This is a genomic window from Vibrio sp. F13 (genome assembly GCF_020806305.2).
GTDB lineage: Bacteria > Pseudomonadota > Gammaproteobacteria > Enterobacterales > Vibrionaceae > Vibrio > Vibrio crassostreae_C.
The window spans coordinates 2476204-2533874 of record NZ_CP170175.1; the positions used below are offsets into that span (position 1 = coordinate 2476204).

The following is a 57671-nucleotide window of genomic DNA, read 5'->3' on the forward strand; positions in this document are numbered from 1 at the left end:
TTGAATGATATCTTCGCGCCAAGCCTTGACTGTTGTGTGAAAAAGAGCCGCTAATGGACTCTCGTCTAGACGTCGACGTGAATCGGTGAGGACACTAGGCGCAACACGAGACCAACTATCCTCAGGTTTTGGTTGAAGGGCAATGTCTAATGAACTGCATACCTCTTTGATAGACATGTTGCGTTGCAACCCCATCCAAATAACTAGCCAGACAGCTTGCTGAGCGGGAAGTCGACGTCGTCTTATGCTCGCTTTATTTGTTTCAAGAAGAGCTTGTTCTATCCATTCTAGTTGAATGGCGTTGACGACAGATTCGTAATTATCCGCATCCTCAATAGTCTCGTGCGCCATTGCTAATTCTTGTTCAAGCATAAAAAAATCCCCATCAACGTTGTTGATGGGGATTATCTGCTAACTGCAGGATCGTTCAAGTCTTCTTAAACGATCGGCATTAGACCCTAGGGCCAACCTTTTTTGTTTGCATAGCTTACGAGCTTACGAGCTTACGAGCTTACGAGCTTACGAGCTTACGAGCTTACGTATTAAAGCTACTTGGCAAGATAGTCAGTGATAGACTTCTCAATGCCTTTCGCGTCCAAACCAAGCTCTTCATGCAGTTCGCCTTGCGTACCTTGAGCAATGAACTTGTCTGGTAGGCCAAGGTTCAATACTGGCATCAGCTGTTTCTCTTGCATCAAGAACTCAATCACACCTGCGCCCGCACCACCTGCAATCGCATTCTCTTCGATAGTTACCAGTACATCGTGGTCAGCAGCAAGTTGTTTGATCAGAGCTTCATCGAGTGGTTTCACAAAGCGCATATCTGCAACTGTCGCATCGATGACGTCAGCGGCTTGAAGTGCACTCTCAAGGAAAGTACCAAAGCTTAAGATAGCGACTTTCGAGCCATCTTTTGTTTTTTCGCTTTCGCGAACGATACGACCTTTACCAATCTCAAACGCGGTAAATTTATTTTGTATCTCAGTACCCATACCATTACCGCGAGGGTAACGAACGGCACTTGGACCTGTATGCTGGTGGCCAGTGTAAAGCATTTGGCGACATTCGTTTTCGTCGCTTGGCGCCATGATCACCATGTTTGGAATACAACGCATAAAGCTTAAGTCGAACGCACCTTGGTGTGTTTGACCATCAGCACCGACAAGACCTGCACGGTCAATAGCGAACATGACCGGTAAGTCCATGATAGCCACATCGTGGATCAGTTGATCGTAGCCACGTTGTAGGAACGTCGAGTAGATAGCGACAATCGGCTTATCACCCGCAATCGCCATACCCGTTGCTAGGGTCACAGCATGCTGCTCAGCAATTGCTACGTCGAAGTATTGTTCTGGGTACTCTTTCGAGAAACGCACCATGCCAGAACCTTCACGCATTGCAGGCGTGATCGCCATTAGCTTAGGATCTTGCGCCGCCATATCACACAGGAAGTCACCAAAAATCTTAGAGAAAGTTGGTTTAGAGCTGGTGCTCTTAGGCAGACTTGAGTGTGCTGGATCGAATTTCGGTACGCCGTGGTAACCGATTGGATCTTTCTCAGCTGGCTCGTAGCCTTTGCCTTTCTTAGTCATGATATGCAGGAACTGAGGGCCTTTAAGGTCTCTCATGTTCTTAAGCGTTTTAATCAGCTCATTGACATCGTGACCATCAATTGGGCCAATGTAGTTAAAGCCTAATTCTTCGAACATGGTGCCAGGGACAACCATGCCTTTTAGATGTTCTTCTGTACGACGAACCAGCTCTTTAATCGGCGGAACGCCTGATAGCACTTTCTTGCCGCCCTCACGAATTGACGTGTAAAGACTGCCAGAAAGAACTTGAGCTAGGTGGTTGTTTAGCGCACCTACGTTTTCAGAGATCGACATCTCGTTATCGTTCAGGATAACCAGCATGTCATTGTGAATATCGCCCGCGTGGTTCATGGCTTCAAATGCCATACCCGCAGTAATCGCGCCATCACCAATCACACTCACGACTTTACGGTTCTTGCCTTCTTTCTTCGAACTGATAGCCATACCAAGTGCAGCACTGATCGATGTTGAAGAGTGACCAACAGAAAGGGTGTCGTATTCGCTCTCTTGACGCCATGGGAATGGGTGCAGTCCATCTTTTTGACGGATAGTCGACAAGCGGTCGCGACGACCTGTAAGAATTTTGTGCGGGTATGCTTGGTGACCAACATCCCAAACCAACTGGTCAAAAGGCGTGTTGTACACATAGTGCAGAGCAACTGTCAGCTCTACTGTACCTAAGCCTGACGCTAAGTGACCACTTGACTGGCTCACTGAGTTAAGAAGATAGGTACGTAATTCATCACAAAGCTGTGTCAGCGTCTCTTTTGGAAGTAGACGCAAATCCTCTGGCTTATCAGCCAAAGCAAGAGTTGGGTACTTTGATATATCAAGAGTCATAGGTAATGCGCGCTTATTGTCTTAGTTCTTGCGCTCGATGACGTATCGGGCGAACTCTTCGAGTAACTGGGTATTGTATGGGATTGCAGCCAAAGCTTGAAGCGCTTCCTGTAGCAGAGTTTGCGCTTTTTCTTGAGCGCCCTCTAAACCTAGCAAAGAAGGGTAGGTGCTTTTGTTCAATTCTTGGTCAGAACCCTGTGGCTTACCCAAAGTTTCAGTATCGCCAGTGATATCTAAAATATCATCTTGAACCTGGAATGCTAATCCAATGGCGTCGGCGTACTTGTCTAATTGAGGCATCACTTCAAACGCTTTTTCACCAGCAGCGAGAGCACCTAAACGAATCGCACATTTCATTAGCGCGCCCGTTTTATTGCGGTGAACTTCTTCTAACTCTTCTAGCGTGACAGAGCGGTTTTCAGCTTCAATATCAAGTGCTTGTCCAATGCACATACCTTGTGCACCAGAGGCTTCGGCTAGGCGTTGAATCATTCGAACGCGATTGCTTTCACCGTCAGCACTTAATGTACCTTCCGCAAGTATAGTAAACGCGAGAGTTTGTAGTGCATCGCCAGTTAAAATTGCCGTTGCTTCATCGTATTTGATGTGACAAGTCTGATGGCCACGACGCAGTTCATCGTCGTCCATTGCTGGAAGGTCGTCGTGAATCAGAGAATAGGCATGAATACATTCGATTGCAGATGCTGGAGTGTCGAGTTCTTCAGCGGTGCAGCCGAGCATTTCCCCTGTAATGTAGACAAGAAATGGACGTGCGCGTTTACCGCCTAAAAGTAACCCATAACGCATCGCGTTGATCAGGTTCTGATCTTGGTGTGGTAGGCGATCAAGCCAAAGGTTCAGTTGCTCGTTATTACGTGCTTGATAAGACAATAAAGTCTCAATCATAGGGGATCTCATACAATTCGTTATTCTGGTTGTGGGTTAAAGTCACTAAGTTCTGCGTTTTCATCATTTTGCAGTAGGATGCTAACACGCTGTTCAGCATCGTTTAGTTTGCTTTGACCGGCACGAGCGAGGGAGATGCCTCGTTCGAACTTTTTCAGCGCATCATCTAAAGCTAGATCACCATTTTCTAGTTGATCAACCAAGCCATCAAGCTCTTCGATTGCTGCTTCAAAGCTCATATTTTCAGGTTTCTTAGTAGCCATAATAAATCTGCGTTTGGAAAGATGAACGAACGTTACCCTAGGCCGCTGAGATGGTCAAATGTAACCAAGAAATTTTGCTAGAAAGTTCGTTTTTAAGGGGCTTGAACGTACTTTGCTTGAATAACCTTAGCTTTATCGAGTTTATGCGCTACGTATAAGAGCAAAGTAAGCCAATAGTTGGGATTCAAAAACGAAAAGTGTGATACTTAGGCCAAGAATTTACTAAAAGATCTTATAGTCTTGCCGATACAAAGATTATCGTCGACATAGAGCTACAAAAAAGCATGAGGAGTGCTCAGTGGATTTAGCAACCCTAATAGGTTTGATTGGTGGATTTGCCTTTGTAATTATGGCAATGATCCTAGGTGGAAGCCTCGGGATGTTCTATGACACGACATCCATTTTGATCGTAGTTGGGGGCTCAACCTTTGTTGTTCTAATGAAGTTCACCATGGGACAGTTCTTTGGTGCGACTAAAATCGCAGGCAAAGCTTTTATGTTTAAAGCGGATGAGCCTGAAGATCTTATTGCGAAAGTTGTAGAGATGGCTGATGCGGCTCGTAAAGGTGGTTTTTTAGCACTGGAAGAGATGGAAATTAACAACAGTTTCATGCAAAAGGGCATCGATCTTTTGGTGGATGGCCATGATGGAGATGTAGTTCGTGCTGCACTGCAAAAAGACATCGCATTAACCACAGAGCGTCATGAGCAGGGCGCGAAGGTGTTCTCTGCATTTGGTGATGTAGCACCCGCGATGGGTATGATTGGTACCTTGGTTGGCTTGGTTGCCATGCTTTCTAATATGGATGATCCAAAAGCGATCGGCCCTGCGATGGCGGTGGCACTTTTAACCACCCTATATGGTGCGATTCTTTCGAACATGGTGTTCTTCCCAATTGCCGACAAGCTTGCGCTGCGTCGTGACCAAGAGACACTCAACCGTCGTTTGGTTATGGATGGCGTACTCGCGATTCAAGATGGTCAGAACCCACGAGTAATCGATGGTTACCTGAAGAGCTACCTAAACGAAGGTAAGCGTACGATTGATGGTGAACCTGCGTAAGAGGAGTTGAAGATGGATGAAGAAAATCCATGTAAATGTCCTCCTCCGGGATTGCCTCAATGGATGGGGACATTTGCTGACTTGATGTCACTGCTGATGTGTTTCTTCGTACTGCTGCTCTCATTCTCTGAGATGGACGTACTGAAGTTCAAACAGATCGCTGGCTCGATGAAATTTGCGTTTGGTGTACAAAACCGCTTGGAAGTGAAAGACATTCCTAAAGGCACCAGCATCATTGCACAAGAGTTTCGACCTGGTCGTCCAGAGCCGACACCGATTGATGTGATCATGCAGCAGACGATTGATATTACGCAGCAAACGCTTGAGTTTCATGAAGGTGAATCTGAGCGTGCTGGCGGTACCATGCGTGATCAAGGCAAGATGACCGGAGGCAAGTCGCCAGAGGTTTCGACTCACGACAATCAAAACTCTGAGTCAGACCAACAGCAACAACAAGCTGAAGCTCAATCGCAAGAGATGGAAACCTTGATGGAAAGCATCAAGAAGGCGTTGGAGCGAGAGATAGACCAAGGCGCGATTGAAGTTGAAAACCTTGGCCAGCAGATTGTGATTCGAATTCGTGAGAAGGGTGCATTCCCATCGGGTTCTGCTTTCCTACAGCCTAAGTTCCGACCTTTGGTGAGACAGGTTGCTGAGTTGGTGAAAGATGTTCCGGGTATCGTTCGAATCTCAGGGCACACCGATAATCAACGTCTTGATTCCGAGCTTTATCGCTCTAATTGGGACTTGTCATCACAGCGAGCAGTGTCTGTTGCTCAAGAGATGGAAAAGGTGCGTGGTTTCTCTCATCAACGCTTGAGAGTACGCGGCATGGCGGATACCGAGCCAGTCGAGCCGAACGATACTGAATGGCAACGTAGCCTCAACCGCCGCGTTGAAATCAGCATCATGCAGGGCGAGCCGCTTTACAGTGACGAAGTGCCTGTTATTAATGAATAGCCGATACGTGTACACACGGTAGCATGCAGATAGCATCGAAAGCCCAACCTTATAATGAGGTTGGGCTTTTTGTTTGCTGGTCTTCAATGGTTCTCTCTGCGGCATTTATGTCGTTTCGAAACCTGCTACTGTTAATAACAAGCGGTTTAATGATGGTGTTACAGCAAGCACTCTTTTCCTTGCTTCACTTTCTCATGTATAATTCGCGCCCTTAGATTTAGATATGATCTATTCTTGCTTCAAGTGCTGTGTAAATTCTCTAATTTACTTGGCGATGAGCGTTTTCAAAATTTTGAACATTAATGTTGTGAAAGTACTATGAAATTTATTGTTAAGCCCCATCCGGAAATTTTTGTAAAAAGTGAATCGGTGCGTAAGCGCTTCACAAGGATTCTAGAGTGCAACATTCGTAACGTTATTCAACGTCGCTGTGAAAGTGTTGCGGTATTCAACCGTCGCGATCATATTGAAGTGACGTCTGAGAGTGACCAGTACTACGCAGAAGTGTTAGAGGCTCTGACTCACACTCCAGGTATTCACCACTCTCTTGAAGTTCAACAGTCTGAATTCAAAGACTTGCACGATATTTACGAGCAAGTACTAGAACGCAGCCGTGCTGACATTGAAGGCAAGACTTTCTCTGTACGTGCTAAGCGTCGTGGTAAGCATGACTTTACCTCTATTGAACTTGAGCGCTACGTAGGCGGCGGTCTAAACCAAGCAGTTGAGTCAGCGAAAGTTCGACTTAAGAACCCTGATGTAACCGTTAAGGTTGAAGTGGCTAACGACAAGCTAAACCAAGTTCTAGCTCGTCACAAAGGCCTCGGTGGCTTCCCTCTTGGTACTCAAGAAGATCTACTGAGCTTGATCTCTGGCGGCTTTGATTCTGGTGTTTCAAGCTACCTGCACATCAAACGCGGCTCTAAGGTTCACTATTGTTTCTTCAACCTTGGTGGCCCAGCGCACGAGATTGGTGTTAAACAAGTGGCTCACTACCTATGGAATAAATACGGCTCATCTGCAAAGGTGAAGTTCATTTCTGTAGACTTTGAACCTGTGGTTGCTGAAATCCTTGAGAACGTAGAAGACGGCCAAATGGGCGTTGTTCTTAAGCGTATGTTCATGCGTGCTGGTGGTATGGTTGCAGACAAGTTCAAGATCGAAGCGTTGGTTACTGGTGAAGCACTAGGTCAGGTATCAAGCCAAACGCTAACTAACCTGCGTCACATCGACAACGTGACAGATACTTTGATTCTTCGTCCGCTTATCAACTGGGATAAAGAAGACATCATCGACCTTTCTCGTATCATCGGTACTGAAGACTTCGCTAAGGTAATGCCTGAGTACTGTGGTGTTATTTCTAAGAAGCCAACAGTGAAAGCGAAGAAAGGCAAACTGGAAGCAGAAGAAGCTAAGTTTAACTTTGAAGTGCTGGATCAAGTGATCGAGAACGCTCGTGTTATGGATATCCGTGACATCGAGAAAGAGAGCCAAGAGCAAGCGCCTGAAGTTGAACAAGTTCAAGCTGTTGCTGAGCACGCTATCGTTCTTGATATCCGTAGCCCAGAAGAAGAAGACGAAAGCCCATTAGAGGTCGAGGGTGTTGAAATTAAACACATCCCATTCTTCAAGCTTTCGACTCAGTTTGGCGACCTAGACCAAGCGAAAGAGTACTTGCTGTACTGTGACCGTGGTGTAATGAGCCGTCTACAGGCACTTTACCTACAAGAGCAGGGCTTCCATAACGTTAAGGTTTACCGCCCATAGTGGTGTGTTGACCAAGCGTTAATCATTTTGCAAAGCCGTTTACTGAAAAGTAAGCGGCTTTTTTATTTTCTATTGTGAATGATTTACAGTAGTCAGACAGAGGCGTGAGTTTGGGCGTGCTATCGTCATGCTCAGCTTTGAAATTTTTGATTGATAGAAAGAGTGTGTTCTAAACGGGTTTATAAGTACCGAAGAAGTGTGAGTATCTTGAAGTATTCTGTTACTTTTTAGTGCAACTCAATGGTGCTATTTGTATGTGTTCAGTTGATTATTTGAGTGGGTGTCTGATTCTGTGATTGGCGATGAAAAATAATAAAGATTAATTAGCACAGCTATTGATAAACTTGTTGTTACATTTCTTTGCACATAAAAAAACACCGCCCATAAGGCGGTGTAAACAAATTTGACAGACAGGTCAAAATAAATACAGGAAGTACATGCCTCGTTTCAGTATAAACTGCAACAAAACATTTGGTAGAACTCTACCCAACTCGAAAAGAACGAGTTTGCAAACACAACATCGCAGGAGCTAAGCCAATTGATTCTAGAGAGAATCAAGCCGTTCAGGCTAGCTGCTGCGGGATGAAATATAGAATTTCTCTGGCTGCTAGGCAATGGACAAATTATAATGTTTCAGATAAAAAAAACTAATGCTTATTTAGAGAGTAACTATGTCTCGTCGATTACCCCCATTAAACTCGCTAAGAGTGTTTGAAGCTGCAGCTCGACACTTGAGTTTTACGCGTGCTGCAGAAGAGTTGTTTGTTACTCAAGCGGCAGTCAGTCATCAGATCAAAGCGCTTGAAGAATTCTTATCTTTGAAGCTGTTTCGCCGAAGAAACCGCTCTTTGCTGCTAACTGAAGAAGGTCAAAGCTACTTCTTAGATATCAAAGATATTTTCACATCACTAGCAGAAGCGACAGACAAAGTACTGGAGCGAAGTGAGAAGGGCGCATTGACCATCAGTTTACCGCCGAGTTTTGCTATTCAATGGTTGGTACCAAGGCTCGCTGACTTTAATCAGCAAGAGCCTGATATTGATGTAAGAATCAAAGCCGTTGATATGGATGAAGGCTCGCTAACCGATGATGTAGACGTCGCTATCTATTATGGCCGAGGGAATTGGTCGGGGCTCAGAGCCGATAAACTTTACCAAGAATACTTGATCCCTCTTTGCTCACCTTCCGTGCTGCTAGGAGTAAAACCATTAGAATCTCTCAGTGATTTAGCATGTCATACGCTATTGCATGATACTTCTCGAAAGGATTGGAAACAGTTCGCTAAGCAAAATGGCATCGATGGGGTAAACGTTAATCACGGCCCTATCTTCAGTCACTCAACCATGGTGCTGCAGGCAGCGGCTCACGGCCAGGGCATTGCTCTGGGTAACAACGTGTTGGCGCAGCCTGAAATCGAAGCGGGTCGTTTGATTGCGCCTTTTGATGAAGTGTTGGTGAGTAAGAACGCCTTCTATGTGGTTTGTCATGAGAAACAAGCCGACATGGGTCGTATTGCTACCTTCCGCGACTGGATGCTAGCGAAAGCGCAAAGTGAACAAGAGGACTTACTCGATGAATAACGTCATCATTGATGGTGAAGACAATCCCATCACCTTTATCTTTGCCCATGGTGCTGGCGCAGGCATGGAGCATGAGTTCATGCAGTCGGTAGCCAAAGGGTTAGCCTTTAAAGGGATACGAGTGATTCGTTTCAACTTCCCTTACATGATTAAACGTGCTGAAGATGGTAAGCGTCGTCCACCTGACAGAGCGCCTAAGCTACTTGAAGCCTATCAAGAGATTATTGAGCAGGTTGATGCCGATAAGCTTGTGATTGGTGGTAAGTCGATGGGAGGGCGTATGGCGAGCCATTTGTCTGAACTTGATAAGGTGGCCGCAATGGCGTGTTTAGGCTTTCCTTTCCACCCATCAGGTAAACCCGAGAAATACAAAGGTGAGCATCTGGCTGAGTTAGCAAAGCCATGCCTCATTTTACAAGGTGAGCGCGATACCTTTGGTAAGCGTGAAGAGTTTGCTGATTTTGATCTGTCTGATTCTATTCGTGTTGAATTTATTCCAGACGGTGATCACAGCTTTAAGCCTCGTAAGAGCTCTGGTTACACAGAGCAGCAGAATATTGCCTTAACCGTTGAGAAGCTGTCAGCGTTTATCAAAGAGGTACTTAATGAGAAGTAAGTATTTACTCACGTTTGCAGGTATCTCTGGTGCGATTGCTGTCATGCTTGGTGCCTTCGCGGCTCACGGGTTGAAAGCTATCTTGCCAGAATATCTGCTAGGCGTGTTTGAGACGGGTGTTCAGTACCAGTTTATCCATACTTTGGCGATATTGGCGTGTGGCGCTCTGCTGCAGATGAAACTTGGCGCTAAATCACAAAAATATTTTTTCATTGCGGCAATTTGCTTTATCATCGGCATCCTTTGTTTTAGTGGCAGCCTTTATGGCTTGGCACTGACAGGAATAAAATGGTTTGGCCCTATCACTCCGTTTGGTGGTCTACTATTTATCATTGGTTGGGGAGTCTTCTCCTTCGCTGCTTTGAATATAAAAGAGGTAACTCAGTGAAACACGTACTACTTTATTGTCGCTCTGGTTTTGAAAAAGAATGTGCTGGCGAAATTCAAGACAAGGCAACACAACTGGAAGTGTTTGGTTTTCCTCGCTTAAAGAACAATACAGGCTTTGTATTGTTTGAATGTTATCAAGCAGGCGAAGCCGATAAATTGGTTAAAGAGATCGACTTCCAATCGCTGATCTTTGCTCGTCAAATGATCGCGGTAGCAGCTGAAATCAAAGATCTGCCGACTGATGATCGTATCTCTCCAATTCTTGAGGCGCTTTCTGAGAAAGAAGGTTTCCCACGTTGTGGCGATATCCGTATTGAAACGCCAGACACCAATGAAGCGAAAGAGCTTTTGAAGTTCTGCCGTAAGTTTACCGTGCCAATGCGTCAAGCTATGCGTGGTAAAGGCCTGATGACAGCGAAAGACAATGTTAAGAAGCCTGTGCTTCACTTATGTTTTATCGCTCCGGGTCATTGCTTGGTGGGTTACTCTTACCCAACTAACAACTCACAGTTCTTTATGGGCATTCCTCGTTTGAAGTTCCCATCAGATGCGCCAAGCCGTTCTACATTGAAGCTAGAAGAAGCATTCCACGTATTCATCCCTCGTGATGAGTGGGATGAGCGTCTTGCTCCAGGTATGTGGGGTGTAGATTTGGGTGCGTGTCCAGGTGGTTGGACTTACCAACTGGTTAAGCGTTCTATGTTCGTTCACTGTGTTGACAACGGCATGATGGCGGACAGCCTAATGGAAACGGGTCAAATCAAGCACCATATGGTGGATGGCTTTAAATTTGAACCAGACCGTAAGAACGTAACTTGGATTATCTGTGACATGGTTGAGAAGCCAGCTCGTGTTGCTCACTTGATGGGTGAGTGGATTATCAAAGGCTGGGCGAAAGAAGCACTGTTCAACCTTAAACTGCCAATGAAAGGCCGTTACGATGAAGTACTGCAAGATATCGAGAACCTAAAACAGTTTCTGATTGATAACAAAGTTAAATTCAAGATGCAGGCGAAGCACCTTTACCATGATCGCGAAGAGATCACGGTTCACATTCAGTCGCTTTCGAATATCTCACCGTACTAATATTTTCATTAGTATGTCAGTGATAAAGAAAATGCTCCTTTAAGGGGCATTTTTTGTATCTGCTCATCGCATTATCGGGAGTTAAGAATGAGCTTCGTAGCGAATGTCTTGAAGATTGAAGCCCAAATCTATATCAGTTTTTAGAGCTGAAACCAACTTGCACACTCGTGCGGATTCGATGTGTTCATCGAACTTCTTACGATATTTTTTAGGTAAATCTTCAGCTAGGAATGCGGCTTCAATATCGGGATAAGTCGTTAAGATCTCTTTGGCTGCTTTTGGTCCCACGCCTGGGATCCCAGGTACTTGGCTTGAACTAACGCCCGTTAATCCCCAGTAATCTGCAAGTTGCTCTGGTTTTACGCCGAACTCAGCTTCGATAAAGGGCTTATCTAACCAGCGATGTTGGAAGTAATCGCGGATCTGTAGTGTAGGTGATAACAGTTGGCAGTAACCTTTATCGGTAGAGATTATCGTAACTTTTTCACCATGGTCAGCCACTTTTTTTGCGAGTGTTGCTACTAAGTCATCAGCTTCATCGCCATCAGATAACAGCGAATCAATACCTAATTCCCACCAAGCTTGTTGGATAGTATCGAGGCCTTTCAGTAATGGCTCAGGCATTGGCTTTCGGTTTTGTTTATAGGCAGGAAGGACTTCTGCACGCCAGCCCCGATCTTGTAAGTGGTGATCGAATACCGCGATGATGTGAGTTGGTTTAGACTCCGAAAGAATCTTATTAAGAGTACGAGTCGTGGTAGTGATGGTTCTTGCTATATCGGTTGGATCCGGCTGAACTGAGTGAACGCGTCGGATTAGGTTCAAGGCATCGATAATAACAAGATGGATAGACATAAGTTTCCACTAAATAGGCAATAAATAAGGGGCTGCTAGCCCCTTATAGTAACGTATCACTTGGTGAGTTGAAACGCTGGTGACGTAAACGTCATGACTTGTTTAGCTTTATGCTTACGGCTTTGTTATCAGTCAGATATTATCATCAGCTGCTTGGCGCAATTTTATAACAAGGAACGTAGTCGGTACCACCCGGCAGTTTCATTCGATCTTGTTCAACAAAATCATTTAGCAGTTGATCCATCTTAGTCATCAACTCTTTGTCGCCATCAATGAGGAATGGCCCATGCTTCTCAATCTCCAGAATACCTTCGGCTTTGACGTTACCTGCCACAATACCTGAGAACGCTTTACGTAAATTCGCAGCAAGGCTCTCTGTTTTCTGATCCATGTGCAGATCGAGTGCCGCCATAGATTCGTGAGTAGGGTCGAAGGGGAGTTGGAACTCAGGCTCAATATGCAGTGACCAGTTGTAGCTGTAAGCATCGCCTGTTTCTTTACGGTGAGAGCGTACATCTGGCATTGCTTGCTTCATAATTTTCGCAGCACGTGCTGGATCATCAATGACAATTTCATAGTGCTTTTGCGCTTCTTCACCCAATGTTTCACCAATGAACTTATCAATTGAACGGAAGTAAGCCTCGCTCTCTTTAGAGCCAGTTAGAACGATAGGCATCGGTTGGTCTGCGTTGTTTGGGTGCATCATGATACCTAGGATGTACAGCAGTTCTTCGGCGGTTCCTGGGCCTCCAGGGAAGATTATGATGCCATGTGCCATACGAACAAACGCTTCAAGACGTTTCTCGATATCGGGCATGATCACCAGTTCGTTCACTATCGGGTTTGGCGGCTCAGCCGCAATGATTGATGGTTCAGTTAACCCTAAATAACGATGTTCAGTATAGCGCTGCTTAGCGTGACCAATAGCCGCACCTTTCATTGGCCCTTCCATCGCACCTGGTCCACAACCCGTACAGATGTTGAGTTCACGTAGGCCAAGTTCATTACCGACTTCGCGAGTATATTGGTATTCAGTGGCATTAATTGAGTGACCACCCCAACATACAATCAGGTTCGGCTCAATGCCGGGTGTGAGTGCTCCTGCGTTTCTCAAAATACCAAACACAAGATTGGTGATGTGAGTTGCGTTGGTGAGGTTAAGCCTTTGGTTATCGGCCAAGTGCATGTTGACGTAGACAATGTCACGCAGCACTGAGAATAGATGTTCTTGAATACCCTTGATGATTTCACCGTCGACAAAGGCATGCTCTGGTGGGTTGCTTAGTTCGAGCTTGATACCACGCTCACGACGCACCACTTCAACATCAAATGACTGATACTTGTCGAGCAATTCTTTGGAGTTGTCGGTGTGGCTACCCGAGTTCAGTACCGCTAACGTACAGTTACGATACAGTTGGTACAGATCACTAGATGCGGTTTTTTTAAGACGCTCAACTTCAAGTTGAGAGAGTAAATCCATGCTACCGGCAGGGCTGATATGAGTGATCATAGTGCCTCCTTGTTGAGAAGAGCAGAGGCGACTTTTGAAGTGACCCTCTGGCTCGAGAGTGAGAAGCAAACGTTGAAAGTGTTTGGTTAAAGGTGAGAAGAGTTAACCAGACGAAACGGTTACGACAGCGTTGCTTTATGTATTGTATGGAATTGCTTAAGGGCTAATATCGAGTTGCTTAAGATCTTATAAACAGCATGACTTGTCAAGAATGCTTGTTAAGCGAATGTTAATAATAAGCTTAGCAAACATTGAGGGAATTGGTATGTGATAAGTATTTGAAAAAAAGAAATAAATTAAATCAGGCCTAGTTTAATTCCAAACCAATTGGTTAGTACCACGTTGTTTGGCTTTGTTTAGCGTTTTATTGAGTCGCTCTAGTACTTCTTCAGGTGTATCTGACTCTTTGAATTGAGTACTTGCTGCACACAAAGTAATCGTGATTTGTTGATCACGGAACTTAAAGGGTAAACGGCTGACTTGAGTCTGGATGTTTTGAATTACCTGGTGGCAATATTCATCCGTTTGCTCTGGTAATAACAAGATAAATTCCTCACCAGAAAAACGAGCCACACTATCGGTAGCGCCGGTCTCTTTGGTGATGGTTCTTGCGATAATTTTGAGTGCTTTGTCACCCGCTGTATAACCAAAACTATCATTGATGGCTTTGAAATTGTCGATGTCGAGCAGTACAACACGCAGTGAGTGTTGCGCGCGAATCCAACGGCGGTATTCAAGTTCTAAGCGATCGGTAAAGGCGGTACGATTGTAGACCTTGGTGAGCGGGTCAAGCAACATACGCTGAGCCTGATCTTCTAAACGCTTTCGATAGTCTTGAGTCACTTCATAGAGCGAGTCTAACTGAGTTTTCCCGTAATTCATTCTCTCTATCAGAGCTTGTTCTTTTTGCTCTGCATGATTCAATCTTTCAGAAAGAGAGGCGATTTCACTAAGCAAAGGATTAATCGTCTGCTTTAAGTTATCAATGTCCGTTGCTTTATCTACAGAACTCTGGCTCTTGATGACAAGCTCATTTAGCTCAGAGTTCAGGCCTTGGCGATGCTTAAAGTAGCTTTGGCTTTGGTCTGCATTTTGATCTGCGGTTTTGATGCTAGACGCGAGTGAAGAATTAAGCTGATCAATAAACTGTTCAGACTTTTTACGCTCTAGATTGGTGCCCTCTATGACTAGTTTGAGAATTTGAAGCGTCAGCTCAAGGAGGTTTTGTGTAGAAACACCAAGCAGCAGTTTGGCTCGAATATCGGTAAGTAGCTCACCCGATTCACCCTCAAAATCGAGTTCGGTGATCAGATGTTGTAATTCGTTTGATAAGTCGGCAAGGAGTTCTTGTTCAGGCGATTGCGCAGCGTCGGCAAAATGAGTACGAGAGTTGTTCGCCATGATCTTTATGGCACGCTCGTAAATACCGAGGAGTTTCATGGCGTGGTCGACTTTCTGACTGCCATTGCATTCGGAGAAGCTAAGTAAGTTTCGTAGATCACGTTTCAACGGTGCTGGTAGGCCAGTTATGCGTTGTAGCGTTTCTCCACTGTGCTTAATGCTATCATCCAGATATCCGTTCTGTTTATCCATAGCCAACGTCTTCTGCTTGAGCATTCTTTCTATGACTGCCAATTTAGGGATCATCGAGCTGATGTCTTTTTGCTTTTCTAGCTCTTCCCTAAGGGCAATGAGGTTTTCATCTAAATAACTGTTACTACCAACGCACGCATCACTTAAAGATGTGACGATGCGCTTAAGAACTTTTTGCTCTCTAATAAATTTGAACGAGGTGTCTCTTTGCGTCAAGCGAACTTGCTCCAACTGAAATTTCAGTTGGTGGAGTTGCGCCTGAATGTCTTTTTCAAGAATGCCCATAGATGTATTAATTAGCGCCGCGTAGATCGATCACGATCATTTAGATGAAATTCCGTTGCATCGATAATAACAAAACTAAAAATAAGGTCACGACTTGCAAGTCTTAACCGCTTGCAATTCAGTCATCTTTTAGCATTTTTTTGATGTTGTCCTCATTCTGGTACGACGATTGTATTTTTATTAACCCTTGATTAATGGCATGTTTACAAGCTTCTCGTATGTTACCAGTTGCAAGGCTTGCCGCTGGTGCGTTATCGATAGCTTTGAGGTATACCCATTGGCTAGTGCGTTCTTTCAAGCTGATTTCACGCGCTAGGTTGGTCGACATCAACAATACATCTAATAGCTCTTGGTCATTAATCGCGGTGTAAGCTCGTGGTAAAAACGGGTAGTCAGCGATGCCCATTCGAATCGTTCGGTTGATATTACGTTCTGGCTCGAAGTCATTTACCCACGATTGAATCTTTAGGAACATCGCTTCTGGTGATGAATCACGATCTGAATTTGGCTCTATATAAAGCAAGTTCGCATCTGAGAAATGATAGACGCGAGCTGGGCCTTCCAGTTTTGATTTTAAGAAATCACCGAAAGCATCTTCGAGCTCTAAGCCCGCTTTATAACCATTTTGCGTATACATGTTGCGCAGGAAAGGTAAGTCAATCATAACGAAGCGTAAGCGGTCGTTTAATGGTTCATAAATCAACTCCCCAAGCTGCCATTGCTCGAAGGTTTGGCTGGTTTGCTCTAACGAATTTGAGAGCTTAGCATTGAGCATTCTTAGGTTCGGAAGCTTTGAACGTGAGTGCGTAAAAAGATCAGTACGCAGCGAATCCACTTCTTTAGCTAAGGTTTGGATGAGGTAGCCTCTGCGTAGTACAAAGAAGAATAGGACGATGCTGAACAGAAATAGGGCGAAGGATATCTTTTGGAATTTACGATGCTCTAACTTATACCTTTCTAATTCTTGCGCTTGACCAGCGTAGTGCAAAGTTTGTTCAGCAAACTCTTTCTGCTGACGGAATGCATCCTCACCTACACGATTGAGTTTTTGCTGCTCTAAAGAAACTAAACTGTTGTACTGCTTGAGATTCGCTAATGCTTGTTGAGGACGACCTGCTTGTTCATAGCCTAAGGACAGTAAGTAATACGAACGCTGTGACAGGTGCATATTTTCTATCTGACGTGAAATTTCAAGTGCACGTGTCGCATGCTTGATTACGTCATCGCTCTCTTGTAGATGATAAGCTAACCCTGCCGACAGCAGCGCAGCGCGGCCTTCCAGTTTTGGAATATCTGTGTACTCCAACAGCTCAAGAGCGCGTGTTAGGTATTGTTCTGCAAGAGGGTAGTTATAAAGGCGTAAGTAGGTAGCTGATAAACTCAGACGAATATCAATGACTTGTTGGATATCTCGGTCGGTGCTTTCATGGTCCAAAACGTTGAAGAAATGCACTAACGCAAGGTTATATTTTCCTTGAAAGAAGTATACATCACCCATTTTTTTAAGCACTTGTGCCAAAACAGGTGAGTTTTCAAAGCTATCATAGAAATCAGCAGCTTGAGATAAGTGCTCGAGAGCTTTATCTAACACTTGGCGTTCAAAGAAAAGCTGAGCAAGCAGGCGGTTTACTTTTGCTAAGCGTGAGCTCAGATTACCTTCTACGGATTTCCAGTAGCCATACAACAACTCAGATAGTGCGTGGTTGTACTCTTTATGGGTTAGATAAAATTCACCGACCGCGATGTGGTAGTCGATAGTCACTTTTTCTGAGTAACGCTGATCGAGGTAGGTTTTCGCTTCTTGGTAGAACTTCTCGGCTTCATCGACCTTATTGTCATAAGAGGCAATATCAGCTTTCAGCATGATCAAACGATAGGTAATACCTTCTGTTAAACGCAAGGTTTTATTCACCGATTCTAGGTTTGCTTCGATACTCGCCAGCTCTGTTTTTGCTTTGGCTGATTTCCTGTCACTCAGCCAAAGTAAGCGTACTTTTAGGATCTCAAGATCCAGTTTTAGGTACTCAAGCTTATAGGTTTTCGCAAGCTCAAATGCTTTGTCGATATGTTGAATCGCAATATGAATATTACCAAGGTTGTATTCTGCTTTCGCTAATATCTTGTAGGCATCAATACTGCTGTTTGGGGTTCTGATCGAAGAGTCTGTCTCTTCGCGAGAAATAGCCGATGGGCTTTTCTCGCTTTGGTCTGAAAGGATACGTAGCGTTAGGTAGCTGTTCGCCATTTGTTTTGCTTGGCTCGGCTCGATCTCAACCAAATTATTGGCTTCATTGAGTAGCGCCGACGAATAAACCGACGCATTGACCGATGTGCTTAAGCTTAAAATAAATAGACTAACAACGTATAACCAACGCATTTCAATGTCCCTTTAAAGATTTGGTAGGTTCAAATAAGTGTGGGTGGTTCTCGCCTGATTATTGGCGAGCCATACGCTTATTGTGGCTTGGTCTATCTTGCTCTGTTGAACGGTATGGGTTGATATCCAGACCACCACGACGCGTGTAGCGTGCGAACACAGTTAGCTTCGAAGGTGCGCAGTATTTCATGATGTCAGTGAAGATACGCTCAACACATTGTTCGTGGAATTCATTGTGCTCACGGAAAGAAACTAAATAGCGTAGCAGAGCTTCACGGTCAATTTGCTTACCAGAATATGCGATCTCAACGCTGCCCCAATCCGGTTGGTTGGTGATCAAGCAGTTCGACTTCAATAAGTGGCTATGCAGAGTTTCTTCTACTTCTTGTTCGCCAGCTGCACCTTCAAGCAGTGACGCTTCAAAATCATAGCTGGTGATTTGGATATCTTGGTTGTCGATACAGTCACCTTCCATCGTCACGATAGGTTGGTTAGTGTAGTCGGTTACTGAGTTTACATTCACAATCACAGGTTCGCCTGCGCATGCAGACAAATCTTGGGTCAGGCGCTCAGTGACTTGAGCCCAGTTTTCAAATTGAGTCTGGTTATAGCTGTTTAGGTACAGTTTGAAAGATTTTGATTCAATTAAATTTTGGCTGGTGGCTGGGATGAAAACTTCACCGACAGCCACTTGTGGTAGACCATTGGTGTTTAGCCACGAAAGCTCGTACATCGTCCAAATATCATGACCAACAAAAGGCAGCTCGCCGTTTAGCGCAAGATCATCGCGATTAAGGCTACGAGGCACTGGTTGCAATAAACTTGCATCGTATTGGTTAGAGTACTCAGTTTTTTGGCCAAGGGTTAAACCCGCTAGCTCTTTTGCGTCAGAATATTTGCTCATACTTTCGTTTCAAATTCGATTAGAATGGGGTCGATTTTACTGAATCCCCCTTACCCTGTCATTAAGTCATCGCTTAATCGGCGCGGAAAGGGCTCGGATTCTATTTATTATTTTGTGTTTAGGAGATTTTCATGACTCAACGTGCTCAAGACGCACTACTTTCTTTTAGTCAGCGATACGTTGACGCGTGGAAGCAGAAACACCAAAGCTTACCTCGTAATGAGGAGTTGGTGGACATCGTATCGCCATGCGTAGAAGAAAAGAGTGGCGATGCCGTGTTGTGGAAGCACTATCCACGTGAGCAATTCGCGGATTTCACCAACGTTGAAACCGGTATTGAGTTGACTCTGCATGAAGACATCAAAACTTTCTACGGCGCACAATTCAGCGCAGATATGAACGCAACTTTCGATGGTAACGAATTGACTCTGTTACAGATTTGGAGTGATGAAGACTTCGAATGCCTACAAGAAAACATTTTGGGTCACCTAGTAACTCAGCGTCGCTTGAAGCTAAAACCAACGGTTTTCATTGCCGCGACCGATGCTGAGCTGGATGTTATCTCTATCTGTAACCTAACGGGTAACGTGATTTTGGAGCGCTTAGGTACCAAAAATCGTGATGTGCTCGCCGAGACATTGGCAGAATTTTTAGAAAAGCTACAACCAGCGGTATAAATAGATGTACGTACTAGAACTTCAATTTGAGTGTTTTGATAACACAACGGTAAGCGCTGTCGACAAGGCGGTTAATGGCTTAATGGATGCACTTCGTTATAACGGACAAGTGTTAGGTCGTGAGTTCCCAATCGTGATGGGCGATGGTGAATTCTATGTTCGCGTTGTGTGCCCGGAGCAAGATAGCTTGCACCCGCGTAATCACTCAGACTTTGTGAAAGTGTGTTTTGATCGCTTGTCTAACGCGAGCCTACTAGCGCCTAAAATGCGTTTGCTAGGTCGAGATCTGAACTCAGAAGAAGTGGCAGAAGATGAAACACCAAGCTGGCAGGTGTTATACACGACATTCGTGCACACCTGTTCACCGCTGCGTAGTGGCGATAGCTTGCTACCAATCCCTTTGTATCGCAATCCACCTACCTTCAATGGCGACCATAAAGCCGTGTTGAAATGGCAGACCGAATGGCAAGCCTGTGATGAAGTACAAATGGGTGGTGGTTGTCGCGCGGAACATGCAACGCTAACCGAGATCAGTGATACGAAGAGTGTGCTGTTTAAACGCGGTTGGGGTCTAAGAGGGCGCATTGAGTATCTGACTAAGGTTCCAACCTACTACTACTTATACCGTGTCGGTGGGATCAGCCTGAAAGATGAAAAAGAGCGCAAATGCCCGCAATGTGGTGGTGAATGGCTGCTAGATGCGCCTATCCACGATATTTTCTATTTCAAGTGTGATGACTGCCGATTGGTGTCAAACATCTCTTGGGATCACCTGAAGTAATCGACTTTGTTTCGCTTAAATCTGAGATGCTTTACTTTCTAGCAAATCTTTATCATTAAAAAAGGGGCTGACGTTATGTCAGCCCCTTCGGGTATCTATACAGTGCTGTCGTTTAGTTGATTACCAACCTTTAACGACGCCACCTTGGAAGATGTCAGAAGCTGCGTTGTACACTTCTTCAGTTTGGTAAGCTTTAACGAAGTTTTGTACGTTTTCAGCGTTTAGGTTGTCTTCACGAGAAACGATTAGGTTTACGTAAGGAGAATCTTTGTCTTCAACGAATACGCCATCTTTTTGTGGAGTCAGGTTGATAGAGCTCGCGTAAGTTGTGTTGATGATAGATAGAGCAACATCATCAAGAGAACGTGGCAGTTGAGCTGCGTCTAGTTCAACAATCGTTAGGTTCTTAGGGTTACCCACGATGTCGCGAACTGTAGCTAGAAGACCTGCGCCTTCACGAAGTTCAAGAAGACCTTGTTGCTCAAGAAGAAGTAGAGAGCGACCTAGGTTTGTAGGGTCGTTTGGTACAGCAATACGAGCACCGTCTTGGATTTCGTCTACCGATTTCACTTCTTTAGAGTAACCCGCAATTGGGTAAACAAACGTGTTACCAGCGATAGTTAGCTTGTAGCCACGGTCAGCCACTTGCTGATCTAGGTACGGTGCGTGTTGGAATGCGTTGATGTCGATAGAACCATCATCCAGTGCTGCGTTTGGTGTTACGTAATCCGTGAAAGTAACCAGTTCAACGTCTAGGCCGTATTTCTCTTTCGCTACTTTAGCTGCCACTTCAGCAACTTGCGCTTCTGCACCTGCCATTACGCCAACTTTTACTTTAGAAGTATCCACTTCTTTATCGCCACAACCTGCTAGAACTAGCGCTGAAGCTGCTGCTGCGATAGTTAGTAAACCTTTAAGGTTAAATTTCATAATAATCTCCTTTTAATAAATCTATTTAATTAGGTTCAGACGACTCTACTCTTTATGTGTGAGTCTTTATCTGTGGTCAACACGGCGAACTAATGAATCACCGATTGATTGAATAATTTGTACCAGCACAATCAACATCACTACTGTCACAGCCATGATGGTCACATCGTAGCGGTGGAATCCGTAACGAATCGCGACATCACCTAGGCCACCTCCGCCTACAGTACCGGCCATTGCTGAGTAGCTCACCAGAGTCACTAGCGTAATCGTTACTGAGTTGATGATAGTCGGTAGTGCTTCTGGAAGCAGAACCTTATTGATGATTTGTGTTGGTGTTGCGCCCATTGATTGGGCCGCTTCCACTAGACCTGTTGGTACTTCAAGTAGTGCACTTTCGATAAGTCGAGCCACGAATGGGATAGCGCCAATCGTCAGTGGAACAATCGCTGCTGTTGTACCGATGAAGGTACCAATCAGCATCTTAGTCAGTGGAATAATCGCAACCATCAAAACTAAGAAAGGTACTGAACGACCCACGTTCACAATCGCACCTAGAATCTTGTTTACTTTGGTGTTCTCTAACAGGCCACCTTTTTTAGTCGTATGCAGAATCACGCCTAGTGGAATACCGACCGCGAAGCCAACAATGCCTGCAACAGCAACCATGTAAAGCGTTTCGCCTGTTGCGCCTAATAGAAGGTTACCGTTAAGGCTGATCCAGTCAGCAATCTCGTTGAAACTAAAGGACATAACCAAGCACCTCTACTTTTACATTGTTGTCGCGTAGGAATTGGATAGCAGCATTATCATCTGCTTCATTACCGAACAGTTCAGCAACCATCATGCCGAACTTCACGCCGCCGGCGTAATCAAGGTCAGAGCTTAGGATGCTGACATCGATATTGAATTTGCGTGCAATCTGAGTCATCAGCGGAGCATCAACCGTTGCGCCCGTAAACTCAAGACGTACCAACGGGTAGCTGCTGTTTACGCGAGTCTCTTGCAGGCGTGCTTGGTAATCTTCAGGGATCGTCAGATCCAACGTTGAACGAATGAATTGATGCGCTAGTTCAGTTTTAGGGTGAGCAAAGATGTCACCAACTGTGCCTTTCTCTACCAATTCACCACCGCCAATGATCGCCACTTCGTGACAAATGCTTTTCACTACATCCATCTCGTGCGTAATAAGCAGGATAGTGATGTTCAGCTTGCGGTTGATTTCACGCAGTAGCTCAAGAATCGATTGAGTGGTCGCAGGGTCCAATGCGCTGGTCGCTTCGTCACACAGCAGTACTTTCGGATCAGAGGCCAGTGCACGAGCAATCGCAACACGCTGCTTTTGACCGCCACTTAGGTTTGCCGGGTAGGTGTCTCGCTTATCCGCTAAGCCAACGAGTTCAAGTAACTCACTCACTTTTGCTTCAATAATCGCTTTATCTTTACCAGCAAGTTCTAAAGGCAGTGCTACATTGTTAAATACAGTACGAGAAGACAGCAGGTTGAAGTGCTGGAATATCATGCCGATGTTACGGCGCGCTTCGCTAAGTTCTGATTTGCTGAGTTTTGTTAGGTCGATACCGTCAACAATCACTTCACCAGAGGTCGGTGCTTCCAACATATTTACACAGCGGATTAGGGTACTTTTGCCTGCACCTGAAGAGCCGATGACTCCAAAGATTTGACCTTGAGGAATGTGGAGGTTGATATCAATTAAGGCATTGATTTCTTTAGTACCTTGATAAAAAACCTTGTTGACTTGATTCACTTTAATCATAGAGAAACCCGTGCAGGTAGAACAGAATAATATGTCGATAGCTCGCTCGATTTACAGACGATGCTATGGTGTTCTATGATCTAAGTCAATAGATATTTTTACGTCTAGACGGCTAAACGTCGATTGTATGGCTAAGCTAGAAACAATTCGTTAACGAACGCAAAACTAAATAGATAGTGATGAAGCAAATAAAGCGTGTAATAATTAATGATTAATAGAGAGTTGATAGAGAACAAAATTTTGTCTAAACCTGCTGTTTTTTTAGATCGTGATGGTGTGATTAACGTTGACCACGGCTACGTACATGATGAGCATGACTTTGAATACATTGACGGTGTGTTTGAAGCGGCGAAAGCGTTTAAAGATATGGGCTATTTATTGGTGCTAGTGACTAACCAGTCAGGCATTGCTCGCGGCATGTTTAGTGAAGACCGTTTTCTTTCTTTAACGCAGTGGATGGATTGGAACTTTGTTGATAATGGTGTCGAGCTCGATGGCATTTATTACTGTCCTCACCACGCTGAGCACGGTATTGGTGACTACAAGCAAGATTGTGAATGTCGTAAGCCAAAGCCAGGCATGTTCATTTCTGCTCGTGACTTTCTGAAGATTGATATGGCTAACTCGGTCATGATCGGCGATAAAGCGGAAGACATGATGGCTGCAGAAGCAGCAGGTGTTGGTACTAAAGTCTTGGTAAGAACGGGTAAACCCATCACTGAAAAAGGTGAAGCGTTGGCTAGCGTGGTACTTGATAGCATTAAAGACGTACCCGCTTTCTTAAAAGGCTAAACGTTTTATTTATCACTAAGGTATGGACCTATCATTAGGCACTTACATTAGGTTTGTTCGAACCTGTGAATAGGCTAAGTGTCGTTGACTATATAAAGATGAGGAACGAAGTATGAAAGCTATGTTGGTAGCATCTCTATGTACAGTAGCATTGGTTGGGTGCTCTAAATCAGCAGCCCCTGAGACTGATAGCGCAACATCGAATGATCAATTCGCGACTTTTCAATGTGAGTCTGACGTCTCGTTTGATGTGTCTTACCTTGATAATGAAAAAGCGGTACTACGCTTGCCTGATAATGAATACCGCCTGACTCAAGTTCCAGCGGGCTCAGGAACCAAATACATCTTAGATGATGGCACTTCAGAGATGATTAACAGCATCACTTTGCGCACGAAAGGTGACAATGCGCGTCTAGAACTTGGTCGCGTAGTCTATCGAAATTGCCAAAAGTAAGTCATAGTAAGAACTGCTAGTATTTACAAACAGTTAAGTGAGGGAATCTACCCTCACTTTTTCTTCTCTTCTCTTTAACGTTAGACTTTTTATGAGCAAAAAACTCACTATTCTTGATATTGCAAAGCTGTCCGGTGTTGGTAAGTCAACCGTATCACGCGTTCTGACCAATGATCCAAAAGTGAAACCTGAAACCCGTGAAAGGGTGGAAAGAGTAATTCAAGAATCTGGGTACACGCCTTCAAAATCTGCGCAATCGATGCGCGGTGGCAGTCAAAAAGTCATCGGCGTAATCATTTCTCGTCTGGACTCTCCTTCTGAAAACAAAGCGGTAAGTACGATGCTGGCCGAGTTGTATCGAGCGGATTACGATGTCGTGATCATGGAAAGCCAACTTGATAGAGATAAAGCCAATGAGCACCTGCAAGTTCTAAAGCGTCGTAACGTTGATGGCATTATTGTATTTGGTTTTACTGACTGCGATATTCCGGCAATCGAAGCTTGGGAACACAAAGCGGTGGTGATTGCTCTGGATACCGAGAACGTGACGTCGATTAACTATGATAACCAACAGGTGATCAATAGTGCGTTGGTGCATTTATCGGATCAAGGGATCTCTGACGTTGGCTTTATCGGGGTTGATCCTAGTGATAAATCAACCGGTGAACTGCGTCTTAAGGCTTATCTCGATTGGTGTGAAAACACAGGTTCAGTGGCAAACTATCGTACTGGTCAACTTCATCACGAAAGTGCTTATCAGCTGGTGGATGAGGTGTTAACTCCCGCGACTCAAGCGATCGTTTGTGCCAGTGATACGCTGGCTCTTGGTGTAATCAAGCGTCTGCAAGAACTACAACGTGAAGATGTGGTCGTCACCGGCGTTGGTGGCAATGATCTTCTCTCTTTCTTATTCCCACGAGTATTTAGCATTGATCCTGGTTACCAATCTGCAGGTAAGCTGGCTGCTAATCTATTGATCTCTCAGCTTTTAGGCAATTCAGAGATCTCTCATCACACTCAATCTCCGATTCTATAATCCACTCAATTAAGCGAAATTTAACCGCTTAGATTAAAATTAGAGTGTGATCTCTTTCAATTAATGGGACTGTTCCCATTTAAATTTATCATTCATGCGGGCATTATAATAACCGTAATTGGGAATGTTCCCATAAATCTGAATCTGAGTGGTTATCACTGCATGGTTTAGATGAGTAATTGAATGAAACCAGGGTGGGGTAGTATGAGTAAGATAGCGAAGCAAGACGTTGCGCGTCTTATCGAGTTAGTCGGTGGCAAAGAAAATATTGCGAGTGTCAGCCATTGTCTGACTCGACTGCGTTTTGTATTGAACGATACAGAGCAGGCCAACAAAGCTGAACTCGAAAAACTGAAGCTAGTAAAAGGCTGTTTTACTAACGCAGGCCAATTCCAAGTCGTGATTGGCACTGAAGTTGATGAAGTGTACGCACTTCTGATTGATCAAACGGGTAAAGAGGCGTCATCAAAAGATGAGTCTAAGCTGGCTGCTCGTCAAAATATGAACTTCCTTGAGCGTGGTATCTCCCATTTAGCCGAAATTTTCGTACCACTGCTGCCTGCCATCATTACTGGTGGTCTGATTCTTGGTTTCCGTAATGTGATTGGCGACATTCGCATGTTCGACGGCAAAACCCTCGTTGAAATCAGCCAATTCTGGGCAACTGTTCACTCTTTCTTATGGCTGATTGGCGAAGCGATTTTCTTCTTCCTACCGGTTGGTGTGTGTTGGGCGACGGTTAAGAAGCTTGGCGGAACCCCTATTTTGGGTATCACGCTCGGTGTGACCTTGGTTTCCCCGCAATTGATGAACGCTTACATGATAGGTAAATCGGTACCTGAGGTGTGGGACTTTGGCTTGTTCGTGATTGAGAAAGTCGGTTATCAAGCACAGGTGATCCCTGCGATGCTAGCGGGTGTGGCTCTGGCGTTCATTGAGACTAACCTTAAGCGTATTGTACCTTCTTATCTGTACCTTGTTGTCGTGCCATTTGTATCGATTATTTTGTCTGTGATTTTAGCTCACGCTTTCATTGGTCCATTTGGCCGTATGTTAGGTGATGGCGTGGCATTCGCGGCTAAAGCAGCAATGACGGGTGACTTTGCGATTCTTGGTTCAGTGGTATTTGGCTTCCTTTACGCACCTTTGGTTATTACGGGTATTCACCACACAACCAACGCCGTCGACCTACAACTGATGCAAGACTTAGGCGGCACACCAATCTGGCCTTTGATTGCGCTATCTAATATTGCACAAGCTTCAGCGGTTGTTGGCATCATCATCTTAAGCAAACGCGAAGGCGAACGAGATATCTCGGTTCCAGCTGCAATCTCTGCTTACTTAGGTGTAACAGAGCCAGCGATGTACGGCATCAACCTTAAATACAAATTCCCAATGCTGAGCGCAATGATCGGCAGTGCCGCTGCGGCTGCTATCTGTGGTAGTGCAGGAGTGATGGCGAATGGTATCGGTGTTGGTGGCTTGCCAGGCATCTTATCGATTCAACCGCAATATTGGTCTGTTTACTTAATTGCGATGCTGGTGGCGATTGTACTACCCGTCACGTTAACACTGTTCTTCTATAAACGAGCACAGATGAAAGGCGAACTAGAAACCGCCAACGCGTAATGCATTTAATAAGCGATGACTCCAAAGTGAGCCATCGCTTTTTCTCTTAGTTATAGCTTTTTCTTTTAGTTATAACGGCTATTCGACCATGATTCACATGGTGATTTTTATTTTATATTTTCTGGTAAGTGAGTGTTAGAGATGGCGATGACTGAGCATGATGAAAGTTGGTGGAAAACCGCAACCATCTATCAAATCTACCCAAAGAGCTTTTGTGACAGTGGCAGTAAAGGTACTGGCGATATCAAAGGGATCATTTCAAAACTGGATTATCTTAAACACTTGAGTGTGGATGCCATTTGGTTAACCCCAGTTTACGCATCCCCAATGATCGATAACGGCTACGATATTTCAGATTACTACGCGATTAATCCTCAATTCGGCACCATGGAAGACTTCGACTTATTGCTGTCTGAAGCGCACCAACGTGGTATCCGTATCGTGATGGATATCGTGGTAAACCACACCTCGACAGAGCATGCATGGTTTCAATCTGCTTTGGGCGACAAAAACAGCTCTTACCGCGATTACTATATTTGGAAAGATCCCGTAGATGGTCAAGCACCAACTAACTGGCAGTCTAAGTTCGGTGGTAATGCGTGGGAACTAGATGAGGCGACTGGGCAATACTTCCTACACTTATTCGCCAAAGAACAGGCTGACCTCAACTGGGAGAACCCGGTTGTACGTGAAGAAGTGAAAGACGTTATCAGCTTTTGGGCAGAAAAGGGCGTTGATGGTTTCCGCTTGGATGTGATCAACCTGATTTCGAAGCAGCAAGACTTTCCTAATGATGATATCGGTGATGGCCGTCGTTTCTATACCGATGGTCCACGTGTACACGAATACCTGAAAGAGATCAGCGAAGCCGTATTTCAGAAGTACGGCAGCGTGACCGTAGGCGAGATGTCTTCAACCACGTTGGAACACTGCCAGCAATACTCAAACGTTGATAACAGTGAGCTATCGATGGTGTTTAACTTCCACCACCTTAAGGTCGATTACACCAATGGTGAGAAGTGGACCAATGCGCCGTTTGATTTCTTGCAGCTCAAGTCGATCTTCAATCATTGGCAAACGGGTTTGAACGGCAAGGGCTGGGGCGCATTGTTTTGGTGTAACCACGACCAACCGCGAGTCGTGAGCCGCTTAGGTGATGATCAGCAATATCGTGTTGAGTCGGCCAAGATGTTGGCTGCTTCTGTGCACATGATGCAAGGCACGCCTTATATCTATCAAGGTGAAGAGATTGGTATGACCAACCCTGGCTATACTGACATCAGCCAGTATCGTGATGTTGAGAGTACCAATATGTACGACATCATGGTTAACCGTGATGGTGTGGCTCATCAAGATATGATGGCGATTCTAGCGCAGAAATCTCGTGATAACTCTCGTACACCAATGCAATGGAATAGTGAGCCTTACGCCGGATTCTCACAAGCTCAGCCATGGCTTGATGTAGCGAATAATTACTCTGAGATTAACGCTGAGCAAGCACTGGAAGACAAAGACTCTGTTTTTTATTTCTATAAGAGCTTGATTGAGTTACGCAAACAAGTACCAGTGATTACGGATGGCAGCTATCAAGATCTATTGCCTGAGCACCCGTCGGTATTTGCGTACTCTCGTGAGAGTGAAGGACAAACTCTGCTGTGCATTAACAACTATTATGGTGAAGAGGCTGAATGCGTTTTACCTGAACGTTTTGAGATGGCAAAGGCTAAGAGCTTGTTGTCTAATTATCAAGTGAGCGAGAGTTTAGTGGCGTCTCATCATCAAGTTTTGCAACCTTACGAGACTCGTATTCTTTTGATTGAAGGGTAACCTTGTTTCATTTCAATGAGCCTAATTTTGATTCCCCTTAAAAGATTAGGCTTCTACAAAGGCTTTGGAGTGCTTCCCAAAGCCTTTTTTGTTTTAGTGATGGCTGGAATATCGTGCCTCGAGTCTACTTGCTAGAAGTTTGAGCATCGAGTGCCAGCAACGACAGAGCAGGTAATGAACTTTAAGACGCGTAATTCACCGAGTAGCGAGTTGGTTTGTGGTTCATTGCCAATACGATGTTCAATACTGCGGTGCCTAATACAGATACGGCAATCACCCAAGGTGACACGAAGAAGAACGATGCAAACAGAATACACGCATCAATACCCATTTGTGTTTTGCCTACCGAGATACCGTAGCGGTCTTGGATAAACAAGCACAGTACGTTGAAGCCACCCAGACTTGAGCGGTGACGGAATAGGATTAGCATACCTAAGCCCATTAGTAAGCCGCCGGCAACAGCACAATAGATCTCGTTATGAACTTCTAGCGAGATAACTAAGTATAAATGATCGGCAAACACAGACACTAAAGCACCAGAAATCGCACTGCTAATAGCAAAGCTACGGCCGAATCGTTTCCATGCTAATAAATAGAATGGACAATTGGCAACAAAGTACAAAATACCAAAGGTTACAGGCAAGAATTGACTCAAAAGCAGAGCCAAGCCAGTAGTGCCCCCGGTAAGCAGGTTCGCTGACTGTAAAAAGAAGACGCCTAACGCCACTAAAAACGTGCCAGTGAGAATCGCTACCCAATCTTCTTTACGTGAGTGTTTTTCCATCGTTTTTATAATTACCTAACCAATAAAGGCGTGCATAGTAGAGAAAAACCTTAGCTTTCGGTAGCTTGAGGGGCAAAATTAAGGTAAACCTATGTAATCTGCGTTTTACAGGGTGTAAAGCGTAAAATTGACAGTAAGCGCCATCTTTGGTTGGATAAGCCAAATAACCATGATGAATCTTATTTGTGATTATGAAAAAACTGCATGATAAAATTGCAATTAGCTCTTTATGACCTAGATCAAATTATGTAGAATGCGTCACATCAAAACGGTGACGGAAACGTTTGCTTTCGGTCGTTGTGTGGTTTTTTTGAAACTTTCAGTACAATCTGAGTCAGGAGATACAGATGCTTAAGCGTGACATGAACATTGCTGATTACGATGCGGATCTATTCGCAGCTATCCAAGAAGAAACTCTTCGTCAGGAAGAGCATATCGAACTTATCGCTTCAGAAAACTACACAAGCCCACGTGTAATGGAAGCTCAAGGTTCTCAGCTAACAAACAAATACGCTGAAGGCTACCCAGGCAAGCGTTACTACGGTGGTTGTGAGTACGTAGACAAAGTTGAAACTCTAGCAATTGAACGTGCATGTGAACTATTTGGTGCAGAGTACGCAAACGTACAGCCTCACTCAGGTTCTCAAGCAAATAACGCTGTATACATGGCACTACTAAATGCAGGCGATACGGTTCTAGGTATGAGCCTAGCACACGGTGGTCACCTAACTCACGGTTCTCCAGTAAACTTCTCTGGTAAGCTTTACAACATCATCCCTTACGGTATCGATGAAGCGGGTCAAATCGATTACGAAGAGATGGAAAAGCTGGCTATCGAGAACAAGCCTAAGATGATCATCGGTGGTTTCTCTGCTTACTCTCAAATCTGTGATTGGAAGCGCATGCGTGAAATCGCTGACAAAGTAGGTGCTTACCTGTTCGTAGATATGGCTCACGTAGCAGGTCTAATCGCTGCAGGCGTTTACCCGAACCCAGTGCCACACGCTCACGTAGTAACTACAACGACGCACAAAACGCTTGCGGGTCCTCGTGGTGGTCTAATCCTTTCTAACGAAGGCGAAGATCTTTACAAGAAGCTGAACTCAGCAGTATTCCCAGGCGGCCAAGGTGGTCCTCTAATGCACGTTATCGCTGGTAAAGCAGTAGCGTTCAAAGAAGCTCTAGAGCCAGAGTTCAAAGAATACCAAGCACGCGTTGTTGCTAACGCAAAAGCAATGGTTGCTGAATTCCTAGCTCGTGGTTACAACATCGTTTCAGGTTCTACAGAGAACCACCTGTTCCTAGTTGACCTAATCAACAAAGACATCACAGGTAAAGAAGCAGATGCAGCACTAGGTGCAGCAAACATCACTGTAAACAAGAACTCAGTACCAAACGACCCACGTAGCCCATTCGTTACTTCAGGTATCCGTATCGGTTCTCCTTCTATCACTCGTCGCGGTTTCTCAGAAGCAGACGCGAAAGAGCTAGCAGGTTGGATCTGTGACATCCTAGATAACATGGGTGATGAGTCTGTTATCGAAGCGACTAAAGCAAAAGTACTAGAGATCTGTAAGCGTCTACCGGTTTACGCTTAATTTTTCTGGCTCAAATAGCTTAATTTCTGTGTCAAAGGTGCTCATTTACATTCGTAAACTCCGCGCCTTTTCCTTGAACTAAAGCTATTTGATTGAAAAATACGATTTGAAAGGCTCCTGTTGGGAGCTTTTTTTGTTTTTTTGGGTATTACGTTGTCGAGCATGCTTACTTACATTCGTAAGCTCCGCGTGCTCTCCTAGAATTTCAAACAACTACTTTGAAAAATATTGATACTAGAGGCTCCTTAATAGGGGCCTTTTTTGTACTTGGAAGTTTTAAAATTGTTGTCGAGCATGCTCACTTACACCCGTAATCTCTGCGTGCTCTCTTAGAATTTCAAACAACTACTTTGAAAAGCAATGATACTAGAGGCTTCTTTAAAGGAGCTATTTTTTGTATCTGGTGGCTGGTGGATTTGGGATTAAGAGTAAAGAAAAGCGGGTATTAAAAAGGGTTAATACTTTCACATTAACCCTTTGGTATTTGGTATTTGGTAGTGTCGATTCTACTTTTTGATGCTAAGTAGGGTGCCTGACTTACACTTGAAAGAGTAGTAGTGGCGGCTTTCACTGAACTTACCTAGGCCTTCGCCATCGCAGTAGTCGATGTTGATATCACGCATTACTTCTAGTGTATCTTCGCTGTTCAAAGCGAATTTAGAGCCATCAGAGCAGACGATGCGAACTCGTTCATCATGGCTTACAGAGTAAATATCGACTTCAGTATTACACAGCTCAAAAGAGGCTTCGCGAAAGTTGTCTTGCTGAGTATTTGAAGCGCAACCTGCGGTGAGTGCGGCTGCGATAACGGCTAAAAGTCCGAGTCTTTTCATTGTTAATCCTTCACTATCATCAAGTTGGGTGATGAGTTTTATATGCTAGTTTGGGTAGCCTATACAACAATACGCTTTGGTTCAAGGCGCGTTCGTTGACTCTAAGATATAAAAGTATAGGTGCAGACAGATAATTTATAACGGGTTTGCTGCATGTTTGCTTGTTACGTATCACCAAAAAAAAGACCAACACAGAGGTTGGCCTTTAAATAGGAAGATTTTTTTAACGACTATCGAAACTGTTTAGCTTCTGGAAGATACTCAAAACCAGCAGACGCGAGCTTTGCGATCAATGCTGCTTTGTCGATTTCGTAGAAGTTGACCACTCGATCTAAATCACCGCCGAAGTCGTCACGAAGCTTCATGTTGACGATACTCATCAACATCACAGGATCCATTTTTTCAAAATTAGCGAGGTTCATATTAGTCCTCGAAATCTGAGATCAGCAGGTTTGCAGCGGCAAATGCTGCACGCTCACGCGCTTCTTTAGGAAGAGATTCATCTGCAGCAAGGTCATTCAATGTTTTTACCGCGCAGGTGATCGCTTTAGGGATATAGCCTTGGTCGCCACTGCCAATTTGAGAATACAGTTCACGCACCAAATCACAACAATCGTATACTTTCATTTTTATACCTAACCAAATGATAACTGATCTCAATATACACATAGAGATAAGCAAAAACAAAGTGGATCTGATTAAGTTCAGAGTTAGTTTGTTCTTGCTCAATATCTCATTCTGCTGACGCTCAATGTATCACTTTGCTAGCTTGTCGATTAGCCGGATATTGACCGTTTAACCAGAGATTTGCTGTTCGAGTTGATAAGTAACTTCATCAGCAAGGTTGAGTTGCTTGGCTAACTCTTTGAGGTAGGCCTTCTCCATGACGTTCTGCTCATCCGCTACAATCAAAGAGGCTAAGTAGATCTCACTCGCCTGTTGAGGTGACGTTGCCAGTTGAGCGATTTCGCTTGGGTCGAGTGGCTTATGCAGTTCTTCAGAGACCAATTTAGTCAGTTGATAATCAGCGCCCATATTCTCGACGGCTTGCTCTATCTTAGCCATCTCTTCTTCATCAACATGGCCATCAGCTTTAGACGCGGCAATCATCGATCGTAGAATCAGCACGCTGTGGTTTGCATCATTTTCATCAAACTGAGCCTGTTCGGCGTTAGGTGTCTGGCCTTGTTTGGACTGGTAGTCGTTGTAGACTTTATAAGCCAAAGCGCCCAGTGCTGCTGCGCCGCCAATCCCAGCCGCTTTCTTACCCATTTTCTTAGTCTTCTTAGAGCCCATTAACGCACCTAACAGTCCTCCGCCAACTGCGCCTGCACCGAAGGCTCCGAGTGTACTTTTACTGCTACTCTTGCTATTGCTGCCTTGAGAAAGGCCACTTAAACTTGAAGACCCTTGTGAAAGTTTCTGAGTACCTTGTTTTACGAGATCTGATTTAAGTGCTTGGTTCAGTAAGCTTTTGATATCCATCGATACCTCCAATGGTGAGCATGTCCAAAAAGTTGATGACACCAATATACGGATTTAAAGATGAACAGGGGATTAACTTACGTTATTTACTCTACTGATAAATAGAAGGGAGTTTGAAGCGAAATGACAGGCACAAAAAAGGCCACCTAACGGCAGCCTTTCAATGTTTATCTAGTCAGTAATCGGATTACTAAGCTAGTTGAGCCTTAAGGTGCTCGATAACCGTGTCCATTGCGATAGCTTCTTTATCACCAGTACGACGGTTTTTGTATTCGAAGTTACCTTCGTCCATGCTGCGATCGCCGATAACGATAGTGTGAGGGATACCCACAAGCTCGATATCTTTAAACATAACACCAGGGCGCTCTTTACGGTCATCGAATAAAACTTCGATACCCATAGCTGTTAATTCAGCGTATAGCTTCTCAGCTGCTTCTTTAACGCGCTCAGATTTGTGCATGTTCATTGGTACGATAGCAACTTGGAACGGCGCTAGTGCGTCTGGCCAAGTGATACCGAATTTATCGTGGTTTTGCTCGATAGCAGATGCAACAACACGTGAAACACCGATACCGTAACAACCCATTTCTAGGATTACGCTCTTACCATCAGGGCCAAGCACGTTACAGTTCATTGCTTTAGAGTAAGTATTACCTAGTTGGAAGATGTGACCAACTTCAATACCACGCTTAAGCTGGATAGTACCTTGACCACATGGGCTTAGGTCGCCTTCAACTACGTTACGTAGGTCTTCAACTTGAGCCAGCTCAACGTCACGACCCCAGTTGATGCCGAAGTAGTGCTTACCATCTACGTTTGCACCAGCGCCAAAGTCGCTCATTACAGCAACAGAGCGGTCAACGATGAATGGTAGCTCTAGGCCAACAGGTCCAAGTGAACCAGGACCTGCACCAACAAGTGCGCGGATTTCTTCTTCAGAAGCCATCTCTAGCGGAGAAGCAACCTGTGGAAGGTTTTCTGCTTTCACTTCGTTAAGCTCGTGGTCACCACGGATGATTAGAGCAATAATATCTGCTTCTACTTCATCAGATGCTTTAACGAATAGAGTCTTAACTGTCTTCTCGATTGCTAGACCGTGCTGCTCTACAAGTTCTGCGATTGTTTTTGCGTTTGGCGTATCAACCAATTCCATCTCTTGAGTAGGCGCTGCAACTTCTTCAGTAGGAGCTAGTGCTTCTGCTTTCTCGATGTTCGCTGCGTAATCAGATTCAGAAGAGAATGCGATTAGGTCTTCGCCGCTTTCAGCAAGAACGTGGAACTCTTGAGAGCCGCTGCCGCCGATTGCGCCAGAGTCTGCTAATACCGGGCGGTATTCAAGGCCCATGCGGTCGAATGCTTTACAGTAAGCATCGTGCATCGCTTGGTAAGACTTTTCTAAGCCTTCTTTGTCGATATCAAAGCTGTACGCATCCATCATAGAGAATTCACGTGCACGCATTACGCCAAAACGAGGGCGGCGCTCATCACGGAATTTAGTCTGGATTTGGTACAGATTTAGAGGTAGCTGTTTGTAAGAGCTGATCTCGTTACGTACTAGACTCGTTACCACTTCTTCAGCTGTTGGGCTAAGAACAAATGGACGAGAGTGACGGTCTGTGAAACGAAGTAGCTCAGGCCCCATCTTTTCAGAACGGCCAGTCTCTTCCCAAAGCTCAAACGGTTGAACTACGGGCATCAAGATTTCAACGGCACCTGCATTATCGATCTCTTGGCGAACGATATTTTCGACTTTACGCAGTACACGTAGACCAGTAGGTAGCCAAGTATATAAACCTGAAGCTAGCTTACGGATCATACCTGCACGTAGCATCAGCTGGTGGCTGATAACTTCTGCGTCGTTTGGAGTCTCTTTCAGAGTAGAAAGAAGGTAGTTACTGGTACGCATTCTATGGTATCCGTTTCATCATTGATAAAAGAAAACTTGCTGTCGTTCGTAACCACAGCAAATCTGATATAGCCGCATATAATATCAGCCTATTTGGGATCTCAAAAGCGTTCAATGTCAGTTACATTGATGAAAAGCGTTTCAACCACGAATTTCACGTTAAGATTGAACAAATTTACCGCATATTCCTTGTTGTCAGGCTTGCCTTTTTTATAGGCAGGTCGCGGATCTTGGCCTAATACTTCTTTGATCACCTGAATGATATGGCGCGCTTGTGGATGGCTTGCGAGCTTACTTTGCGCTTGCTGCGAAAAGTTAACGTCGAGCACTTCTGGTTCATCGGCGGCAAACCCTCCCAATGCATCCGGAATCGAATCTGAATAGGGGATATAAGGCTTGATGTCGATGATCGGTGTACCGTCTACTAAGTCGACGCTGCCGAGATCCAACCAAGTCTGTCCTTTCTCTTGAGACACACCTTTTAGTTCAACCGCAGACATGCCAATTCCATTTGGTCTGAATGTGGCACGTGACGCGAATACACCAATACGTTCATTCCCGCCAAGGCGAGGTGGCCTCACAGTTGGTTTCCAGCCTGCTTCAAGGTTCTTGTCGAACAGAAATAGTAACCAAACATGGCTAAATTGCTCTATATCACGAACAGACTCAAGGCAGTTTGCTGCATCAACCAATCTGACTCTTGAGGTGGATGTGGGTACCAACCTGGGCTGCCTTGGCACAGCGAACTTCTCTTTATAAGGAGACTCAATAAAGCCAACAGGTTCAATTGTGTACATAGTTGGGTGTTCTCTGATTACGATTAAGACGGAAAAATATCATAAAATCGCTTGTTTTTCTTTTGATAACAATTGTCACTTGTAGTGTTATAACATATCAAGTTGGTTATTTAAGGGGAATACAATGAAACCGAATATCCATCCAGATTACCGTCCCGTGGTTTTTCATGACACCAGTGTCGATGAGTACTTCTTAATCGGCTCAACGCTAAAAACAGACCGTACTATCGAATGGGAAGTCGGCAATACTTGCCCTTACTTCACGATTGAGGTGTCGCCAAAGTCGCATCCTTTCTATACGGGCAAACAACGAGTGCTACATAAATAGGGACGCGTTGCGAACTTCACTCGTCGTTTTGGTCAATTAGGTAAGGGAGCGAAATAGAATGAAAGTTGTGAAATCACTTAAAAGTGCGAAAAGTCGCCATCCTGATTGCCAGATAGTAAAGCGCAGAGGTCGTCATTATGTTATCTGCAAAACCAATCCGAGATTCAAAGCGGTTCAGAATTAGTCAGTCAAATTGATGTGACGCGAGTGTAAAAACGAGGGGAAAGTCAAACTTCATTCATTTGTCTGTTTTTCTTTTCCCTCGAGAAGAACCTGACAGGATATTGTGTATTAACTTATCGTATGGTGTGTTTTATTTTCAAGTGAATCAATGGGTTATACTATCACTTATATTTGTAGTGAATGTGTAATTGTGAATTATAAATCTAGATTTTGTATTTAATGTAGATTTATTTGCTAATTAATTGTTCAAATAGAGTTAAAAATCGTCGTTTGCTACACATTTTGTAACATTTTGAATTTCTAATTGATAATTTTGTCGCGTACCCTTCGCTGGCAATTTGAACATTTTTGTCACAATTGCATAGGAATCACTACAAGGAGGGAACTGATGAGTTCATCAGCTTCAATAAAAAACAACTCGCCAAAGAAACCTATTTTTACCCGTTTTCTCGATGGTGTTGAATATTTGGGGAACCTATTACCCCACCCGATCACTCTTTTCGCAATCTTCTGTGTCGCTATTCTAGTTACTTCAGGTATAGCAGGATATTTTGATGTCTCTGTTATGGACCCTCGTCCAGAAGGTGCTCCAGGTCGTGCTGCTGACGGCATGATCTACGTTGTAAGCTTACTTAATGCTGAAGGCTTACAGCTCATTGTTACTAATCTAGTGACAAACTTTGTTGGCTTTGCGCCATTAGGTACCGTGCTTGTTGCAATGCTAGGTGTAGCGATTGCTGAGCACTCAGGTCTATTATCTGCGGCGATGCGTGGCATGGTAATGGGCGCATCTAAGCGCATGGTTACGGTAACCGTAGTTTTCGCAGGTATTATCTCTAACACGGCTTCAGAGCTTGGCTATGTAGTACTTATCCCGCTTGCAGCAATGCTTTTCCACTCTTTGGGTCGTCACCCATTAGCAGGTCTAGCGGCAGCATTTGCTGGTGTATCTGGTGGTTACTCTGCAAACCTTCTAATCGGTACGGTTGACCCGCTGCTTTCTGGTATTACTACAACAGCAGCACAAATGATTGACCCGACTTACAACGTTGGTCCTGAATCAAACTGGTACTTCATGTTTGTTTCTACTTTCTTCATCGCGATTACAGGTGCATTTGTAACTGAGAAGATTGTTGAACCAAAACTGGGTAAATACAACGACGAAGAAGCGTCTGAAGATTTATCAAATGATTCAATGGGCAAGCTAACAGACGTTGAGAAGAAAGGCCTTAAGTTTGCGGGTATCGCAGTGCTAGCGGTTTCAGCGCTTCTTGCTTGGACGATTGTTCCAGCTGATGGTGTTCTACGTTCAGCAGCAGGTACGGTTTCAGGTTCTCCATTCCTGAAAAGTATCGTAGCGTTCATCTTCGTATTCTTCGCAGTTCCTGGTTTTGTTTACGGTAAAGTTACCGGCACAATGAAAACAGACCGTGATGTAATCAATGCAATGTCTAAGTCTATGTCTTCAATGGGCATGTACATCGTACTTGTGTTCTTCGCTGCTCAGTTTGTTGCTTTCTTCAAGTGGACTAACTTCGGTCAAGTATTCGCAGTTGCAGGTGCTACTTTCCTACAGGATATCGGCCTAACGGGTCCAATGTTGTTCTTCGCATTCATCCTAATGTGTGGCTTCATTAACCTGATGATCGGTTCGGCTTCTGCTCAGTGGGCAGTAACAGCGCCAATCTTCGTTCCAATGCTAATGTTAGTAGGTTACGCACCTGAAACGATTCAAGCGGCTTACCGTATCGGTGATTCAACAACCAACATCATTACGCCAATGATGAGCTACTTTGGTCTTATCCTAGCTGTAGCGACGCGTTACATGAAGAACCTAGGTATCGGTACTCTGATTGCAACTATGCTTCCATACTCAATCGTATTCTTGGTTGGTTGGAGCTTAATGTTCTACGTTTGGGTATTCGTATTTGGCCTACCAGTAGGTCCAGGTGCTGCAACGTACTACACGCCTTAGTTGTAGAGTAGGGGAAACCTTCTTCTAATTGATATTAAAAAAACCTGCATTGTTTGCAGGTTTTTTGATTTTTTATGGAGAGATAGAACTAGGTTAAGCTCGGATGAGCCAGCTAGCGTTTGGCTAGAATTCTATCTAAGTGGTTGGCAAACTCACGACGGTCGGTTTGAGAAAGGGCACTTGGTCCACCCGTTTGGATGCCACTTGAGCGCATGGTATCCATAAAGTCACGAATGTTCAGACGCGCTTTAATGGTCTCTTTGGTGTAAAGCTCACCACGAGAGCTGAGTGCTTGCCCACCTTTAGTGATCACTTCGTCAGCCAGAGGGATATCGGATGTAATCACAAGATCGCCGGGTTCAGTGCGCTTTACGATTTCATCATCAGCAATATCAAACCCGCTTGGCACTTGAATTGAGTGAATGTTATTGCGTTTAGGAACGGGAACCAGATGGTTTGCCACAAAGGTACATTCAACCCCTGTGCGCTCAGCTGCGCGTACGATTGTTTCTCGGATAACCTTTGGACAAGCGTCCGCATCAACCCATATCTTCATAGTGTTCTATTTCTCTGTTAGCTTATTTATCGGTCAACTTATTGCTCAGTTGCCTTATTGATCAGTTAGTTTAGCTTCAAGCATGGCAACGCGAGCAGTGAGTTCAAGGATTTGCTTTTCCAGTTGGCTAACACGATCAAGTGCTGGCTCTTCTTGTGTCGCGACTTCAACTTTAGGAACACGATTTGCGCTTTTCCAGCTCTTGATGGTCGTAATTAAAGCGGGCATCGGAACGGATGTGCTCATACGAGCCTTAACTAAAGCAACTGTCGGCTCTTTCCCTTGCGCTTGCAGTCCTTCAAGCACTGATTTCAACTCTTCAGAAACATCTTTTGTCAGCATGTTGATCTCCATTTTTAGTCTTTAGTCATTTTACTCGCTCTGGTGAATGATAGCGAATCATAAAACCGCCTATGGCTTGTGAGAGATCTCTTACAAAGGTTGTGAGATAACACGAATACATCGCTAGAGAGATTGATGTTCACATGGTTAAGGTGTTGAATTTTAATTGTTTTATATAATTAACAACTTTCTTGAATTCAAAATGTGATGCAAATCTATTGTCCGAAATCCTAAATCGCGTAAATTAAACCTTGTCGGAAGGATTCTGACACGGAACAGGAAAGCACCAAGGATTTGGTTATCTTCAGGATGAAGATTTGGTTACTTAGGATTGAGTGATCAAGCATGGAGCGTAAGGACATTGTAGGGATACAGTCAGTTAACAGGAAGTTAGCTGCAACGGAATGACAATGGACACCTTTAGGATTAAAGGGTTGGATTAGCATCAGGACGATGTAAAGGACACCGCTCACGGAACAAGTGATGTGCGCTAACTAGGATTGTTAGCTTTCAGGATGATTGGACACCGCTAGGACGGCGAAGTAAAGGAAAGAGCTGAAGGATTACAGCCACTATTATGGATGATGCATGGAGCATTAATTAGTAGCCGGACTGCTGCGAGTAAGACCCTAGCCCTGACACTTCGGTGTCGGGGCTTTTCTTTTCCTAAGGCTTTTTCTCTATCTAGGGGCTCTCTTTAATTCAGGAGCTTTTATCTAAGCACGCGACATCTGCTTTTCTGCTAATGGTCAACACAAGGAGTGTTTTATGACGATAGCAACCTCAAGAACGCTGTTGGTACCTTATACCGAGCAGTTAGAACATGACTTTATCAAGTTGAATTGCTGCCCCATCAATCGTGCTGAAATGAACGGGCCGCATTCTATTGCCTCTGCAAAACACCTATTTCAAGAAATACTGAACGACAACGTTGGTTTTTGCCGAGCCATTATCCACAACCAAACCCGCGAATACCTCGGGCATTTGTTTGTTTCGTCTGAAGAAGGGAAGCATGAGCTGGGATTTATTCTGGACAAGGAGTTTTGGAATCAAGGCCTTGCTAGTGAAGTGCTAAAACCTTTCTTTAGTTTGGTTTGTTTTGAAGAACACCTAACGAATGTTGTCGCGACCGTTAATGTTGGTCATAACCCATCAATTAAGTTACTTGAAAAGTTAGGCTTTGCATTTAAAGAGACCAAACAAGATCAGTTTGGCCCTTATCATGAATATAGTTATACCGCGTATTGCGACGTTACATTCTATGAGGCTGTAGCTCAAACCGCATAGAACGGAAGCCCACCATGGTCAGTTTCCCTTGGTACAGGTCATCACCTAACGCTGAAAACTCAAATTGATACACGGTGTGCCAGCGCCAAATGGTGGTGAGCTCATGGCGCATCTTAAGTTTATGACCACTAAAGGCAACACTTAATAGCTGTAAGTCGAGCTCTTTACATTTTCTCGCAATGGCAGCTTTCGCAAGCTCGGATTGCCTGCGCTGTTGCCAAAACAGAAAGCAAAAGAAGCACAGCATCAAAATAGCCAATAAGTTATCTATCATTTAATCCATACTTCCTTTTATCTCTCTATTCCGTTCGTGATTTGAGCTTTTTGTTATGAGCTACTGAGCTGTTCTGTCTGGTATCTATTGCGACTTAGCCGCTTGTTGTAATTCTACAAGTGCATTGGCGAGTTCTGGTGATGGGTTCGAGTTCAATAATGGTAAAAATACCATTCTCAGTGTCGGAATCATCACTAAATCTGCAAATAACTGATTGAACAAGTTTTGGTTGCCCGTTTGTGCGAGACGCAGCAAGAACTGCTCAGCAATCGCAGGATCTTGCAGTGCGTGCCAGCTGCGACCAGCCAAACCAATCAATACTTCTTGGTGGCTTAAGCGCGGGCTAGCCAGAACTTGGTTAATTACGGCGTTGGTTGTGCTTTGCTCTGCGCCAGAAAGGGCACGTACCAGCGCTGACAGTAAGAACAGATCTGGCTCTTGACTGTTAATCTCATTCTCTGCCATTTCTTGTAAGCGTTGAGCGAGCTTGTCATTGATTTGCGTATGCTCAAGCGCCCCGAGAGTCGCGTATAGAGGTTCTGAAGGCAGCTTATTCAATGCTTTGCGAATCGCGACACCATTTTGTTGGCTGCCTAAACGAGCACACATATCAGTGATGCCTTGTAGGCCAACGGTTTTCCAGTTGTCCCAGCCTAGATCGCCTGTGAAGTAGTGTTGAGCGTGTTCGTAGTATTGGCTCGTTGCAAGGTCTAAACCTGCTCTTACTTGGCTATGGAACACGGCCATTTTGTCTTCTGAAGGCTTGAAGGTATATGGGTTGTTTGACAGCTTTTGTTGTTGCTCTTCGCTGATCTCACCGTTCAAACGTGTGCCCATCGCTTCGATAACAAACTTAAGGAAATTGCCGACATCACCTTGATGTAATAGGCCTCTTTCGTCCAGTTTGAATTTTAGGAACCAGATCCAAGGTTGCTTGTGTTCGTTCCAGTAACTAATCGCTAAGTGAGCTTGTTTCTGAAGTGGAAATGGGTACGGCTGTTTCCCTTGCTCAACATCAGAGAATAAGGTGTTGTCGATCTTCTGAATACGGCGACCTAGGTCGTAGATATCGTACTGGCAACCGCTATTCTTTAGTAACTGAGTGAGCGTGTGAATCGTTTCCATAGTAATAAAGCTCCTAACTTTCTTTCCTAAATAGATGGTACTCTATGCCCCAATTTCAAGGTCACTAGATAAATAACTTGGTGAAAAATGACAGCAGCCACAAAGTTACCTCTTTTACTTCAACAATTAGAAGAACAAATGCGCCAATGTTCGCTATGGAGCACGCTTCCGCCTTCGGATGAAGCTCTGGCGAGCGTTGAACCTTTCGGGATTGATTCGTTACAACCGGAAGAGTGGTTGCAGTGGATCTTTATCGTTAAGATCAACGCAATGATGGATGCCCAAATGAGCCTACCGAAAGGCTTTGCTATCCATCCTTATTTTGGTGAAGTGTGGAAAAATGAGGCAGACAAAGTCGAACTGCTAGTGACAATTCAGAGCATTGATGAGGTATGTGCGTAATGTTAGAGATCATTTATCAAGATGAGTACTTTGTCGCGGTGAATAAGCCCGCTGGCATGCTAGTGCATCGTTCATGGTTGGATAAACACGAAACGCAATTTGTTATGCAGACATTGCGCGATCAAATTGGTCAGCATGTATTTCCATTACACCGCTTAGACAGACCGACATCGGGTGTGTTGGTGTTTGCGTTGTCGAGTGAGGTTGCTTCACAGGTGATGCCAATGTTCGCTAATCATGAGATGCAAAAAACCTATCATGCGATTGTCCGTGGTTGGATAGAAGAGGGCGATACGCTCGATTATGCACTTAAGGTTGAGCTGGATAAGATCGCAGATAAGTTCGCGAAAGAAGACAAAGAAGCGCAAGAGGCAGTGACAGTCTATGAACCGCTAGCAAAAGTAGAAGTGCCATATTCAACAGGACGCTTTCCTACGAGCCGCTACTGCTTGGTTGAGATGATGCCAAAGACCGGTCGCAAACATCAGCTGCGTCGTCACATGGCTCATCTAAGACATCCAATTGTCGGTGATACTTCACATGGTGATGGTAAGCACAATCGACTGTTCCGTGATGATTTAGATTCGCATCGTTTGTTGTTGCACGCTTCTGAGCTTCGCTTTATCCATCCTTTCATAAAAGAAGAGTTGGTGATGAAGGCCAACCTTGATGAAACTTGGCTAAGGTTGTTTGAAACCTTTGAGTGGGATACTAACTTAATCGATGCTCAAACTTGCTTGTCTAAGTAAGTCTCGCGTGTTTAGGCAATCTCCAGTCTAAGTGAATAGAGAAAATAGAATAAAAAACAAAGGGCTGATAGTGATATCAGCCCTTTTTGTATCTGTATAACCTTAACGGCATAACTAATGTTGGTTAGTTAACAGTAATAGTTAGTCGCGGGATCATTTTAGCTTTTCTAGATCAGCTTCGATCTCAGCGATCTTGCTTGATACCACTTTCTCTAGATGGCGTAAGTCGGTAAGGATCTTCTGCTTCACATCCACCTCAGCCGTTGGCGTCGGTTTGGTGATTTTGTTGAGTTCATCAATCACAAGAGTGAGGTTGCGGTTAATCTCTGTCACTTCTTTGTATTGATTATTGCCACCGCTAACAAGCACACTTTTTACTTGTCGTGGGTACTTAAATTTAACGCTTTTCGCGAACAGTTCCCCTTTCTGCTTACGAAAGTAAATCTTCAGGATATCTTTGTACGCTTCTTGGCGAAGGGAGTAACGTTCAATCTGTTTAGGTTCGTGGATACCTAAGCCAGTGAGGTTTGGATACATAAGCGACCTCTAGGTTATGAATGTAATACTTTTATGTAATTGACTTGATCAATGTAGCAGCCTAACGACGAGCTAGATAGTTGATATCTGTGAATTGATTGTAAGTTGTGGGCAAGATCGCTCTCTATCTTTGCCCACACTTATTTGGTTATTAAACCTGTTTTTAGACTGAATTCGCTTTCTAAGGTGCGAGTTCAGAAACGTGCTCGGTTAATCGTTCTCTTAGTGCCTGTTCTTGTTCTTCAGACAGCCTTCCTCCCGCTTCACTGGTCAGAATAAACAGATCCTCTGCTCGCTCACCTATGGTGGTGATTTTGGCACCGTGCAAGTTGATGTCTAGCTCCGCAAAGGTTGCACCGACTTGAGCCAATAACCCCGGCGTATCAAGAGCTCTTAACTCCATCAAGGTACGTTTCTTGCTCTTGGTTGGTAGGAACTCAACTAAGGTTTTGACCTTAAAGTGTTGCAAGTTACGTGGCGTGCGACGCGTCTTAATCTTAGTCGGGCGGCCATCAGTCAATACATGAGTCAGATGTTTAGCAACGGCTTTGTGTCTTGCTTCATCAATCGCTTCGCCGTGCTGGTCTAGTACGATAAAGGTATCCAAAACATGACCATCTTTGCTAACCATGACCTGCGCGTCATGAACGTTAAAGTTACGTCTGTCGAGTTCGGCAACCACGGTCGCAAACAGTGCTGCTTGGTCTTTACAATAAACGAACACTTCTGTGCCACCGCGCGTCGCTTTCTTACTGATCAGCACTAACGGTTGGCTTGGGTCTTCTAGGCGAAGTAAGTGCTCACAGTGCCAAGCGATTTGTTTATGTGTGTGACGCAAGAAATAATCGGCCTTAAAGCGTTGCCACAACACTTCAATCTCACGAGCGGTGAAGCCTTCTTTACGCAGCAGTGCTGATGCCATTTGTTGGTTGTGACGAATACGGTCTCTGACATCGACAGGGTTTTCCAAGCCGCGGCGCAGTGCTCGCTGCGTTGAGTGGAACAGCTCAGCTAACAGGGTTCGTTTCCAACTGTTCCATAGCTCAGGGTTAGTCGCACAGATATCGGCAACGGTTAAACAAACCAGTAGCTCGAGTGATTCTTCATCACGCACTTTTTTGGCGAATTCGGTGATCACATCTGGGTCGTAGATATCACGACGTTGAGCCGTTACTGACATCAATAGGTGATTTTGTACCAACCACGCGACTTGTTTGGCTTCAGGCTTCGATAGCCCGTGTTCAATACAGAAAGAGTAAGCCTCAACCGCACCTATCTCAGAGTGGTCTCCGCCGCGGCCTTTGCCGATGTCATGGAAGATAGCGGCAAGGATCAGCAACTCTTTCTTCTGTACTCGAGGATAGACTTCACAGCAGATAGGGTGCTTATCGTGGTTTTCGATTTGACCAAAGCGGTTGATGTGCTTGAGCAGGCGGATACTGTGCTCATCCACGGTGTAAACATGGAATAGGTCAAACTGCATCTGACCAACGATCTGGCTCCACTGCGGTAAGTACGCAGAGAGCACGCCCAATTTGTGCATTAAGCTAAAGGCTTTGTGCAGGGCATTAGGGTGGCGAACTAGATCCATGAACTTGTCACGAGCTTCAGGAATGGTATGCAGGAATCGGTTCAATCGACGGCGTGCCGTACGCAGTTGTCGCAATGTTGGTGGACTTACCCCTTCGATAGTCGAGTCATTGGCGATATGGATGAACATATCGAGAATGGTTTCTGGTCTTGCTTGGAATAGGGCAGGCTTGCGCGCTTCGATCAACGAACCTCGACGTTGGAAATCACTATCGAGAATTTCAGCGTCTTGGGTTTGACCGCCATTGATGATCGCTTGATCGAACAGCTTAAGCAGCATCTTATTCAGTTCAGCAACACGACGAAGGGTTCGGTAGAACTCTTTCATCATCATCTCAACACCACGGTTTCCTTCACCCGTATAACCCAGATGTTCAGCGACTTGAGCTTGATGCGCGAACGTTAAACGGTTGTCGTAACGGCGCAGTTCAATATGCAATGCAAAGCGAACACGCCATAAAAAATCTTGGCACTCAACGAGCTCACGATATTCAGCATCGGTCAGAAAGCCGTATTTGCTCATCTCTAACAAAGAGGTCGCGCCGAAGTGGCGACGCGCAACCCAGCTCAGGGTATGGATGTCTCTGAGCCCTCCCGGAGTCGATTTGATGTCCGGTTCTAAATTATAGGTGGTGTCGTGGTAGCGAGCATGACGCTCTCTCTGTTCTTGAATCTTGGCTTTGTAAAACGTCTCACTTGGCCAAAATGAATCGGAATGAATCTTCAGTTTTAGTTCTTGGAAAGTGTCTTCACTACCACATAACAATCGTGACTCTTGTAGGTTGGTCGCGACGGTTAAATCATCGGTGCCGATATCGAGACACTCAGTAATAGTTCGCACAGCATGGCCAACTTCGAGCTTTAAATCCCAAAGTAGAGTAATGAATTGACTGACCTTTTCACCAAGAGCTGGTGGTAGTGTTTTTTGCGAGACAATGAGAATATCAATGTCAGACAAAGGATGCAGTTCGCCACGACCATAACCACCCACTGCGACAAGTGAAATATGAGGCAGTTTGTTGAATCCGAAATTTTCCCACAAACGATTGAGAAGTAAATCCATGTATTCGGAGCGCAGTAGAACCAAATCGGTGACGGGATGGTGGTTCAGAAATTCATTTTTTTGATACTGCGTGAAGATCTCGAGCTGATTTTTTAATTCGCAGATTTCAATTTGTTCGTCATTGAACGTAAGAGGGCATTGATAAGGCATAGTCTGCTATCCGTGCAAGCAAATGAGAATAGTAAACAATTTAACAGAAGCTGATGGAAAATCGAAATTGAGTGGATAAAAAATATCCTCGACAATGCGAGGATATTTTTAAAAGGCTGATGCGCTCAGTTCGGTGAACTAAGCGTTCTTCATGATACGTGGGATTGTATCATCGCTGCGCAGTGTTAGTACTTCACAACCAGTATCAGTTACAACCAGAGTGTGCTCCCATTGAGCCGAGTTCTTGCTGTCTGCTGTGTATACTGTCCAGCTATCTTCGTCATCAAGACGACAGCCAAACTTACCCGCGTTGATCATTGGCTCGATAGTGAAGCACATGCCTGCTTTTAGCACGGTGCGATCGCTGTTCTTGTAGTGAACTACTTGTGGATCTTCGTGGAATTCAGAACCAATGCCGTGACCACAGTAATCTTTAACAATAGAGAACTTAGCGCGTGGGTTGTTCTTGTTGTTTGTTTTGATGTACTTCTCGATAGCAGTACCGATTTGACCAAGTTGAACACCTGGCTTAACTTGGCGCATGCCTTCGTAAAGTGCTTCTTGAGCAACCATGCACAGACGCTTGTTTGCAGGTGAAACCTCACCCACTAGGAACATCTTAGAGGTGTCACCGTGGTAGCCTTGAGGGCGAGTACTAAGATCGGCATTTGCGTCATCAGGGATGATAACTGTGATATCAACGTTCAGAATGTCGCCATCTTTGAGTACCGCAGGTTTGAATTGACCTGTGCTACCCGTCTCGTCTTGTGACGCGGGAATGCCGTGACACACAATATGATTGATAGACGTACAGATAGACTTAGGGAAACCGTGGTAATCGAGTGGCGCAGAGTATGCACCTCTTTCTAGAGCGTACTCATGACAAAGCGTATTGAGCTCTTCCGTCGTGGTACCCACTTGGATGTGAGGTTCGATCATCTCAATAATGTCAGCGGCCAGCTTGCCGGCGACGCGCATTTTTTCAATTTCTTCAGCAGTTTTAATTTTTACAGCCATTGCATATCTCTTAATTTGGTAGCACCTAAGTGTGCATATTGGGGCTATTCTATCAGTGCAGCAATTTAGCGCAACATTACCATGTCCGTACAATACTGGAGGATACTGTTAACGTGATTAAATAATGTTCGGTTAACAGATGCAGAACCTGCTTGATATAGACACTATTTTATAGAGAAAATTTACCTTTAGAGATCAGTATAGCAGTCGCCATTTTTAGAATTTTTTCTAGCCATAGATAGACAAAATATGGTATAAAGCGCGCCGGACATCAGGACTGTTTTCTCCAATTGGCGAAACAAGCTTTATGTCCACTAACTTATTTCTTTAAATCACACACATTCCGACACATGTTCCGGGGTGCCTCAACAACACAGATAACGGCTGAAAAGTGGTTAGTTGTTAGGGGTCGGATTCATGGGGGATGTGGAGGCCTAACCCCATAGAGGATTTTAAAATGGCAACTGTATCAATGCGCGATATGCTTAAAGCTGGTGTTCACTTCGGTCACCAAACTCGTTACTGGAACCCAAAAATGAAGCCATTCATCTTTGGTGCTCGTAACAAAGTACATATCATCAACCTAGAAAAAACTGTACCAATGTTCAACGAAGCTCTAGCAGAAATCGCTAAAGTTGGTGAGAAGAAAGGTAAAGTTCTTTTCGTTGGTACTAAGCGCGCTGCATCTGAAGCTGTTAAAGAAGCTGCTGTAAACAGCAACCAGTTCTACGTTAACAACCGCTGGTTAGGCGGTATGCTAACGAACTACAAAACTGTTCGTCAGTCTATCAAGCGTCTGAAAGAACTTGAAGCGCAAGCTCAAGACGGTACTTTCGACAAGCTAACTAAGAAAGAAGCTCTAATGCGCACTCGTGAAATGGAGAAGCTAGAGAAGTCTCTTGGTGGTATCAAGAACATGGGCGGCCTACCAGACGCTCTATTCGTAATCGATGCTGATCACGAACACATCGCAGTTAAAGAAGCAAACAACCTAGGTATCCCAGTTTACGCTGTAGTTGATACTAACTCTAACCCAGACGGCGTTGACTTCGTTATCCCAGGTAACGACGATGCAATCCGTGCAGTACAGCTTTACCTAAACGCTGCTGCAGACGCGGTTAAAGAAGGTCGTAACAAAGACGTTGCTGCTGTAGCTGCTGAAAAAGATGGTTTTGTAGAAGCTGAATAATAGCGGCTCTGAATCACGCTTGGCTTAGCTAATATAGATTTTGAAATCTTTATTAAATGTAAGCTAAGTTATAGTTAGATTGGGGGCCTCATTTTGGCCCCTGATTTTTACCTTATTTTCGAATCAACCGAGGAATAGAGAATGGCAACTGTAACTGCTGCTCTAGTTAAAGAACTTCGCGAGCGCACTGGCGCTGGCATGATGGAATGTAAGAAAGCGCTTGTAGAAGCAAACGCTGACATCGAACTAGCAATTGAAAACATGCGTAAATCTGGCGCAGCGAAAGCAGCTAAGAAAGCTGGTAACGTTGCTGCTGAAGGCGCAATCATCATCAAAGAAGAGAACGGTGTAGCTGTTCTTCTTGAAGTTAACTGCCAAACTGACTTCGTAGCAAAAGATGCTAGCTTCACTGCGTTTGCAGAAGAAGTTGCAGCTGCAGCAGTAGCTTCTAAAGCTTCTGTAGAAGAGCTACAAGCACAGTTCGAAGAAACTCGCGTTGCTCTAGTTGCTAAAATCGGCGAAAACATCAACATCCGTCGCGTAGCTTACGTTGAAGGTGCTGCACTAGCTTCTTACCGTCACGGTGAGAAAATCGGTGTTGTTGTAGCTGGTGAAGGCGAAGCTGAAACTCTTAAGCACGTTGCTATGCACGTTGCTGCTTCTCGTCCTGAGTTTGTTAACCCAGAAGACGTACCAGCAGACGTAGTTGCTAAAGAGAAAGAAGTTCAAGTTGAAATCGCTATGAACGAAGGCAAGCCTCAAGAGATCGCTGAGAAAATGGTTATCGGCCGTATGAAGAAATTCACGGGCGAAATCTCTCTAACTGGTCAAGCTTTCATCATGGAACCTAAGAAAACTGTTGGCGAAATCCTTAAAGAAAAAGGCGCTGCAGTATCTAACTTCGTACGTCTAGAAGTTGGTGAAGGTATCGAGAAAGCTGCTGAAATGAGCTTCGCTGACGAAGTTGCAGCGGTACAAAAAGGTTAATCCTTAGCGTATTGTTTGAAAAAAGACCGTGGCAAATGCTGCGGTCTTTTTATGAATAGTGAACTATTTTTGAAGGCAACGTTAGTGGTTATGAATGCAAACTGACTTACTCAGTTTTTATCCATGACTGTTAATCATCAACTCTTTGGAAGGTAAACTCCATGACTACGAACCCTAAACCAGTGTATCAACGTATTCTGTTAAAACTTAGCGGTGAAGCGCTACAAGGCGAAGAAGGTTTTGGTATTGACCCAACGATCCTTGATCGTATGGCTCAAGAAGTAAAAGAATTGGTTGAACTAGGCGTTCAAGTTGGTGTTGTTATCGGTGGCGGTAACTTGTTCCGTGGTGCTGGTCTTGCTGAAGCTGGCATGAACCGCGTTGTTGGTGACCACATGGGTATGCTTGCAACGGTAATGAACGGCCTTGCAATGCGTGACGCTCTTCACCGTGCTTACGTAAACGCACGTGTAATGTCTGCAATCCCTCTTAAAGGTGTGTGTGACGACTACAACTGGGCAGATGCAATCAGCCAACTACGTCAAGGTCGCGTTGTGATCTTCTCTGCTGGTACGGGTAACCCATTCTTCACTACGGATTCTGCTGCATGTCTACGTGGTATCGAAATCGAAGCTGACGTAGTTCTAAAAGCGACAAAAGTAGATGGTGTATTTACTTCTGACCCTGTAGCAAACCCAGACGCAGAGTTGTATGATACGTTGTCTTACAACACGGTTCTTGATAAAGAACTTAAAGTAATGGACTTGGCTGCATTTACGCTAGCACGTGATCACAAAATGCCAATCCGTGTATTTAACATGAATAAACCAGGCGCACTACGTCGCGTGGTTATGGGTGAAACTGAAGGTACATTAATCAGCGACGCTGACTAATTTTTCGGGCTTACTGAGGTGTTGTACCTTGGTAAGCTTATCCTTATCACTCCAAATAAAAAGCTTTCTTGAAGAAAGAACATAATCAAGGTGAAATTGTGATTAACGAAATCAAAAAAGACGCTCAAGAGCGCATGGTAAAAAGTGTTGATGCACTAAAAAACAGCCTGCAAAAGATTCGTACAGGCCGTGCGCACCCGAGCCTACTTTCTGGTCTTACTGTTGAGTACTACGGTGCTCCAACGCCTTTGACTCAAGTAGCTAACGTTATCGCTGAAGATGCACGTACACTAGCTATTACAGTGTTTGATAAAACACTGACTCCTCTAGTTGAAAAAGCAATCCTGACATCTGACCTAGGCCTAAACCCTATGTCTGCTGGTACGGTTATCCGTGTTCCACTTCCACCGCTAACGGAAGAGCGTCGTAAAGACCTAGTTAAAATCGTTCGTGGCGAAGCTGAAGGTGGCCGTGTTGCTATCCGTAACATCCGTCGTGACGCGAATGGCGATCTAAAAGCACTTCTTAAAGATAAAGAAATCTCTGAAGATGAAGATCGTAAAGCACAAGACGAAATTCAAAAGCTAACTGACGCTGCGGTTAAGAACGTAGACGAAGTTCTAGCTGTTAAAGAAAAAGAGTTGATGGAAGTTTAATTTTCCATATTCTTTTCTTTCCGGAAAAACGCTGTACTCACGGTGCAGCGTTTTTTTATGCTACTCTGTTCGACTATTAGAATTTGATTCACTCTTTTATGCATAATTCTCAAGCGTTCACAGACTCTCTTCCTAAACACATTGCTATCATTATGGATGGTAATGGTCGCTGGGCAAAAGCTCAGGGCAAGCCTCGCGTCTTTGGCCATAAAAACGGTGTTCAAGCCGTTCGTAAAACTATCTCTTCTGCAGCCAGACTTGGCATTAAAGCCGTTACTCTTTTTGCATTTAGTAGCGAAAACTGGCGTCGTCCTGAAGAAGAAGTCGGTATCTTGATGGAACTGTTTATTTCAGTGCTGTCGAGTGAAGTTAAAAAGCTTCATAAAAATAATCTACAACTTCGTGTTATTGGTGATAAAAGTCGTTTCAATGATCGACTACAAAAGAAGATAGAAGAAGCGGAAGCTTTGACTAGCACCAATACGGGTATGGTTATTAATATTGCAGCTAACTACGGCGGTAAGTGGGATATTCAGCAAGCAATGACCTCTATTGCTCAACAGGTAAAGTCTGGTGATATTAATGTAGATGACATTGATGAAGCTATGATTACACAGCACCTGACAATGGCAGATATTCCTGAAGTCGATCTACTTATCCGTACCAGTGGCGAATGCCGCATTAGTAATTTTATGCTTTGGCAGTTGGCTTACGCCGAAATGTATTTCACTGAACAATTCTGGCCAGACTTTAATGAAGACAGCTTAGTAGAAGCTGTGACTTGGTTTGTTAACCGTGAGCGTCGTTTTGGATGCACCGGTGAGCAAATTAAAGCTCTGATGGACAGTTAATAAGGATTTTTTGGTTTGAAACAACGAATTATTACGGCGTTGATTTTAGCTCCCCTAGTTATTCTAGGTATTTTCGAGTTATCACTTCCTACATTTATTCTTTCACTAGCGGTAATCTCGCTATTGGGTTTTTGGGAGTGGACTCAGTTTGTTGAAAGCAAATCACGTTATGTAGCGTTGATTCCAACGGTTGTGGTAAGTGCTGCAAGTTTTGCTTTTATCCCTTTTGATGCATTTAGCCTTAATAACTTGTCTACTGCTCACTACGCCATTCTAACGATTGGCTCGATTTGGTGGGTAATCGCGAGTGGCATGGCGGTGACTTATCCTAAGTCTATGCCTGCATGGAAAGACTCTTCTCTTCTTCGTCACGCCTTTGGTGTGCTGACTCTGCTGCCATTCTTCTGGAGTGTGGTTATCCTGCGTGCTAACGGTATCGATGCTGATCCTTACCACGGTGCTAAACTGGTGATGTTTGTTTGCTTGCTTGTTTGGGCTGCAGATAGCGGCGCATACTTTTCAGGAAAGAGTTTTGGTAAGCGTAAAATGGCACCAGCGGTAAGCCCTAATAAGACGATTGAAGGTCTTATCGGTGGCATTATTACTGCGGTGATCGTGGCTTGGATCTTTGCTGACTTGTTTGACATCCAATTCACAAGCCCACTTCACATGATTGTTATTACCCTTGTGACCGTTGTTATTTCTGTTCTAGGTGACCTTGTTGAAAGCATGTTTAAGCGTGTTTCTGGGGTGAAAGACAGCAGTAATCTGATTCCTGGTCATGGTGGTATACTAGATAGAATAGATAGCTTAACGGCTGCATTCCCTGTCTTTGCTCTGCTTTATTTAGCATTCTAATAAAAAAGGGCAGTGATTCTGCCCTTTATTACATTTCTACGGTCATATGTGATGCGAAATCTAACTATCCTTGGCGCTACAGGCTCAATTGGTGCAAGTACACTAAAAGTCGTTGAGCAAAACCCAGATCTCTATTCAGTGGTTGCACTGGCTGCAGGCTCGAATGTTGAAAAGATGCTGGCGTTAGTTGAAAAGTGGCAACCAAGCTATGTTGCTATGGCTTGCTCTGATGCAGCGTCTCAACTGACTGAAGTGTTGTCCGTGAGTTACCCTAACGTAAAAGTACTTTCAGGCACTGAAGGCATGTGTCAGGTTGCTTCTCTAGAGGAAGTGGACACGGTAATGGCCGCGATTGTTGGTGCCGCTGGTTTACTTCCTACTATGTCTGCGGTTAAAGCGGGCAAGCGTATCTTGCTTGCAAACAAAGAAGCTTTGGTGATGTCTGGGCAGTTGTTTATCGACGCCGTGGAAAAATACGGTGCAGAGCTGCTTCCTGTCGATAGCGAGCATAATGCTATTTTCCAATGCCTTCCGCAGAACGTACAAACTAACCTAGGCCGCTGTAACCTTGAAGAAAACGGCATTAACCATATTCTTCTGACTGGTTCTGGTGGTCCTTTCCGTTATACCGATGTGGCTGAACTCGAATCAGTGACTCCTGAACGCGCAATTGCACACCCTAACTGGTCTATGGGGCCTAAGATCTCTGTCGATTCTGCGACTATGATGAATAAAGGGCTAGAGTACATTGAAGCGAAATGGCTATTTAATGCTTCTCAGGAGCAGTTAAAGGTCATCATTCACCCGCAGTCTGTGATTCACTCGATGGTTCAGTACAAGGATGGCTCTGTGCTTGCTCAAATGGGCGAACCAGATATGGCAACGCCAATCGCTTTGACGATGTCTTACCCTAATCGTACCGAGGCGGGTGTTAAGCCTTTAGACTTTACTAAAGTGGGTGAGCTTACCTTCTTAGAACCAGATTTCAGTCGTTACCCGTGTTTGAGGTTAGCGATTGAAGCGTGCTACTTAGGTCAGCATGCGACAACAGCCATTAATGCAGCAAACGAGATCGCGGTCGATGCTTTCTTGAACAATCAGGTGAAGTTTATCGATATTGCTGTCATTAACGAACACGTTATGAGCAAAGTATGTGAACAACATAACTCTGAGGGTTTAGATAGCTTGGAAAGCCTTCTCGAGCTCGATAATATGTCTCGTCAAATAGCCATTCAATTTATTAAAGAGCAGCTAGCATGAGTGGAATTCTGTGGAACTTCGCATCTTTTATCGTAGCGCTTGGCATTCTGGTTGCTGTTCATGAGTTTGGACACTTCTGGGTCGCTCGTCGTTGTGGTGTGAAAGTTGAAAAATTCTCGATTGGTTTTGGTAAATCAATCTGGAGTAAAGTGGGCCGTGATGGTACTGAATACAGCTTGTCAGTGATTCCACTGGGCGGCTACGTTAAGATGCTCGATGGTCGTGTTGACGATCTTTCTGAAGATCAACAGCAATACGCTTTCGACAAGAAGCCGCTTTGGAAACGAACGGCGATTGTGGGTGCAGGCCCTGCATTCAACTTTATCTTTGCGGTGTTCGCGTATTGGTTAGTATTTTTGATTGGCGTACCCGCGGTTAAGCCCGTGATTGGTGAAGTCACTCCACAATCTATTGCTGCACAAGCCGGAATTGAAACTGGAATGGAACTTAAATCTATTTCAGGAATCAAAACCGCAGATTGGGAATCAGTCAATATGGGGTTGATATCGCACATTGGTGATCAATCCATGACAGTGACGGTTGCTTCTCAAGACGACATCGGCTTTGAGCAACAAATGACATTGGATATTTCAGACTGGTCGTTCAACCCAGAAACTGAATCTGCAATGACAACGCTGGGCTTTAGACCGTATTCTCCAGAGATATCGACCGTACTGGCTCAAATCATTGATGATGGCGCTGCATACGATGCAGGTCTTGAAGCTGGCGATAAAATTGTTGAGATTAACGGGCAACCTATTGAACAGTGGCAGTCGGTTGTTGAGTTAATTCGTGCTAATCCAATGACATCATTGGACTTGGTCGTATTGCGAAATGGTGCCGAGCAGTCATTGGTTATGACACCAAAAAGTCGAGAGCTTTCTGATGGTTCGACAATCGGCTATGCAGGTATTGCTCCGGAAGTCGCAGAATGGCCAGAAGATTATCGCTTTGAGTTACAATTTGGTGTAATTGAGTCTGTAGGAAAAGCATTTGATAAAACAGGTCAAATCATTGGATTGACACTGACAATGCTTAAGAAGCTCATCGTTGGTGATGTTGGCTTAAACAACTTGAGTGGCCCTATTTCAATCGCTAAAGGTGCAGGTACAACCGCCGATTATGGTCTGGTTTACTTCTTGGGCTTTTTGGCTCTGATTAGTGTTAACTTAGGGATTATTAATTTGGTTCCGCTGCCTATGCTTGATGGCGGACATTTGCTGTTTTTCGCTATTGAGGCCGTTACTCGTAAACCGGTACCTGAGAAAGTTCAGGAAATGGGATACAGAGTGGGAGGGGCAATCCTCTTCTCATTGATGGCTCTGGCAATATTTAACGATTTTACTCGTCTGTGAATGGTTTCTCACAGGCATTGGTAGTAGCAAGGAATAATTAGAATAAGTATGGCGATTAAGCAAATTCTGTTCGCAAGTCTATTGGCCACTAGTGTGGCTGCGAACGGAGCACAAAACTTTGTAGTTCAAGATATCAAGATCGAAGGTTTACAGCGTGTTGCACTTGGTGCAGCTCTACTGAAAATGCCAGTACGTATTGGCGATGAAGTGGATGAAAGCGATGTGTCTGAGATCATTCGTGCATTGTATGCTTCGGGCAACTTTGAGGACGTTAAAGTACTTCGTGATGAAGGTGTATTGATTGTTCAAGTTCAAGAACGACCGACCATCGCAAGCATCTCATTCTCTGGTAATAAAGCGATTAAAGAAGAACAGCTTCAGCAGAACCTAGATGCGTCTGGTGTTCGTGAAGGTGAAGCCCTTGACCGTACTACGCTGAGTAACATTGAAAAAGGCCTTGAAGATTTTTACTACAGTGTTGGTAAGTACAACGCGACAGTAAAAGCGGTTGTGACACCTCTGCCACGTAACCGTTCTGACCTTAAGTTTGTGTTTACTGAGGGCGTATCCGCTAAGATTCAGCAAATCAACTTTATCGGTAATGAAGTCTTCTCTGACTCTGAACTGCTTAGTCGTTTCAATCTGAATGTTGATGTTGCATGGTGGAATTTCCTTGCGGATGAAAAATACCAAAAGCAAGTATTAGCCGGTGATATCGAAGCGCTGAAATCTTACTACCTTGACCGTGGTTACCTTAAGTTTAAGGTTGACTCTACGCAGGTGGCGATCTCTCCAGACAAAAAAGGTGTTTACATCACGCTTGGCCTCGATGAAGGCGAAGCCTACACCGTTAAAGATGTCTCTTTCCGTGGTGAATTAATCGGTCGTGAGGCTGACTTCGAAGCGTTAGTGCCATTCGAAGACGGCGATACGTACAACGGTTCTTCGGTAACGTCTTTGGAAGAGAACGTAAAACGAATTCTTGGTGAATCTGGCTACGCGTACCCACAAGTTCGCACGATTCCTGAATTTGACGATGAGACCAAAGAAGTGTCGTTGGTTATCAATGTAGAAGCGGGCAGCCGTATCTATGTTCGTGATATTCGATTCACGGGTAACAACTCAACGAAAGACGAAGTACTGCGTCGTGAAATGCGTCAAATGGAAGGCAGCTGGCTTAACTCTAAGTCCATTGATACCGGTAAGAGCCGTCTTAACCGTTTAGGTTTCTTTGAAACGGTTGATGTACAAACAGTGCGTGTTCCTGGCAGTGAAGACCAAGTTGATTTGGTTTACAACGTTAAGGAAGCGAACTCAGGCAGTATCAACTTTGGTGTTGGCTACGGTACTGAATCAGGTGTTAGTTTCCAAGTTGGTTTGCAACAAGATAACTTTGCAGGTTCAGGTAACCGTGTTGGCGTAAGTGCCATGATGAATGATTACCAAAAGAACGTGAGCTTAGACTACCGTGACCCATACTGGAACCTTGATGGTGTGAGCTTAGGCGGTAAGATCTTCTACAACGAATTTGAAGCCTCTGAAGCGGGCATCGTCGACTATACCAACCAAAGTTACGGTACCAGCCTAACATGGGGTTTCCCTATGGATGAGCTGAACCGTATCGAGTTTGGTGTGGGCTATACGCACAACAAGATCGGTAACGTACCGACTTATATCCAAGTTGAACAGTTCGCGAGAAGTATCGACCAATACGGTGACGAGCACATCTTAACCGATGACTTCGATATCAATATTTCATGGACGCGTAACAATTTGAACCGTGGTTTCTTCCCAACTGAGGGTAACCACCAACGTGCTTTCGCTAAAATGACGGTACCAGGCTCTGATGCTCAGTACTTCAAAATGCAGTACGATGTAAAACATTACATCCCGCTGACCAAAAAGCATGAGTTCACACTATTGATGCGCGGCCGATTAGGCTATGGTAATGGTTATGGTCAAACAGATGGTAACGATAACTTGTTCCCATTCTACGAGAACTACTACGCAGGTGGTTTTACAACCCTACGTGGCTTTGGTTCTAACTCAGCTGGCCCGAAAGCCGTTTACGGAAGCAGCACAGGTAACAACCCAACCTATGATACCGCTACTGATGATTCAGTGGGTGGTAACGCGGTTGCCTTAGCAAGCTTA

56 protein-coding genes (2 of these 56 only partly in view) are annotated in these 57671 nt (G+C 44.5%); 30 read left to right on the forward strand and 26 right to left on the reverse strand.

Going from position 1 to position 57671, the window contains the following annotated elements; all coding sequences use genetic code 11:
• The 4 genes from LMH68_RS11495 to xseB all read right to left on the reverse strand — a co-directional run.
• Positions 1–372, reverse strand: the start of a protein-coding gene (locus tag LMH68_RS11495) for an IS4 family transposase (RefSeq protein WP_229648423.1). Its footprint begins 951 nt before the window's first position; 372 of the gene's 1323 nt are visible here — the first part of the coding sequence; the start codon lies at positions 370–372; its stop codon lies off the left edge, out of view.
• Between the two features lie 176 nt (positions 373–548).
• Positions 549–2432 (reverse strand): 1-deoxy-D-xylulose-5-phosphate synthase, encoded by a 1884-nt coding sequence (gene dxs, locus LMH68_RS11500; RefSeq protein ID WP_229647160.1) that lies wholly within the window; start codon positions 2430–2432, stop codon positions 549–551.
• 21 nt (positions 2433–2453) lie between these two features.
• Entirely contained in the window at positions 2454–3338 is an 885-nt protein-coding gene (gene ispA, locus LMH68_RS11505) for a (2E,6E)-farnesyl diphosphate synthase (protein ID WP_017063336.1), read from the reverse strand.
• A 20-nt stretch (positions 3339–3358) separates the two neighbouring features.
• Positions 3359–3601 (reverse strand): exodeoxyribonuclease VII small subunit, encoded by a 243-nt coding sequence (gene xseB, locus LMH68_RS11510; RefSeq protein WP_004734405.1) that lies wholly within the window; start codon positions 3599–3601, stop codon positions 3359–3361.
• 298 nt (positions 3602–3899) lie between these two features.
• On the opposite strand from xseB, the gene pomA reads away from it, so the two are divergent.
• From pomA to rlmM, 7 genes are all read left to right on the forward strand, one after another.
• Complete coding sequence (pomA, locus tag LMH68_RS11515; protein WP_017060778.1) at positions 3900–4664, forward strand: flagellar motor protein PomA; 765 nt, start codon at positions 3900–3902, stop codon at positions 4662–4664.
• Between the two features lie 12 nt (positions 4665–4676).
• Positions 4677–5624, forward strand: coding sequence for a flagellar motor protein MotB (locus tag LMH68_RS11520; protein ID WP_017060777.1), 948 nt, complete (start codon positions 4677–4679; stop codon positions 5622–5624).
• A 318-nt stretch (positions 5625–5942) separates the two neighbouring features.
• On the forward strand, positions 5943–7391 hold the full coding sequence (gene thiI / locus LMH68_RS11525; RefSeq protein ID WP_017063338.1) for a tRNA uracil 4-sulfurtransferase ThiI: 1449 nt from the start codon (positions 5943–5945) through the stop codon (positions 7389–7391).
• A 671-nt stretch (positions 7392–8062) separates the two neighbouring features.
• Positions 8063–8971: a transcriptional regulator GcvA gene (locus LMH68_RS11530; RefSeq protein WP_012604639.1), complete on the forward strand. Its 909-nt coding sequence runs from the start codon at positions 8063–8065 to the stop codon at positions 8969–8971.
• A complete protein-coding gene (locus tag LMH68_RS11535) occupies positions 8964–9587 on the forward strand; it encodes an alpha/beta fold hydrolase (RefSeq protein WP_229647159.1) in 624 nt (207 codons plus the stop codon). The genes LMH68_RS11530 and LMH68_RS11535 overlap by 8 nt, the downstream gene beginning before the upstream one ends.
• The gene (locus LMH68_RS11540; protein WP_004734382.1) at positions 9577–9975 is read left to right on the forward strand and encodes a DUF423 domain-containing protein; all 399 of its coding nucleotides are present in this window, start codon (positions 9577–9579) and stop codon (positions 9973–9975) included. The genes LMH68_RS11535 and LMH68_RS11540 overlap by 11 nt, the downstream gene beginning before the upstream one ends.
• Positions 9972–11063, forward strand: a complete 1092-nt coding sequence (rlmM, locus tag LMH68_RS11545) for a 23S rRNA (cytidine(2498)-2'-O)-methyltransferase RlmM (protein ID WP_004734383.1) — start codon at positions 9972–9974, stop codon at positions 11061–11063. The genes LMH68_RS11540 and rlmM overlap by 4 nt, the downstream gene beginning before the upstream one ends.
• Before the next feature lie 81 nt (positions 11064–11144).
• On the opposite strand, the gene xni is transcribed toward rlmM, so the two are convergent.
• The 5 genes from xni to queF form a co-directional block, all read right to left on the reverse strand.
• A complete protein-coding gene (xni, locus tag LMH68_RS11550) occupies positions 11145–11918 on the reverse strand; it encodes a flap endonuclease Xni (protein WP_229647158.1) in 774 nt (257 codons plus the stop codon).
• 145 nt (positions 11919–12063) lie between these two features.
• On the reverse strand, positions 12064–13428 hold the full coding sequence (gene ppnN / locus LMH68_RS11555) for a nucleotide 5'-monophosphate nucleosidase PpnN (RefSeq protein WP_010436397.1): 1365 nt from the start codon (positions 13426–13428) through the stop codon (positions 12064–12066).
• A gap of 312 nt (positions 13429–13740) precedes the next feature.
• Entirely contained in the window at positions 13741–15306 is a 1566-nt protein-coding gene (locus tag LMH68_RS11560; RefSeq protein ID WP_016767599.1) for a GGDEF domain-containing protein, read from the reverse strand.
• A gap of 118 nt (positions 15307–15424) precedes the next feature.
• A complete protein-coding gene (locus tag LMH68_RS11565) occupies positions 15425–17683 on the reverse strand; it encodes a tetratricopeptide repeat protein (RefSeq protein WP_017063345.1) in 2259 nt (752 codons plus the stop codon).
• A 58-nt stretch (positions 17684–17741) separates the two neighbouring features.
• Entirely contained in the window at positions 17742–18587 is an 846-nt protein-coding gene (queF, locus tag LMH68_RS11570; protein WP_017087479.1) for an NADPH-dependent 7-cyano-7-deazaguanine reductase QueF, read from the reverse strand.
• Positions 18588–18718: 131 nt separating this feature from the next.
• On the opposite strand from queF, the gene syd reads away from it, so the two are divergent.
• Together syd and LMH68_RS11580 are read left to right on the forward strand one after the other, a co-directional pair.
• A complete protein-coding gene (gene syd / locus LMH68_RS11575; RefSeq protein ID WP_017063346.1) occupies positions 18719–19264 on the forward strand; it encodes a SecY-interacting protein in 546 nt (181 codons plus the stop codon).
• A 4-nt stretch (positions 19265–19268) separates the two neighbouring features.
• Entirely contained in the window at positions 19269–20045 is a 777-nt protein-coding gene (locus LMH68_RS11580) for a Zn-ribbon-containing protein (protein ID WP_017060766.1), read from the forward strand.
• Positions 20046–20165: 120 nt separating this feature from the next.
• On the opposite strand, the gene LMH68_RS11585 is transcribed toward LMH68_RS11580, so the two are convergent.
• The 3 genes from LMH68_RS11585 to metN all read right to left on the reverse strand — a co-directional run bounded on the left by LMH68_RS11585 (position 20166) and on the right by metN (position 22749).
• On the reverse strand, positions 20166–20975 hold the full coding sequence (locus LMH68_RS11585; RefSeq protein ID WP_017060765.1) for a MetQ/NlpA family lipoprotein: 810 nt from the start codon (positions 20973–20975) through the stop codon (positions 20166–20168).
• Positions 20976–21041: 66 nt separating this feature from the next.
• Positions 21042–21725 carry a methionine ABC transporter permease gene (locus LMH68_RS11590; RefSeq protein ID WP_017060764.1) on the reverse strand — a complete coding sequence of 228 codons (684 nt, stop codon included), beginning with the start codon at positions 21723–21725 and terminating at the stop codon, positions 21042–21044.
• On the reverse strand, positions 21715–22749 hold the full coding sequence (gene metN / locus LMH68_RS11595; protein ID WP_017060763.1) for a methionine ABC transporter ATP-binding protein MetN: 1035 nt from the start codon (positions 22747–22749) through the stop codon (positions 21715–21717). The genes LMH68_RS11590 and metN overlap by 11 nt, the downstream gene beginning before the upstream one ends.
• A gap of 207 nt (positions 22750–22956) precedes the next feature.
• Between metN and gmhB the strand changes: the two genes are divergently transcribed.
• The 5 genes from gmhB (at position 22957) to treC (ending at position 28487) form a co-directional block, all read left to right on the forward strand.
• Positions 22957–23541, forward strand: coding sequence for a D-glycero-beta-D-manno-heptose 1,7-bisphosphate 7-phosphatase (gene gmhB / locus LMH68_RS11600; RefSeq protein ID WP_017060762.1), 585 nt, complete (start codon positions 22957–22959; stop codon positions 23539–23541).
• Positions 23542–23653: 112 nt separating this feature from the next.
• Positions 23654–23995: an MliC family protein gene (locus LMH68_RS11605; RefSeq protein ID WP_229647157.1), complete on the forward strand. Its 342-nt coding sequence runs from the start codon at positions 23654–23656 to the stop codon at positions 23993–23995.
• 91 nt (positions 23996–24086) lie between these two features.
• Positions 24087–25031 carry a trehalose operon repressor TreR gene (gene treR, locus LMH68_RS11610; RefSeq protein WP_017060760.1) on the forward strand — a complete coding sequence of 315 codons (945 nt, stop codon included), beginning with the start codon at positions 24087–24089 and terminating at the stop codon, positions 25029–25031.
• Positions 25032–25235: 204 nt separating this feature from the next.
• Positions 25236–26660: a PTS trehalose transporter subunit IIBC gene (treB, locus tag LMH68_RS11615; RefSeq protein WP_229647156.1), complete on the forward strand. Its 1425-nt coding sequence runs from the start codon at positions 25236–25238 to the stop codon at positions 26658–26660.
• 141 nt (positions 26661–26801) lie between these two features.
• Positions 26802–28487, forward strand: coding sequence for an alpha,alpha-phosphotrehalase (gene treC / locus LMH68_RS11620; RefSeq protein WP_229647155.1), 1686 nt, complete (start codon positions 26802–26804; stop codon positions 28485–28487).
• Positions 28488–28668: 181 nt separating this feature from the next.
• On the opposite strand, the gene LMH68_RS11625 is transcribed toward treC, so the two are convergent.
• A complete protein-coding gene (locus LMH68_RS11625; RefSeq protein WP_017060757.1) occupies positions 28669–29271 on the reverse strand; it encodes a YitT family protein in 603 nt (200 codons plus the stop codon).
• A gap of 347 nt (positions 29272–29618) precedes the next feature.
• On the opposite strand from LMH68_RS11625, the gene glyA reads away from it, so the two are divergent.
• Positions 29619–30869 carry a serine hydroxymethyltransferase gene (gene glyA / locus LMH68_RS11630; RefSeq protein WP_017066387.1) on the forward strand — a complete coding sequence of 417 codons (1251 nt, stop codon included), beginning with the start codon at positions 29619–29621 and terminating at the stop codon, positions 30867–30869.
• Positions 30870–31375: 506 nt separating this feature from the next.
• Here glyA and LMH68_RS11635 read toward each other — a convergent pair.
• The 6 genes from LMH68_RS11635 to tsaA form a co-directional block, all read right to left on the reverse strand.
• Positions 31376–31702 carry a hypothetical protein gene (locus LMH68_RS11635; protein ID WP_017072003.1) on the reverse strand — a complete coding sequence of 109 codons (327 nt, stop codon included), beginning with the start codon at positions 31700–31702 and terminating at the stop codon, positions 31376–31378.
• Positions 31703–31932: 230 nt separating this feature from the next.
• Positions 31933–32124: a DUF4250 domain-containing protein gene (locus LMH68_RS11640; protein ID WP_004738555.1), complete on the reverse strand. Its 192-nt coding sequence runs from the start codon at positions 32122–32124 to the stop codon at positions 31933–31935.
• A 1-nt stretch (position 32125) separates the two neighbouring features.
• Entirely contained in the window at positions 32126–32329 is a 204-nt protein-coding gene (locus tag LMH68_RS11645; RefSeq protein ID WP_008222923.1) for a YaeP family protein, read from the reverse strand.
• Between the two features lie 168 nt (positions 32330–32497).
• Positions 32498–33187 carry a tellurite resistance TerB family protein gene (locus LMH68_RS11650; protein WP_229647154.1) on the reverse strand — a complete coding sequence of 230 codons (690 nt, stop codon included), beginning with the start codon at positions 33185–33187 and terminating at the stop codon, positions 32498–32500.
• A gap of 190 nt (positions 33188–33377) precedes the next feature.
• Positions 33378–35093, reverse strand: a complete 1716-nt coding sequence (locus tag LMH68_RS11655) for a proline--tRNA ligase (protein ID WP_010436451.1) — start codon at positions 35091–35093, stop codon at positions 33378–33380.
• Between the two features lie 101 nt (positions 35094–35194).
• Positions 35195–35890 (reverse strand): tRNA (N6-threonylcarbamoyladenosine(37)-N6)-methyltransferase TrmO, encoded by a 696-nt coding sequence (gene tsaA / locus LMH68_RS11660; RefSeq protein ID WP_017063354.1) that lies wholly within the window; start codon positions 35888–35890, stop codon positions 35195–35197.
• A 124-nt stretch (positions 35891–36014) separates the two neighbouring features.
• Between tsaA and LMH68_RS11665 the strand changes: the two genes are divergently transcribed.
• The 3 genes from LMH68_RS11665 to LMH68_RS11675 all read left to right on the forward strand — a co-directional run bounded on the left by LMH68_RS11665 (position 36015) and on the right by LMH68_RS11675 (position 38376).
• Positions 36015–36218, forward strand: a complete 204-nt coding sequence (locus LMH68_RS11665; RefSeq protein ID WP_229647153.1) for a type B 50S ribosomal protein L31 — start codon at positions 36015–36017, stop codon at positions 36216–36218.
• 58 nt (positions 36219–36276) lie between these two features.
• Positions 36277–36402 carry a type B 50S ribosomal protein L36 gene (gene ykgO, locus LMH68_RS11670; protein ID WP_083190210.1) on the forward strand — a complete coding sequence of 42 codons (126 nt, stop codon included), beginning with the start codon at positions 36277–36279 and terminating at the stop codon, positions 36400–36402.
• A gap of 387 nt (positions 36403–36789) precedes the next feature.
• Positions 36790–38376, forward strand: a complete 1587-nt coding sequence (locus LMH68_RS11675; RefSeq protein WP_017066391.1) for an AbgT family transporter — start codon at positions 36790–36792, stop codon at positions 38374–38376.
• A gap of 112 nt (positions 38377–38488) precedes the next feature.
• Here the strand turns inward: LMH68_RS11675 and LMH68_RS11680 are convergent, their stop codons facing one another.
• On the reverse strand, positions 38489–38932 hold the full coding sequence (locus LMH68_RS11680) for a YaiI/YqxD family protein (protein WP_017063355.1): 444 nt from the start codon (positions 38930–38932) through the stop codon (positions 38489–38491).
• Between the two features lie 54 nt (positions 38933–38986).
• Entirely contained in the window at positions 38987–39274 is a 288-nt protein-coding gene (locus LMH68_RS11685) for a hypothetical protein (RefSeq protein WP_017069390.1), read from the reverse strand.
• Positions 39275–40042: 768 nt separating this feature from the next.
• Between LMH68_RS11685 and LMH68_RS11690 the strand changes: the two genes are divergently transcribed.
• The gene (locus LMH68_RS11690) at positions 40043–40561 is read left to right on the forward strand and encodes a GNAT family N-acetyltransferase (protein WP_017060749.1); all 519 of its coding nucleotides are present in this window, start codon (positions 40043–40045) and stop codon (positions 40559–40561) included.
• Here LMH68_RS11690 and LMH68_RS11695 read toward each other — a convergent pair.
• Complete coding sequence (locus LMH68_RS11695) at positions 40527–40835, reverse strand: DUF3301 domain-containing protein (protein WP_017060748.1); 309 nt, start codon at positions 40833–40835, stop codon at positions 40527–40529. The genes LMH68_RS11690 and LMH68_RS11695 overlap by 35 nt on opposite strands.
• Before the next feature lie 84 nt (positions 40836–40919).
• The gene (locus tag LMH68_RS11700) at positions 40920–41960 is read right to left on the reverse strand and encodes a DUF3549 family protein (RefSeq protein WP_017060747.1); all 1041 of its coding nucleotides are present in this window, start codon (positions 41958–41960) and stop codon (positions 40920–40922) included.
• Between the two features lie 87 nt (positions 41961–42047).
• On the opposite strand from LMH68_RS11700, the gene LMH68_RS11705 reads away from it, so the two are divergent.
• Positions 42048–42362: a YqcC family protein gene (locus LMH68_RS11705; RefSeq protein ID WP_017063358.1), complete on the forward strand. Its 315-nt coding sequence runs from the start codon at positions 42048–42050 to the stop codon at positions 42360–42362.
• The gene (gene truC / locus LMH68_RS11710; RefSeq protein ID WP_229647152.1) at positions 42362–43111 is read left to right on the forward strand and encodes a tRNA pseudouridine(65) synthase TruC; all 750 of its coding nucleotides are present in this window, start codon (positions 42362–42364) and stop codon (positions 43109–43111) included. The genes LMH68_RS11705 and truC overlap by 1 nt, the downstream gene beginning before the upstream one ends.
• 153 nt (positions 43112–43264) lie before the next feature.
• Here truC and LMH68_RS11715 read toward each other — a convergent pair whose 3' ends face one another.
• From LMH68_RS11715 to map, 3 genes are all read right to left on the reverse strand, one after another.
• Complete coding sequence (locus LMH68_RS11715; protein ID WP_229647151.1) at positions 43265–43648, reverse strand: DUF3461 family protein; 384 nt, start codon at positions 43646–43648, stop codon at positions 43265–43267.
• Between the two features lie 181 nt (positions 43649–43829).
• Positions 43830–46451, reverse strand: a complete 2622-nt coding sequence (gene glnD, locus LMH68_RS11720; RefSeq protein ID WP_017060744.1) for a bifunctional uridylyltransferase/uridylyl-removing protein GlnD — start codon at positions 46449–46451, stop codon at positions 43830–43832.
• A gap of 138 nt (positions 46452–46589) precedes the next feature.
• A complete protein-coding gene (map, locus tag LMH68_RS11725) occupies positions 46590–47468 on the reverse strand; it encodes a type I methionyl aminopeptidase (RefSeq protein WP_017060743.1) in 879 nt (292 codons plus the stop codon).
• Positions 47469–47925: 457 nt separating this feature from the next.
• On the opposite strand from map, the gene rpsB reads away from it, so the two are divergent.
• From rpsB to bamA, 9 genes are all read left to right on the forward strand, one after another.
• Positions 47926–48657, forward strand: a complete 732-nt coding sequence (gene rpsB, locus LMH68_RS11730; protein ID WP_032546326.1) for a 30S ribosomal protein S2 — start codon at positions 47926–47928, stop codon at positions 48655–48657.
• A gap of 141 nt (positions 48658–48798) precedes the next feature.
• Complete coding sequence (tsf, locus tag LMH68_RS11735; protein WP_017063361.1) at positions 48799–49644, forward strand: translation elongation factor Ts; 846 nt, start codon at positions 48799–48801, stop codon at positions 49642–49644.
• 161 nt (positions 49645–49805) lie between these two features.
• Complete coding sequence (gene pyrH / locus LMH68_RS11740) at positions 49806–50537, forward strand: UMP kinase (RefSeq protein WP_017060742.1); 732 nt, start codon at positions 49806–49808, stop codon at positions 50535–50537.
• Positions 50538–50635: 98 nt separating this feature from the next.
• The gene (frr, locus tag LMH68_RS11745) at positions 50636–51193 is read left to right on the forward strand and encodes a ribosome recycling factor (RefSeq protein ID WP_017060741.1); all 558 of its coding nucleotides are present in this window, start codon (positions 50636–50638) and stop codon (positions 51191–51193) included.
• A gap of 98 nt (positions 51194–51291) precedes the next feature.
• Positions 51292–52044 carry an isoprenyl transferase gene (locus tag LMH68_RS11750; RefSeq protein WP_017063364.1) on the forward strand — a complete coding sequence of 251 codons (753 nt, stop codon included), beginning with the start codon at positions 51292–51294 and terminating at the stop codon, positions 52042–52044.
• Positions 52045–52059: 15 nt separating this feature from the next.
• Complete coding sequence (locus tag LMH68_RS11755; RefSeq protein ID WP_017063365.1) at positions 52060–52902, forward strand: phosphatidate cytidylyltransferase; 843 nt, start codon at positions 52060–52062, stop codon at positions 52900–52902.
• A 51-nt stretch (positions 52903–52953) separates the two neighbouring features.
• Positions 52954–54162 (forward strand): 1-deoxy-D-xylulose-5-phosphate reductoisomerase, encoded by a 1209-nt coding sequence (gene ispC / locus LMH68_RS11760; protein WP_229647150.1) that lies wholly within the window; start codon positions 52954–52956, stop codon positions 54160–54162.
• Positions 54159–55517, forward strand: a complete 1359-nt coding sequence (gene rseP / locus LMH68_RS11765; protein ID WP_017060736.1) for a sigma E protease regulator RseP — start codon at positions 54159–54161, stop codon at positions 55515–55517. The genes ispC and rseP overlap by 4 nt, the downstream gene beginning before the upstream one ends.
• Positions 55518–55565: 48 nt before the next feature.
• On the forward strand, positions 55566–57671 hold the 5' portion of the coding sequence (gene bamA, locus LMH68_RS11770; protein WP_017060735.1) for an outer membrane protein assembly factor BamA. 300 nt of this gene lie beyond the right edge of the window; the window shows 2106 of its 2406 coding nt (coding positions 1–2106); its start codon is at positions 55566–55568; its stop codon lies beyond the right edge, outside the window.

What these genes read in the sequence shown, in the direction of transcription:
- LMH68_RS11675 (WP_017066391.1), top strand. Translation starts at nt 36,790, where the DNA reads ATGAGTTCATCAGCTTCAATAAAAAACAACTCGCCAAAGAAACCTATT.
- LMH68_RS11650 (WP_229647154.1), bottom strand. Translation starts at nt 33,187, where the DNA reads ATGGATATCAAAAGCTTACTGAACCAAGCACTTAAATCAGATCTCGTA.
- LMH68_RS11530 (WP_012604639.1), top strand. Translation starts at nt 8,063, where the DNA reads ATGTCTCGTCGATTACCCCCATTAAACTCGCTAAGAGTGTTTGAAGCT.
- LMH68_RS11705 (WP_017063358.1), top strand. Translation starts at nt 42,048, where the DNA reads ATGACAGCAGCCACAAAGTTACCTCTTTTACTTCAACAATTAGAAGAA.
- xseB (WP_004734405.1), bottom strand. Translation starts at nt 3,601, where the DNA reads ATGGCTACTAAGAAACCTGAAAATATGAGCTTTGAAGCAGCAATCGAA.
- truC (WP_229647152.1), top strand. Translation starts at nt 42,362, where the DNA reads ATGTTAGAGATCATTTATCAAGATGAGTACTTTGTCGCGGTGAATAAG.
- ispC (WP_229647150.1), top strand. Translation starts at nt 52,954, where the DNA reads ATGCGAAATCTAACTATCCTTGGCGCTACAGGCTCAATTGGTGCAAGT.
- LMH68_RS11560 (WP_016767599.1), bottom strand. Translation starts at nt 15,306, where the DNA reads ATGGGCATTCTTGAAAAAGACATTCAGGCGCAACTCCACCAACTGAAA.
- rpsB (WP_032546326.1), top strand. Translation starts at nt 47,926, where the DNA reads ATGGCAACTGTATCAATGCGCGATATGCTTAAAGCTGGTGTTCACTTC.
- glnD (WP_017060744.1), bottom strand. Translation starts at nt 46,451, where the DNA reads ATGCCTTATCAATGCCCTCTTACGTTCAATGACGAACAAATTGAAATC.
- treR (WP_017060760.1), top strand. Translation starts at nt 24,087, where the DNA reads ATGAGCAAAAAACTCACTATTCTTGATATTGCAAAGCTGTCCGGTGTT.
- xni (WP_229647158.1), bottom strand. Translation starts at nt 11,918, where the DNA reads ATGTCTATCCATCTTGTTATTATCGATGCCTTGAACCTAATCCGACGC.
- LMH68_RS11680 (WP_017063355.1), bottom strand. Translation starts at nt 38,932, where the DNA reads ATGAAGATATGGGTTGATGCGGACGCTTGTCCAAAGGTTATCCGAGAA.
- map (WP_017060743.1), bottom strand. Translation starts at nt 47,468, where the DNA reads ATGGCTGTAAAAATTAAAACTGCTGAAGAAATTGAAAAAATGCGCGTC.
- LMH68_RS11690 (WP_017060749.1), top strand. Translation starts at nt 40,043, where the DNA reads ATGACGATAGCAACCTCAAGAACGCTGTTGGTACCTTATACCGAGCAG.
- tsaA (WP_017063354.1), bottom strand. Translation starts at nt 35,890, where the DNA reads ATGTACACAATTGAACCTGTTGGCTTTATTGAGTCTCCTTATAAAGAG.
- LMH68_RS11665 (WP_229647153.1), top strand. Translation starts at nt 36,015, where the DNA reads ATGAAACCGAATATCCATCCAGATTACCGTCCCGTGGTTTTTCATGAC.
- thiI (WP_017063338.1), top strand. Translation starts at nt 5,943, where the DNA reads ATGAAATTTATTGTTAAGCCCCATCCGGAAATTTTTGTAAAAAGTGAA.
- LMH68_RS11645 (WP_008222923.1), bottom strand. Translation starts at nt 32,329, where the DNA reads ATGAAAGTATACGATTGTTGTGATTTGGTGCGTGAACTGTATTCTCAA.
- LMH68_RS11565 (WP_017063345.1), bottom strand. Translation starts at nt 17,683, where the DNA reads ATGCGTTGGTTATACGTTGTTAGTCTATTTATTTTAAGCTTAAGCACA.
- pyrH (WP_017060742.1), top strand. Translation starts at nt 49,806, where the DNA reads ATGACTACGAACCCTAAACCAGTGTATCAACGTATTCTGTTAAAACTT.
- treB (WP_229647156.1), top strand. Translation starts at nt 25,236, where the DNA reads ATGAGTAAGATAGCGAAGCAAGACGTTGCGCGTCTTATCGAGTTAGTC.
- LMH68_RS11715 (WP_229647151.1), bottom strand. Translation starts at nt 43,648, where the DNA reads ATGTATCCAAACCTCACTGGCTTAGGTATCCACGAACCTAAACAGATT.
- LMH68_RS11590 (WP_017060764.1), bottom strand. Translation starts at nt 21,725, where the DNA reads ATGTCCTTTAGTTTCAACGAGATTGCTGACTGGATCAGCCTTAACGGT.
- glyA (WP_017066387.1), top strand. Translation starts at nt 29,619, where the DNA reads ATGCTTAAGCGTGACATGAACATTGCTGATTACGATGCGGATCTATTC.
- LMH68_RS11520 (WP_017060777.1), top strand. Translation starts at nt 4,677, where the DNA reads ATGGATGAAGAAAATCCATGTAAATGTCCTCCTCCGGGATTGCCTCAA.
- treC (WP_229647155.1), top strand. Translation starts at nt 26,802, where the DNA reads ATGGCGATGACTGAGCATGATGAAAGTTGGTGGAAAACCGCAACCATC.
- LMH68_RS11540 (WP_004734382.1), top strand. Translation starts at nt 9,577, where the DNA reads ATGAGAAGTAAGTATTTACTCACGTTTGCAGGTATCTCTGGTGCGATT.
- ppnN (WP_010436397.1), bottom strand. Translation starts at nt 13,428, where the DNA reads ATGATCACTCATATCAGCCCTGCCGGTAGCATGGATTTACTCTCTCAA.
- syd (WP_017063346.1), top strand. Translation starts at nt 18,719, where the DNA reads ATGACTCAACGTGCTCAAGACGCACTACTTTCTTTTAGTCAGCGATAC.
- rseP (WP_017060736.1), top strand. Translation starts at nt 54,159, where the DNA reads ATGAGTGGAATTCTGTGGAACTTCGCATCTTTTATCGTAGCGCTTGGC.
- LMH68_RS11605 (WP_229647157.1), top strand. Translation starts at nt 23,654, where the DNA reads ATGAAAGCTATGTTGGTAGCATCTCTATGTACAGTAGCATTGGTTGGG.
- LMH68_RS11685 (WP_017069390.1), bottom strand. Translation starts at nt 39,274, where the DNA reads ATGCTGACAAAAGATGTTTCTGAAGAGTTGAAATCAGTGCTTGAAGGA.
- dxs (WP_229647160.1), bottom strand. Translation starts at nt 2,432, where the DNA reads ATGACTCTTGATATATCAAAGTACCCAACTCTTGCTTTGGCTGATAAG.
- LMH68_RS11700 (WP_017060747.1), bottom strand. Translation starts at nt 41,960, where the DNA reads ATGGAAACGATTCACACGCTCACTCAGTTACTAAAGAATAGCGGTTGC.
- tsf (WP_017063361.1), top strand. Translation starts at nt 48,799, where the DNA reads ATGGCAACTGTAACTGCTGCTCTAGTTAAAGAACTTCGCGAGCGCACT.
- LMH68_RS11640 (WP_004738555.1), bottom strand. Translation starts at nt 32,124, where the DNA reads ATGAACCTCGCTAATTTTGAAAAAATGGATCCTGTGATGTTGATGAGT.
- LMH68_RS11580 (WP_017060766.1), top strand. Translation starts at nt 19,269, where the DNA reads ATGTACGTACTAGAACTTCAATTTGAGTGTTTTGATAACACAACGGTA.
- ispA (WP_017063336.1), bottom strand. Translation starts at nt 3,338, where the DNA reads ATGATTGAGACTTTATTGTCTTATCAAGCACGTAATAACGAGCAACTG.
- LMH68_RS11655 (WP_010436451.1), bottom strand. Translation starts at nt 35,093, where the DNA reads ATGCGTACCAGTAACTACCTTCTTTCTACTCTGAAAGAGACTCCAAAC.
- LMH68_RS11535 (WP_229647159.1), top strand. Translation starts at nt 8,964, where the DNA reads ATGAATAACGTCATCATTGATGGTGAAGACAATCCCATCACCTTTATC.
- LMH68_RS11625 (WP_017060757.1), bottom strand. Translation starts at nt 29,271, where the DNA reads ATGGAAAAACACTCACGTAAAGAAGATTGGGTAGCGATTCTCACTGGC.
- LMH68_RS11695 (WP_017060748.1), bottom strand. Translation starts at nt 40,835, where the DNA reads ATGATAGATAACTTATTGGCTATTTTGATGCTGTGCTTCTTTTGCTTT.
- metN (WP_017060763.1), bottom strand. Translation starts at nt 22,749, where the DNA reads ATGATTAAAGTGAATCAAGTCAACAAGGTTTTTTATCAAGGTACTAAA.
- LMH68_RS11585 (WP_017060765.1), bottom strand. Translation starts at nt 20,975, where the DNA reads ATGAAATTTAACCTTAAAGGTTTACTAACTATCGCAGCAGCAGCTTCA.
- gmhB (WP_017060762.1), top strand. Translation starts at nt 22,957, where the DNA reads ATGATTAATAGAGAGTTGATAGAGAACAAAATTTTGTCTAAACCTGCT.
- queF (WP_017087479.1), bottom strand. Translation starts at nt 18,587, where the DNA reads ATGAGCAAATATTCTGACGCAAAAGAGCTAGCGGGTTTAACCCTTGGC.
- ykgO (WP_083190210.1), top strand. Translation starts at nt 36,277, where the DNA reads ATGAAAGTTGTGAAATCACTTAAAAGTGCGAAAAGTCGCCATCCTGAT.
- LMH68_RS11750 (WP_017063364.1), top strand. Translation starts at nt 51,292, where the DNA reads ATGCATAATTCTCAAGCGTTCACAGACTCTCTTCCTAAACACATTGCT.
- LMH68_RS11635 (WP_017072003.1), bottom strand. Translation starts at nt 31,702, where the DNA reads ATGAAAAGACTCGGACTTTTAGCCGTTATCGCAGCCGCACTCACCGCA.